The following is a 56,981-nucleotide window of genomic DNA, read 5'->3' as shown; positions in this document are numbered from 1 at the left end:
TGGGCGGATCGGTCTCGCTGACCGGCGGCAGCACCGTGCCGGTCTGGGTCCACACGGCCACGTCGCTGGCGCGCGGCAGGTGATAGCGGTTGAAATTCCACGTGCCGTTGCCGGGTCCGTCCTCGTAGAGCGGCAGGTATTCGTGCAGCGCGTGACCGATGCCCATGGCCAGCCCGCCCTGCAACTGGCCAGACACCAGGTCTGGCGAAATCTGCGTGCCGCACTCCATGATCGAGTGGTGCGTCAGGATGCCGACCTTGCCGCTGGCCTCGTGCACGGACAGTTCCACCAGCGTGCCGACCGCGCTGTAGTACGTCACCGCCGCGTTGTTGCGTTGCACCGGCGCGATGTAAACCTTGCGGCGATCCAGCACGTCGTAGCCGTTGGTCGTCCCTTTCCCTTCCGGCTTGCCACCACCCAGCCGCACCGACAGCCCGTCCACGGGCAGCCGCACGGCCTGGCCGTTGACAACGAAATCGGCCTCGGTCCACTGCCAGCGGTTGAACACGTGCACCGTGGCGCCCGTCACCAGGCCCAGTTCGTGGGCCTTCTTGACGATCTGCGCGAACGGCAGCGCCTGCAGGCCGCCGGCGCTGAGCTTGCCGTCCACCCAGCGCGCATCTTCCACGCGCACCACCAGCGACGTGGCCTGACCGCCGCCAATGCCCTGGCTCCAGATCGCCATCGCTGCCGGCCACAGGCCGTGCAGGAACACCACGCGCGCCGCTTCGCGCGTGCTGTGCGTGAAGTAGTACGCCGAATTCGTGGCGCTGGCCGGCGACGCATAGCCGGGCGACCAGCGCGGGTTCTGCGACAGCCTGTCCTGCTCGGCCTGGCTCATCAGGTACGGGTCGCCGCTGGTCACCACGGGCAGGTCAGGCCAGTCCGTGACCGACGTATTGACCTGCGTGGCGGCATGCCCCAGCCAGCGCGACACGGCCACGGCCTGCGACGTCGACATGCCCGTGCCGATTTCCGCCCCCGAGTGGTGAAGCGAAACCTTGCCGTCCGCATCGATTTCCACGCGGGCGAACGAGGTTTCGGCGCCCGTGCCGAAATCCTTCTGCACGCAGGCAAAGCCCACGCCATAGCGATGGCCCGGGTTGGCGGCCTCGTACGCGGCCTTCTTCGCGGCGCGGCCCGTCCACAGCGGATGCTTGCGCGCGGCTTCCAGCACCTCGTCCACGCGGATGGCACCGGCCGGGATTGCGCCCTGGGTGTTCTTCATGCCCGAGCGCAGCGCGTTCTTCAGGCGGAAGTCGATCGGGTCGAGCTTGAGCTGCTCGGCAAACTCGTCGACCATCATTTCGGTGGCGGCCATGCTCTGCAGCGTGCCGTAGCCGCGTGCCGAGCCGGCGTCGATGGCCCGCGAGGCAATGGCCACCGCCGTCAGGTCGTTCTTCGGGAAGTAGTAGATCGACTGCGCCGCCGTGGCACCCACCATCGCCACGGACGGCGAGAAATTCATGCGGCCGCCGCCATTGCATTCCAGGTCGCCCTGGAACGACTGAAACAGGCCCGTTTCGCGGTCCACGCCGACGCGATAACGCATCGTGAACGCATGGCGCTTGATCGAGGTCTGGAACTGCTCGTACCGGTCATTGGCCAGCCGCACCGGCTTGCCGCCTGCGTAGAGCGCCGTGACCAGGCCGTAGAACGGAAAGTTGTAATGGTCCTTTGACCCGTAGCCCACCGTGTAAGTGGGATGAAGGATCACTTTTGCGACCGGGAAGGCCGCCTTGCAGCGCGCCAGCAGCTCTGCCGCCGATTCGCCGACTTCGGACGGCGACTGGGTCGGCACGACCAGATGCAGCGTCTGGCTGTCGCGGTCGTACCAGCAGTTGGCGTTGTCGGCCTCCAGCGCGGCGGTGTCGATGGACTGGGTGTGGTACTCGCGGTCGAGCACCAGCCAGTTGGCCGGCGGCCTGGCCAGTTCGTCGCGGATCTTGCCGGCGTGGGCCATGCCCTGCTCGCCCAGCTGGCCGTGGTCGTTGCCATCGGGCCAGACCGGCAGGTGCTTGCGCATGCCGCTCGGAAAGACCGGCGCGTTCTTGAGGCTGGAAAACACATCGTCGTCGAACGGCGTGGCGCCGCCCATGCGCACGAAGCGGAACGTGCCCCACGGATCGCGTTCGAGCGCACCGGTCTGCGCGCCGTAGCGCACGATGCCGTCCTGGAACTTGAGCTTGTCCTTGGCAAAACGGAAGCGCGCGAAATCGTGATAGATCAGGATGGCCACCGCGTGACCCAGGTAGGCCGGGGTCTTGCCGACGGGCAGCAGCATGTCGTCGCCATAGAACTTCGGAAAGCTCACGCCGTCACGTTCCAGCTCGGCGGCGGTCACGACCACGTCGGGTTTCAGGTCGTCGCCAAGCCGGCTCAGGTCGATGCCGTCGAAGGCGCGGTCGGCCTGGGTGGCTCGCACGATGAACGCGTGCGATTGCTGGGCAGGCCAGTGCGGCATGTCCTTGGCGCGAATGTCGCGCGCAAAGACCTTCTGGCCGGTGACCTTGGCGATGCCGTCGATGCGGAATCGCGGCGCGCCGGTGGCGGGATCGGTTTGCACCGGCGTCAGGTGCGTGTCCTCGAACAACGCGGCCAGCGCCGCCTTGTCCGCAAGCGGCACGATGCAAACCGATACCCCGGCCACGACGCTCGTCTTCAGGAACGTACGGCGCGATGGGTTAAAGCTGGGCATGGGAATTTCTCAGGACGGACGAACGCTGCCAGCCGGCCAGTCTGGCCGGACCACGGCGTGGACCACACGGAAACTGCCCGCCCGCTGCGGCCGGGGGCGGATGAGGATGTGGGGCTGGGCAACGATGCCTTTTGTTTTTGCTGTACTGTCTGGGCGCGCGACCGCCACCACGTGACAACCGTGGAACGACAGCGCGCACCGCGTGCGATTGTCAGGCGACAGCGGCGGTGGCTTCAACAGGGTAACGGCAATAGTGGGTATCAGCGCCAGCGAATGGGCGCTGAAAGGTGGGTGAAAGATGCGACGGCTACAGGCCGGAGCTACACGGCAGTGGCCAGGGCCTTGCGCACAGCATCGGTCACCTGGGCAACCACGCCCTCGCGCCAGTCGTCGGTATCGCCATAGAACGCGTTCCATACCGTTTGCTTGATGAGGGCGCGCTGGTTTTCGTCGGCTTCCGGATGCACGTGCAGCCAGTGATCGCCGCGCAACGCGTCCAGCACTTCGGCCAGTGGCAGCGTGCCAAATTCGAGCGCGATGCCGGCGTAATTGATCGAAGGCAGGGTCTGGGGCACCGCCTGCCAGGCCAGGCCCGTCAGGTTGGCCGAGGTCGACGACCCGTCGTAGATCGATGTGACGCTTCGGCCCCAGATTGCGCGCGTCCTGGCCAGGGGTTCCGCCGCGTCGGGCCCCATGTAGATCGGTTCGCCATAGCCCCACGGCCCCAGGCCGGTGTGCACATCGATCCAGCGCAGCACCGTGCGGCCCGCCCCAAACCGGGCCAGGACGCGCCGCAACGTGTAGTTACTCCACGTGGACTTCTGACCACCAAAGAACATGCCGGCGGCGTCCTGGTACTGGCCTGCGCTGACCGCCGTCTGGTACCAGGCCATCCCCTTCTGGGCAACGGTCTTCATCAACGCCGTGTGCTCGTCGCAGGACGGCGGCCATTGCGCCGGCAGCAGCAGCGGCGCCACTTCGGCATAGGCCGGATTCAGCGGCAGCGGCCGGTCGAAATCCATGAAATTGCGATTCAGGTCGACGTTGTCCTCGTTGACGCGGCGCAGGTGCGAGAACCCGTAGGGATTCACCGCGTGCACCAGCATCAACGCCCAGCCAGCCTGGCGGCAATCGGCGTGCAGCCCGGTATCCCGCAGCATGGCCACCTGGGCCCCAGATCCGCAGAAGCCCTCGGCGCCATGCGTGCCAGACGTCACCATCAGCACGTGCGTGGCATCGGATGCCCCGAGCCATGCGACATCCATGGCCAGTGTCTCGCCGTCACGGCCGATTTGGGTTGGATGGGGGAATTCGGTCAGCGTGGCGCCACTACCGTGGGCGGCATCAAGAAACTTCTGGCGGGCTTCGGCGTAGCTGCGCGCAAAATGGCGCGCGACGGGCGACATCGGGGTGGCAGGCATGGGGGCAGATGGCCTGGGCCGGGTGAAGGTACGCCCAATGTAACGCCAATCGGCCGTCTGATACCAGCGTCCTGCGGGCGGAGCCAGAATGAGGCTCAGAACGGGGCTCAGACCCGGGCTCAGGACGAGGCTCGGTCCAGCCCCGGAACGAGGCTCAGATCGGCCTCAGAATGGCCTCAGAACAGTTCGCCCGGGCCGCCGGGTTCGCCTTCCTTCGGCCACGCCGAGCGGAACGCGTGCGGATGCATGACGATGCCGGCCGCCTCGATCTGCGCGGCGGACAGCACCAGATGTCTGGCCAGCCAGTCATGCAGGCTACGCAGAAAACGTATGCGATCCTGGCGATTGGCACTGGCGGTCAGCCATTCCAGCTTGGTGTGGGCGGTGTAGACATCCAGCAGGTTCAGCGCCTTGAGCTTTGGCGGCGTTGCGGCGCTACGCTCGATCGCCAGCACGCGCTGCACCTGGGCATGCGACAGCGGCCGCCCGGCAACGATCTGCTGGTACAGGTCTTCCAGCGCGGGAAATCGGACGGTAGGCTGCACGCGCGGCACGCCGGCCACCTTTTCCATGCGTAGCACCACATATCGCGTGGCGAAGTTGCGACGCTGCAGTTCCAGTTCGGCCGCCGTGGGCTTGCGGCGCGGCACGTCGGCAAACGCCGCATCCACGCGCTTGACGGCATCGCGCTCGGTGTAGTCGGGCACCTGATCGAGCATGCCGGGCACCGCCAGCGCGGCGCGCGCGCATTCCAGGCCAAACGGGTATTCATGGCCATCGGGACCACGCAGGATCCAGCCATGGCCCTCCGGAAAGCCATGGTGCCGGCCACCCAGGGCGCTACGCGCGTGGCAACGGGTGGCGGACGGATCGACAAAATCCTTGCGAACGGGAATCCAGCTCCCGGGCAGGGTTGGGGTCATGAGGCAGTGCAGGTGGGGAAATCGGCTGCCATTGTCCCACTTTCCTCATTACCTCCCTACTTCAACATAAACGCCATCGCCGAGCAGCAATTCAGCATCCGCACTGCTGCCTGCACCGTCGGTGCCGTGAACGACAGCGTCACGCCGTCCACACGCTCGAACGTGGGCCATTGGCAGAACAGGTCGGCGTGCGCGGTGGTTTGGGTCTGCAGGCGGCAGGTGACCGGGCCGGACAGTTCGAAGCAGCGGGCTTCGGGGTGGGCGATGGCCTGGCGGGTGACGGCCTCGGCGGCCTTGGCGATGGCTTCGCGGGCTGCGGCGGGTGACAGGGTCGTGCCGCTGCCCTGCCCGCCGGCGGTCTTGGTCTGTACGTAGCGTACCCAGGGCATCAGCGGTTGGGTTTCGGCGATGAAGACGTCGTCGCCGCTGGCCATCAGCACGGGCACATCGAATTCGCCGGCCAAAGCGGCGTAGATGCCCGCTTCGCCCAGCTCCAGTCCATTGAACCAGACGCGCGCGAACGCGCCGCTGTTGATCGTGTGGGCCAACACGCCGCGGCTCTGGGCGCGGCCGTGGTAGCCGATCATGAACACGCCGTCGCAGTCCTGTTCGACGCCGGCCACCATGCTCAGGTAGCGGGGCTTGCCCAGTACAAGTTGCGCACGGGGGTCGATCTGGTCGGGCAGCAGGTTCCGAAAGCCGCCGTGCGAATCGTTGACCAGGACTTCGGTGGCGCCGCCAGCGAACGCGCCCTGGACGGCGGCGTTGGCTTCGGCAGTCATCCAGGCGCGGGCGCGCTCGTATTCGCCATTGCCGGCACGTGTCTGTTCGGCGTGGAATACGCCGGCAACGCCTTCGATATCAGCGGAAATCAGGATCTTCATGGATTCAGGCTTTACAGCAGGTCTTGCAGCAGCTCACGCAGCGCGCCGCGGGTGTGGCCGTCGCGGCCTTGAACGGTTTCGGCGTGCCAGAGTGCATGGACGATGGCCTGCTCGACGCTATCGGCCGCCGCGCGGAACAGCGGGTCCAGTTTCGATTCATGTACCAGCGACACGGCCGGCATTGGCGCGTCAGCCAGATGCGGCACGGTATAGGCCGTGGAGAATGCGAGCGCGATGTCGCCCGAGCCATGGCCGTAGACCGATCCCGTACGCGCCAACCCCGTACCGGCGCGCATCGACAGGCGGCGCAACTGGCGTGCGTCCAGCGGGGCATCGGTGGCCACGATCATGATGATCGAGCCTTTCTCGGGTTCGGCCAGCGCCTTGAGCCGGGCGTCGAGCGCGGCGCCCAGCGGACGTCCGGCCAGGATCAGCGATTCCGGCGTGCCGAAATTCGACAGCACCAGCGCCCCGACCGTATAGCCGCCGGCCATGCGCGACGCCGTGCCGATGCCGCCCTTCGCACCGAACGACGACATGCCGCGTCCAGCACCCGTCGCCCCTTGGGCGACGTCCAGTCCCGCCGCGGCCAGCGCCGCGTCGTAGTGCTCGCCCTGCACGGCCATCGCCTGGATGTCGTTCAGATAGCCGTCATTGCACTCGAACACCAGTGGATTGACGGTGGGCCACTTGCGGCCGATCTCCGGATTCGACGCAATCGCGTGACGGATCTGCGCCTGCGCCAGCGCGCCGACCGAGAACGTATTGGTCAGCGCGATGGGCGCCTCCAGCACGCCAAGTTCATCCACCTGCACCAGCCCGATGCTCTTGCCGAAGCCATTGAAGACGGTGGCGGCGGCGGGCACCTTGTCGGTGTAGACATTCCCCGCGTGCGGGAGGATGACGGTCGCGCCGGTCTGGCAGGCGCCGTCGGCCAGCGTGCAGTGGCCGACCGTAACGCCGGCCACGTCGGTAATGGCGTTGCGCGGGCCGGCCGGCAGGTTGCCGACGATGGGTGCGTTGGCCATGGAATCAGCGACGATCGATCTTCGGATCCAGCGCGTCGCGCAGGCCGTCGCCAAGCAGGTTGAACGCCAGCACGGTCAGGAAGATCGCCAGGCTCGGGAAGATGGCCACGTGCGGCGCGGTCACCATGTCGGCGCGCGCCTGGCTCAGCATCGCGCCCCACTCGGGCGTGGGCGGCTGCGCGCCCAGGCCGATGAACGACAGGCCGGCGGCCGTGATGATCGACGTACCGATCCGCATCGAGAAATAGACCACGATCGACGACACGGTGCCCGGCAGGATATGGCGCATCAGGATGGTCCAGTCGGACGCCCCGATACTGCGGGCCGCTTCCACATAGGTCAGGCGCTTGAGCATCAGCGTGTTGCCGCGCACCAGGCGGGCAAACGCCGGCACGCTGAACACGGCCACGGCCATGATCACGTTGACCATGCCGTTGCCAAGGATGGCCACGATGGCGATGGCCAGCAGGATGCCGGGGAAGGCAAACAGCACGTCGCAGATGCGCGTGACGATGCGGTCCCACCAGCCTTCGTAATAGCCGGCCATCAGACCCAGCAGCGTGCCGATGATGGCGCCGATGACCACCGAGAACACGCCGGCGGCCAGCGAGATTCGCGTGCCGGCCAGGATGCGGCTGAAGATGTCGCGGCCCAGCGAGTCGACCCCCATCCAGTGGGCGGCCGACGGGCCGGCGTTCAGCGCGTCGTAGTCGAAGTAGTTCTCGGGGTCGTACGGCACGATGTGGGGCGCCAGGATGGCGATCACCACCAGCAGCAGCACGAAGACGCCGGCAACCAGCGCCAGATGCTGCTTGCGGAACTTGCGCCAGAACTCGGTCCAGGGCGTACGGACGGCTTCGGGGGCCGAAGCCGGCGCGGTGGTGGCGGACGTGGAAAGCTCGGTCATGTCAGCCTCCTTACTTGTAACGGATGGTGGGGTTGATCACGGTGTACAGCAGGTCCACCACCAGATTGATCAGGATGAATTCCAGCGAGAACAGCAGCACTTCGGCCTGGATCACGGGGTAATCGCGCATTTCCACGGCATCCACCAGCAGACGGCCCAGGCCCGGCCAGTTGAACACCATCTCCACCAGGATCGAGCCGCCCAGCAGGAAGCCGAACTGCAGGCCCATCATCGTCACCACCGGAATCATGGCGTTGCGCAGCGCGTGCTTGATCACCACCACGGTCTCGCGCACGCCCTTGGCGCGGGCGGTACGCACGAAATCTTCCTGCAGCACCTCGATGAACGATGCGCGCGTGAATCGGGCCATCACGGCGGCCACGGCGGCGCCCAGCGTCAGCGACGGCAGGATGTAGTGCTTCCAGCTGTCGGCGCCGATCGACGGCAGCCAGCCCAGCTGCACGGAGAAAATCTCCATCAGCAGCATGCCCAGCGCGAAGGCCGGGAACGAGATGCCCGACACGGCCAGCGTCATGCCCAGGCGGTCAGGCCACTTGTTGCGCCATACGGCCGAACTGATGCCGATGGTCATGCCGAAGATCACCGCCCAGACCATCGACGTGACGGTCAGGTACAGCGTTGGCAGGAAGCGCTCGCCGATTTCCTGCGAAACCGGGCGCTTGGAGCGCAGCGATGTACCGAACTCTCCCTGCAGGGCATTCGTAAAGAAGCGCACGAACTGCTCGTGCATCGGCTTGTCGAGCCCCAGGTCCTTGCGGACCAGTTCGACAGTGGCCTGATCGGCTTCCGGGCCAGCGGCCAGCCGCGCCGGATCGCCGGGCAGCAGGTGGACGAACAGAAATACCAACACTGCCACGAGCAGCATCGTCGGTATGACGCCCAGAAAACGTTTGAGGAAGTAATTCAGCATCCTGACACCAGAAAACCAGAAATTTGAGACCGGTGGCCGCCCGCCCTTTCACCCCGCATACACGGGCAGGCGGCCTCTCGGCTTACCGCATTTATAAACAGCTTGTTATGTACTGCTTACCGCGACTGCTACCACTTCATATCTACTACTGCTACTTCACTGCTCCCCCCTCCCACGTGTGGGAGAGGGGTTGGGGGAGACGGCATGGCGGTTCAAATTGCCACTTGCCGCATCTTGAGACGCCTGCCCTCTCTCCCCGCCCCTCTCCCGCCAGGCGAGAAAGGGGAAAAACCTCGCGGAAGACCGTCCAGGCTTACTGCTTGATGTCGATTTCGTCGAAGTTGAACGAGCCGTCGGGCATCACGTAGGCGCCGGTCAGGCGCTTGGCACGGGCGTACAGGATCTTCTCGGTCACCAGGAAGGCCCAGGGAGCGTCGTTCCAGATGCGTTGCTGGGCATCCTTGTACAGCTTGGCCTTCTCGGCGCGATCGGTCGTACGCAGCGCGCCGGCGATGTCGGCATCCACCTGGTCGTTCTTGTAGTACGCCGTGTTCAGCAGCTTCGGCGGCATCGATTCCGATGCCAGCAGCGGACGCAGCGCCCAGTCCGATTCACCGGTCGACGACGACCAGCCCACGTAGTACATGCGCACGCCGGCTTCTTCCGGCTTCTGCACCGATTCCACGCGCTCCACGCGCTGGCCAGCTTCCAGGGCCAACACCTGCGCCTTGATGCCCACCTGCTGCAGCTGCTGCTGCACGAACTGGATCACCTTCTGCGCGGTGGTGTGGTTATAGGCCGACCACAGCGTGGTCTCGAAGCCGTTCGGGTAGCCGGCTTCCTTCAGCAGCTCGCGCGCCTTCGCCGGGTTGTACGGCCACGGGCCCAGCTTCTCGGCGTAGTCCACGCCATGCGGCACCACGCCATCGGCCGGCACAGCGTGGCCGGCGAAGGCCACCTTGGCCAGCGCTTCCTTGTTGATGGCGTAGTTGATGGCCTGGCGCACCTTCGGATCGTTGAACGGCTTCACCGTCGTGTTCAGCGACAGGTAGCGCTGGATGATCGACGGCGAGTCGATCAGGTCCACCTTCGGGCTGGCCTTCAGCAGCGCAGCCTGCTCGAACGGAATACTGAACGCGAAGTCAGCCTCGCCCGTCTGCATCACGGCCGAGCGCGTGTTGTTGTCCACCACGGGCTTCCACGTGATCGTGTCGATCTTCGGGTAGCCGGTCTTCCAGTAGCCGGCAAACTTCTTGCCCTTCAGGAAGTCGGTCTGCTTCCATTCCACGAACTCGAACGGGCCGGTGCCCACCGGGTGGAAGGCAATTTCCTTGCCGTACTTCTTCAGCGCGGTCGGGCTGATCATCACAGCCGACGGGTGGGCCAGCACGTTGATGAACGGCGAGAACGGCTCCTTGAGCGTCACGCGGGCGGTGTACGGGTCGACCACCTCGGTCTTGGCCACGCGGTTGAACAGCGTGTAGCGCTTGAGCTTGTTGGCCGGATCGGTCACGCGGTCCAGGTTGGCCTTGACGGCCGTGGCGTCGAACGTGGTGCCGTCGTGGAACTTGATGTTCTTCTTGAGCTTGAACGTGTAGACCAGGCCGTCCTTGCTCACGTCATAGCTTTCGGCCAGCACGTTGACCAGCTTCAGGTCCTTGTCGAAGCCGAACAGGCCCTGGTAGAACGACTTGGTGGCGGCCTGCGACAGCGTGTCGTTGGCGTCGTACGGATCGAGCGTGGTGAACGTCGAATACACGGCCATCACCGCATCCTTGGCGGCAAAGGCCGGGGCGGCGGCCAGCATACCCATGGCGCCGACTGCGGCAGCACCGGCCATCAGCCGGAAAGAAACCTTGGACATCTCTTCTCCTCTATCGGGAAAGCAGGAATACAGGGGATACAGCGACTTCGGTACTACGGAATCAGTCAATAGGCGCCGCCAATGGCGTGCCGTGCCACAAAGTGGCCATGCGCACCGCTGCCGGCCACGGCCACCAGCGGCTGTACGACAGGCTCGTCGCCGACCATGCGGATCGGGCTCGGAATCTCGTCGTTCAACGGTTCGCGCTTCAGATGGCGGCGCGCGGGGTCTGCAACCGGCACCGCCGACATCAGCTTCTTCGTATAAGGGTGCTGCGGGTTCTCGAAGATGGCGCGGCGCGGGCCGATCTCGACGATCTGGCCCAGGTACATCACCGCCACGCGGTGGCTCACGCGCTCCACCACGGCCATGTCATGCGAAATGAACAGGAAGGCCACGCCCAGTTCGCGCTGCAGGTCCAGCATCAGGTTGACGATCTGCGCCTGGATCGACACGTCCAGCGCGGACACCGATTCGTCGGCCACCACCACCTTCGGGTTCAGCGCCAGCGCGCGGGCGATACAGATACGCTGCCGCTGGCCGCCCGAGAACTCGTGCGGATAGCGCGACGCATGCGCCGCCGTCAGGCCCACCTTTTCCAGCAGCCAGGCCACGCGGGCCTCGGCTTCCTTGCCGCTGGCCACCTTGTGCACCAGCAGCGGTTCCATGATCGAGTAGCCCACCGGCACGCGCGGATCGAGCGACGCAAATGGGTCCTGGAAGATGAACTGGATGTTGCGACGCAGTGCCTGCAGGGCCGGGCCCTGCATCTTGCTGATGTTCTGGCCCGCGAACTCGATCGTGCCGCTCTGGGCATCGACCAGGCGCAGCAGCGACCGGCCCGTGGTGGACTTGCCGCAGCCCGATTCGCCCACCAGCGCCAGCGTTTCGCCGGGATAGAGATCGAAGCTGACCTGTTCCACCGCATGCACGCGGCGGGTGATCTTGCCGAACAGGCCGCCCGGCACGTCGAAGCGCGTGACCAGGTCCCGCACGCGCAGGATCGGTGCGGCGTCGGCCGGCACGGTGTCCTGCGGCAGCTCCTTGACCGCGGCGTCCGCGTCGCTCATCTGCACCAGCGGGAAGCGGGCCGGCAGGTCCGTGCCCGCCATCGCGCCGAGCTTGGGCACGGCCGACAGCAGCGCACGCGTGTACGGATGCGCAGGCGCGTGGAACACGTCGTCGGACGTGCCCTCTTCCACCTTCTCGCCGCGATACATCACCAGCACGCGGTCGGCCACCTCGGCCACCACGCCCATGTCGTGCGTGATGAAGACAACGCCCATGTCCATCTCGGCCTGCAGGTTGCGGATCAGCTGCAGGATTTCGGCCTGGATCGTCACGTCCAGCGCCGTGGTCGGCTCGTCGGCAATCAGCAGCGCCGGCTTGCACGACAGCGCCATGGCGATCATCACGCGCTGGCGCATGCCGCCCGACAGCTGGTGCGGAAAGCGGTCCAGCACGCGGCGTGCCTCGGGAATGCGCACCAGTTCCAGCATGCGCAGCGCCTCGGCGCGCGCCGAGGCCTTGCCCTTGCCCTGGTGCAGGCGGATCGATTCGGCAATCTGCTCGCCCACCGGGAACACCGGGTTCAACGAGGTCATCGGCTCCTGGAAGATCATCGCCACATCGGCGCCGCGCACGCTGCGCAGCGTCGATTCCGTGGAATTGACCAGATCCAGCACCTCACCCGAGCGCCGGCGCAGCAGCATGCCGCCGTTGGCGATCTTGCCGCCGCCGTGCTCCACCAGACGCATCAGCGCCAGCGACGTCACCGATTTGCCCGAGCCCGATTCGCCCACCACGGCCAGCGTCTCGCCACGATCCACGTGGAAGGACAGGTTGCGCACCGCCTCGACGGTACGCTCGGACGTGGAAAAGCGCACGGTCAGGTCATTCACGGCCACCACGCGCTCGGGCGGCAGCACAATGCCCTGGGTGGACTTCGCTTGCTTGGAAACAGTATTCACCATATCAGCCGTAAATCCAGACGTTGACCGGTTCGCCGACGCGGGCCAGGCCGCGATACATGCCTTCGGTATTGAACGGCAACGTCACGTTGCCCGCGCGATCCACCGCGATCAGGCCGCCACGGCCGTGGATGGCGGTCAGCTTTTCCATGACCACGCGGCGCGCCGATTCTTCCAGCGACAAACCCGCGTAGCGCATCTGCGCCGACACATCGAACGCGGCCGCCGTGCGGATAAACATCTCGCCGGTGCCCGTGGCCGATACGGCCGCCACGTCATCGGCATAGCAGCCCGCGCCCAGCACCGGCGTATCGCCCACGCGGCCCACCTGCTTGTTGGTGACGCCTCCGGTAGAGGTCGCCGCGGCCAGGTTGCCGTTGGCATCGCAGGCCACGGCACCGACCGTGCCGAACTTCGTGTCCGCATCGAGCGGATCGGCCTTGTTTTCCTGCGCGGCCTTGGCGGCCAGCGCAGCGGCGTCGTGATCCAGCAGCGCCATACCCGTGGTGCCCTGGGCGCGCTGCCACTGGTCGTAGCGGGCCTGGGTGAAGTAGTAGTCCGGCGCCACCAGTTCCAGCCCTTGCGCTTCGGCAAATGCCTCGGCACCCTCGCCGGCAAACAGCACATGCTCGCTCTTTTCCAGCACGGCGCGGGCGGCCAGCACCGGATTGCGCAGGCGCTTGACGCAGGCCACGGCGCCAGCATTCAGCGTGGCGCCATCCATGACCGACGCATCCAGCTCGTAGGTGCCCGCGTGCGTCAGCACGGCGCCCTTGCCAGCATTGAACAGCGGGCATTCTTCGAGCAGGCGCACGGCTTCGGTCACGGCGTCTAGCGCGCTGCCGCCTTCGGCCAGCACGCGCTGGCCGGCCAGCAGCACCTGTTCCAGCGCGGTGGTGTATTCGCGTTCGCGGTTGGCGTCCATGGCCGCACGGGTGATCGTGCCGGCGCCGCCGTGGATGGCGATAACAGCTTGAGGCATAGGTCCTTCTACTTCCCTTCTTGACTTCAGTCTGAGGATTTCTGCGCGCCGCGGTCGTCGCGCGCACCGGGCGCGCCGTACAGCCACGGCAGCAGGAATTCGGTCATCTCGGCCGCCGCCTTTACCGCGCGCACCGAACGGTAGGACACCGCGCCGCACAGCGCCTCGATCAACGCCAGCACCGTGGCTTCGGAGTTGGCGGACAGGCGGTTGCCGGCATTCGCATACAGCGCAATGTCGGCCAGCGGCGCCAGCGGCGAGGTGGGGCCGTCGGTCAACGCCAGCAGCCGGCCGCCGTGCGCCTTCACGCGCTGGGCCAGCTTCATCGAGTCGGTCACATAGCGCGGAAACGCGATGCAGACCACCAGGTCCTTCGGCGTCAGCTTGAACAGCTGCCGCGCCGCGTGCGACGCGCCGCCCACGGTCGACACCGATGTCACCATCCGGCAGTGCATCTCCAGCCCATGCTGCATCAGGCCCGCCAGATAGCCGCTGGCGCCAAAGCCCATCACATAGACGCGCTCGGCTTCCAGAATGGCATCGACGGCCCGCTCGATCGATTCGGGATCGAGATTGCGGCGCGTGGATTCCAGATTGCGGGCGCCGTCCTCCAGCGAGGCGGCAAATACATCGGCCACCGTGCTGGGGCGGGCCAGTTCGTCACGCAGGCGCTCCACCGGCGCCAGCGTCGCCTCGAAGCCGCGCACCAGTTCGGCGCGAAACTGCGGATAGCCCTCGAAACCCAGTGCCTTGGCAAAGCGGTTGGCGGTGGCTACCGACACCTCCACCGCCGTGGCGAATTCGTCGATCCGCATCGTGGCCGCGCGAAACAGGTTGTCCAGCACGTAGTTCGCCATGCGCTGGTGCGCAGGCGTCAGTGTGGGCAAGGCGCGAGCGATGCGTTCGGAAATCGTCTGGCCGATGGGCATGTCAGGACGTCGGGTGTGGGGTTGGCACCGCCTTGAGGCATCGCCCACGACTTTGGCGATGATCCGGCAATGAAAAGGCACTTTCGCAGTGCAGCAATCAATGTAAATAAATTTACACGCAAATGGCGTGCCCGCAATGGCCTAAGTGACCGAATACGGGAAATCCCTCAATACATGGGAGCGGACATGCAAGGCGGCTGAAAGCCGCCAGGCACGCCGGCGCGGCGCATCCCGGGCCAACAGGCCCCGGCGCGCTACAATGCCGGCCTGCCTGATCCAGCTTTATCGCGCTTTATTCAGTCTTACCCAGCCTCGAAGCCCTCCACGTGATACGAATCGACCAGCTTGTCCTCCAGCGCGGCACCAAGGTGCTGTTCGACTACACCACCGTGACGCTCAACCCGGGCGAGCGCGTGGGCCTCGTTGGCGCCAACGGTAGCGGCAAGTCCACCCTGTTCGCGATGCTGCGGGGCGAACTGCATGCCGATGGCGGCGATGTGATCGTGCCCGCCCAGTGGCGCATCGCACATGTGGCTCAAGAGACACCTGCCGTCGATCGCACGGCTGTGGACTACGTGATCGACGGCGACACGCACCTGCGCGAGATCGAATCGCGCATTGCCACCGCGCAGGCCAGCGGCGACGGCTCGGCCGAAGCCGAGGCCCACGCCGCCTATGCCGATGCCGATGGCTACACCGCCGCGGCCCGCGCCGAGGCGCTGCTGCTTGGCCTGGGCTTCACGCTGCCCCAGGTGTCGCAGCCGGTGGCATCGTTTTCGGGCGGCTGGCGCATGCGCCTGAACCTGGCGCAGGCGCTGATGTGCCCGTCAGACCTGCTGCTGCTCGACGAACCGACCAACCACCTGGACCTGGACGCCATCGTCTGGCTCGAAGACTGGCTGGCCCGCTACCCGGGCACGCTGGTGATGATTTCGCACGACCGCGAATTCCTGGACGCGATCTGCAACGTCACGGTGCATATCGAGAACCAGCAGCTCAAGCGCTACGGCGGCAATTACACGCTGTTCGAGACGATGCGGCTGCAGCAGATGGCCCAGCAGCAGTCCGCCTACACGCGCCAGCAGAAGGAAATCGCCCACCTGGAATCGTTCATCACGCGCTTCAAGGCCAAGGCCACCAAGGCGCGCCAGGCCCAGAGCCGTGTCAAGGCGCTGGAAAAGATGGAGCGGCTGGCGCCCGTGCACGTGGCGGCCGGCTTCGCGTTCGAGTTCCGCGAGCCCGATTCGGCGCCCAACCCGATGATGGTGCTCGACAACGTCGACTGCGGCTACGCCGAAGCCGATCCGCCCGTCACCATCCTGCACCGGCTCATGCTGTCGATCCAGAACGGCCAGCGCATCGGCCTGCTCGGCGCCAACGGCCAGGGCAAGTCGACGCTGGTCAAGACGCTGGCGGGCACGCAGCCGGCGCTCAACGGCACGGTGCGACTGGGCAAGGGCCTGGTCATCGGCTACTTCGCCCAGCACCAGTTGGAGACGCTGCGCGACCACGATTCACCGCTGCAGCACCTGGCGCGGCTGGCCCCGGACGTACGCGAGCAGGAGCTGCGCGACTTCCTGGGCAGCTTCAATTTCCGCGGCGACATGGCCACGTCGCCAATCGAGCCGTTCTCGGGCGGCGAGAAGGCCCGGCTGGCCCTGTCGCTGATCGTCTGGCAGAAGCCGAACCTGCTGCTACTGGACGAACCGACCAACCACCTGGACCTGGACACGCGCGAGGCGCTGACCATGGCCCTGGCCCAGTTCGAGGGCACGCTGATCCTCGTCTCGCACGACCGGCACCTGCTGCGCGCCACGTCCGACCAGTTCATGCTGGTGGCCGACGGCACGATCCGCCCGTTCGACGGCGACCTTGACGACTACCGCGACTGGCTGCTGCAACAGGCCGCCGCCAAGCGCAATGCCGCCACGGCCGCCCACGCCGCCGAGGCCACGCCAGCGGTCAACCGCCGCGATCAACGCCGCGCCGAGGCCGACGAACGGCAGCGGCTGTCGGTGCTGCGCAAGCCGCTGACCAAGGAACTGGAAAAGGTGGAAAAACGGATGTCGGTGCTGCAGGCCGACAAGACCGTGATCGACGCCTTCATGGCCGAATCTTCAAGCTATGAGGAAGCCAGCAAGACGAAGCTGATGGAGATGCTCAAGCGCCAGGGCGAGGTCACGGGCGAGCTGGACCAGCTGGAGGAACGCTGGCTGGAACTGCAGGAGCAGATCGAGCAGATCGCCTGATCCCCATCCTGGCCAGAGCTGAAAGGTCAACGAAAAAAGGCCGACGCATGCGTCGGCCTTTCTCTTTGGCGGATACGGCTCAGCGATAGTTCTTCTCGCGGCGGATCAGCCCCACCGCCAGCGTCAGCGTCAGGATCACGAGCCAGATCAGCGACCAGGCCGGGATCGACAGGCCGAACAGCGGGGGCAGCGGCGCGGTGCACAGGCCGTCCGAATAGAACACCTGCGGCAGCAGCTTGGCCGTGGGCAGCGCGTTGACCCAGTTTTCCAGCGGATCAATGCCGCACGATGCCTTCGGGTTCAGCAGCAGCGACACGTGGTAGCCCGCCACCGCGATACCGGCCACGCCGGACAGCATGCCCAGCCCCTGCCACAGCGTGCGCGTGTTCTGCGCAATGGCCGCCAGCAGCGAAAACAGGCCGATGCCCAGGAACGCAAAGCGCTGCATGATGCAGAGCGGGCACGGCTGGTAGCCTTCCACGTACTGCATGTACAGCGCGGCACCGAGCAACGCAAACGAGACGACGACGATCAGCAGGAAATAGGCGCGAGAGTTGGCTTGCATGGGTGTCGAGGGCAAGAATGGCTTCGACGCGAATTATTACCCATTTTCAGGTCAGGCACCGGGGTGCCCGCGCAATCGGCCACAACCTGCACTGTGGCCGATTGACGCACCTGCCACCCCAACCCACTCCCGCCCCATTCCCAACCCATTCCCAACCCATACCCGACCCATTCCCGCCCCACTCCCGACACCTTCCCGATCGATCAGCCCGCCGCCGGCGCGCCCAGATACCGCTTGCGCCAGGGCTTCAGCACGGCAATGGCCAGCAGCGCCGTGACGATGTCCAGCGTGATGGCCACGCCGAAGACCGGCATCCAGCTACCCATCCGCTCGTGCATCAGCGCCGCCAGCGGGCCGCCAAAGATCGAGCCGATGCCCTGCGAGATATAGAGCCAGCCGTAATTGGTGGTGGCGAATTTGGTGCCGAAGGTATCGGTCAGCGTCGACGGGAACAGCGAGAAGATCTCGCCCCAGCCCAGGAACACCACGCCGGACAGCAGCACGAACAATACCGCGTTCTCGCGCGTGAGCAGCCACAGCGTCATCGCCACCGCTTCCAGCGCAAAGGCGAAGCACATCGTATTTTCACGACCCCAGCGGTCCGAGATCCAGCCGAACATCGGACGCGTCAGGCCGTTGGTCAGGCGGTCGATGGTCAGCGCCAGCGGCAGCGCGGCCATGCCGAACACCACGGCGTTCGACACCCCGAAATCCTTGGCAAAAGCGGCCATCTGCGACGTGACCATCAGGCCCGACGTCGACATCATCGTCATCATCGCGAACAGCAGCCAGAACAGCGGCGTCTTGAGCATCTTGCGCGTCGGCACGTCGGCCACGTTCGACGGCGTGTAGGCGGGCCGCACCGCCAACTGCTCGCCGGCGGCCGGCGCACGCAGCCCCTGCGAGGCCAGGAAGCCGATCACCGCGAAGATCAGGCCGAACTGCCAGAGCGTGGATTCCAGCCCCTTGCCCGCCAGCGCGGCGGCAATCGGGAATGTGGTCAGGATGGCGCCCATGCCGTAGCCGGCCGCCACCATGCCCACGGCAAAGCCGCGCCGATCCGGGAACCAGCGCACCATCTGCCCCACCACGCCCACGTAGACGATGCCCGTGCCGAGCCCGCCCACCACGCCGTAGGTCAGGTACAGCATGCTCACGCTCTGCGCCGACGCGGCCAGCACCCACGACAGACCCGCCAGCACCGTGCCCAGCGCTATCAGCCGGCGCGGGCCGAACCGTTCGATCATCGCGCCCTGGAACGGCGAGAAGAACGTCTGCAGCACGATCAGCAGCGAGAACGTGACCTGCAGTTCGGACAGCGGCACGCCCAGCTTGGCGGACAGCGGCTTGGTGAACAGCGTCCACACATACTGCGGACTGGAAATCGCCATCATGCACGCGAGACCCAGCAGCAACTGCAGCCAGCGCGTGCGCGCCAGCGGCACGGCTTGCGGCACACCCAGGGCCGCGTTATCAGCAACGGTACGCATCGAACCACTCCTTCAGACAGACTTCGAGAGAGACGCGTGGCCAAGCGGCGCCACGCCTTGTTGGAATCCAGTACGGGCCGGCGCCCGCCTCACCAGCCAGTCACCACGCGCTCACCAGGCGGCCACCGCGCCATCGCTGCGCGGGTCGCTGCCACCCTGGTACAGGCCATTCGGCTGCAGCACGATGGCGCCTGCGTGGCCCATCGCTTCGTCATAGGGGCGCAGTACCTCCACGTCGTGGCCCAGCGTGCGCAACGCGTGCTGCACCGTCGACGGAAAGCGCGCCTCGAGCTTCAGGGTGTCGCTGGTCTGGCCCCAGGTGCGCCCCAGAAGCCAGCGCGGCGCGTCGATGGCCGCCTGCGGGTTCATGCCGAAATGGACGATCCGCGAGAACACGGCTGCCTGCGACTGCGGCTGGCCGTCGCCGCCCATGTTTCCGTAGACCAGCGTGCGGCCATCGTCGAGGCGGGCCATCGCTGGATTCAGCGTGTGGAACGGCTTGCGGCCCGGCATCAGCGGGTTACGGGCGGCCGGGTCCAGCGCGAAGCTGCACCCGCGGTTCTGCCAGTTCACCCCCGACTGCGGCAGCACGATGCCGCTGCCAAACTCGTGATAGATGCTCTGGATAAAGCTGACGGCCACGCCGTTGGCATCCACCACGCCCATCCACACCGTGTCGGCCGGCCCCATGCCCTGCCCCCACGGCAGCACGCCGTCGGCACGGATGCGCGCCGCGGCGGCGTCCAGCCAGGGCGGCGCCAGCAGGTCGCGCGGATCGATCTCCATATAGGCCGGATCGGTGATGTGGTGGTCGCGCACGTGGAACGCCTGCTTGGTCGATTCCACGCAGGCGTGCACGAACGCCGCGCCAAGTGGGTCCATGTCGGGCGTGAGCAGCCGGTCGAGCTGCCCCAGGATCAGCAGCGACACCAGCCCCTGGGTGGGCGGCGGCATGTTGTAGACCGTGCCTTGCGAGTGCGCCAGCGCCAGCGGCGCCTTCCAGGTGGCGCGATGAGCGTGCAGGTCGGCGGCCGTCAGCGGGCTGCCAACCTGCTGCAGTTCGTGCGCCAGCATCCGGGCCAGGTCGCCGTGATAGAAATCCCCCAGCCCGGCGCGCGCGAGCTGCTCCAGCGTGGCGGCCAGGCGTGGATGGCGGAAACGGCTGCCGGGCGCGGGCGCCGCGCCATTCACCAGGAAGGTCTGCGCAAACCCCGGCACATCCTTCAGTTCATCGGCCTTGGCCGCGACGCAGGCCGACTGGCTGTCGGTGACCGGCACGCCGTCGCGCGCATGGTCGATGGCATCGGCCAGCAGCCGCGCCAGCGGCAGGCGTCCGCCCAGTGCGTCGCGCTGCCAGTCGAGCGCGGCCTGCCAGCCCGACACCGTGCCGGCCACCGTGTTTGCGGCCATACCGCCGCGCGTGGGAATCGAAGCAAAGCCCGCCTCGCGATAGAGCGCGATGGTCGCCGCCCCTGCTGCCGCGCCGCAGGCATCCAGGGCCAGCGGGGCCTCGCCCGGGCGGGCGATCAGCCAGAAACTGTCGCCACCCAGGCTATTCATATGCGGATAGACCACGGCGATGGTGGCCGCCGCCGCGATCATCGCCTCGACAGCGTTGCCGCCGTCGCGCAGCACGGCCAGCGCGCTCTGCGATGCCAGCGCGTGCGGCGCCACCGCCATGCCCCGGCTGCCCCGGATCGGATTCAAATGGAAGGTCACAACAGTTCCGTTATTTATGTATACATAAATTTCCTGCGTGGAACGGTCGCAATAGGCATGCCATGGCCACCCCTACTGGCGAGGGGGGCGCAGACATGGTCAGACACCATCAGGTGTGAAGCGGCCTATGCCGCGTGGCGTGGGGGAAAGCGGGGGATGGAACGCCGCGGCAGAACGCCGCAAGCGGAGAAACTGACGGAAGAACGAGAGGACTCAGCCGAACCGGCGGCGGCGCACCGGTGCACCGGATTCGGTCGACGGCACGAAGCTGGTGCGGGCTTCCTCAAGCCGCGCCATCGTCAGGCGGCTGACTTCGGCGCGGCCGTCCTCGATATGGGTCGACAGCAGCGCCACCGCGCGCCCCGCATCGGCATCGGCCAGCGCGGCCAGGATTGCGCCATGTTCGTCGTAAGTCAGCGAGATCCGCTCGCCGAACGCAAAGTCGAGCCGGCGGATGATGCGGATGCGGTCGGTCACCTGCTGATGCACGGCGGCCGCTTCCGGGTTGCCCGCTGCGTCGACGATGGCCAGGTGAAACGCCTCGTCGAGTTGCGCCACGGCGTTGCCATCGACCAGCCGCTGGACCTGCGGCACGCGCCAGGTAGCGTCGAGCATGGCGATCAGCGCGGTACGCCGCGCCGCGTGCGACGGCTGGCAAAGCCGCGTGGCGGCGTGGGTTTCCAGCAGCGTGCGCAGTTCATACAGGGCCTCGAAGCGGCCCAGGTCCAGCGGCACCACTTCCCAGCCGTTGCGGTAGTAGCCCCGCACCAGGCCATCGCCTTGCAGGCGCTGCAGCGCCTCGCGCACCGGCGTACGTGAGATGCCGAGCCGCTCGGCCACATCGTTTTCGGTGAACCGGTCGCCGGGCAGCAGCCGGAATGCAAAGATGTCGTCGCGCAGCGCCTGGTAGGCGGCCTGCGACCGCTTGCCACGCGCCACGGACCGCGACGCTGTGTCTTCCGCATCCACGGCAGCGTCGGTCATGGCGTCAGTCCAGGTGCCGCACGCGGTCGATCGCCTGCTCCAGGCGGTCCACCGCAATGACTTCCAGCCCGTCGATGGGCTGCTTCGGCGCGTTGGCCTTCGGGATCACGGCCACCGTGAAGCCCAGCTTGGCGGCCTCCTTGAGCCGTTCCTGCCCGCGTGGGCTAGGACGGATCTCGCCAGCCAGGCCCACTTCGCCAAACACCACCAGCCCGCGCGGCAGCGGCTTGTTGCGCATCGACGAGTGAATCGATAGCAGAACCGCCAAATCGGCGGCCGGCTCGGTGATCTTGACCCCGCCGACCGCATTCAGGAACACGTCCTGGTCGAAGCACGCGATGCCGGCGTGCCGGTGCAGCACCGCCAGCAGCATCGCCAGCCGGTTCTGCTCCAGGCCCACCGCCAGCCGACGCGGGTTAGGCACGTTGGCCGTGTCGACCAGCGCCTGCACCTCCACCAGCAGCGGGCGCGTGCCCTCCTGCGTCACCAGCACGCACGACCCTGCCACCTGCTCCTCGTGCTGCGACAGGAACAGCGCCGACGGATTGCTGATGCCGCGCAGGCCGCGCTCGGTCATCGCAAAAACGCCAAGTTCGTTGACCGCGCCGAAGCGGTTCTTGAACGCGCGGATCAACCGGTGCGACGAATGGGTGTCGCCCTCGAAATACAGCACCGTGTCGACAATGTGCTCCAGCACGCGCGGCCCGGCCAGGCTGCCTTCCTTGGTCACATGGCCCACCAGGATGATGGTGATGTCGCTGCTCTTGGCGATGCGCGTCAGCTGCGCCGCGCACTCGCGCACCTGGGCCACCGACCCCGGCGCCGAGGTCAGCGCCTCTGAATACACCGTCTGGATCGAGTCGATCACGGCCACTTCGGGCTTGTCGGCTTCCAGCGCGGCCTGGATTTTCTCGAGCTGGATCTCGGGCAGCAGGCCCAGCGTGGCGGCCTCCACCCCCAGCCGCTGCGCGCGCAGCGCGATCTGGGCGCCCGATTCCTCGCCACTGATATAGAGCACGCGCCGGTTGGCCGACAGGTTGGCCAGCGTCTGCAGCAGCAGCGTCGACTTGCCGATGCCGGGGTCGCCGCCGATCAGCACCACCCCGCCCGACACCAGCCCGCCACCGAGCACCCGGTCGAATTCATCGATGCCCGTGGTGAAGCGCGGCACATCGGCGGCTTCGATGTCGCTCAGCTTGCGGACCACGGCCGACGCCGCCAGCGGCTGGAAGCGGCGCGCGGCCGACGATCCTGATTCCGCCACGGTCTCGACGAGCGTGTTCCAGGCGTTGCATTGCGGGCATTGGCCCGCCCAACGCGGCGAGGTCCCGCCGCATTCGGTACAGGTATAGACAGTCTTGGTTTTGGCCATCGAAGAATTCTGACTGGGCGGACTAGGGCTGGGTGGGCTCGGGCGGTCTTCAGGCGACCGAATCGGCCGTGGTCAGCATGGCCACCGTCGTCGGCACGCGCGGCGCCAGGGCGCACATCAGTTCATAGCCGACCGTGCCGCTGGCGGCGGCCACATCGTCGATCGGCAGCCCGTGGCCCCAGAGCGTGACCGGCGAACCGGCCTTGGCCTTGGGGCACGGGGTCAGGTCCACACAGATCATGTCCATCGACACGCGGCCCACCAGCTCGGTGCGCACGCCATCGACCAGCACCGGGGCGCGCTTGTCGCCCCAGCCGGACGCGTGGCGCGGGTAGCCATCCGCGTAGCCGCAGGCCACCACGCCGATACGCATCGCCCGGTCGGCCGTAAACATCGAGCCATAGCCAACGGTATCGCCCGGTTGCAGGTCCTGGATGCCGATCAGTTCGCTGTGCAGCGACATCGCCGGCTGCAGGCCGGTATCCGCGATGTCGGCCCACAGGCCCGTGGGCGAGCCGCCGTAGAGGATCACGCCCGGCCGCACCCAGTTGCGATGGGCCGACGGATGCCAGAGCACCGCAGCCGAATTCGACAGGCTGACCTCGCCGGGCAGGTTGGCCGTGGCGGACTCGAACGCCTCGATCTGGTGCGCGATGCCGCGCGCGCTGTCGGCATCGGAGAAATGGGTCATATGGACGATACTGCCCACGCAGGGCATGGTGCGGGCGCGCTCCCAGGCCGTCCGGTACTGCGCCGGGCGGAATCCCAGCCGGTTCATGCCGGTGTTGAGCTTGAGCTGGATGGCCAGCGGGCCCTTGGGCCGGGCCTGCTCCAGCATGCGCAGCTGCTCTTCGCAGTGGATGGCAGTGGTCAGGCGATATTGCTCGATCACGGGAACATCCTGGGGCTGGAAGAATCCCTCCAGCAGCAGGATCGGACCCTGCCAGCCCAGTTCGCGCAGCAGCACGGCTTCGTTGAGGTCCAGCAGGCCGAAGCCGTCGGCGGCCTTCAGGCCGGCAAAGGCGCGGCGGATGCCGTGGCCGTAGGCGTTGGCCTTGACCACCGCCCAGACGCGGGAATCGGGCGCATGGCGGCGCACCACTTCAAGGTTGTTGGCCAGCGCAGGCTGGTGGATGACAGCGTGAATGGGTCTTGGCATGGGTATGACTGCTTGCGTGGGCTGCCGAACGATGTTCTGCACCAGATGCGGGAAGACCCGGTCGGCAGGCCACTGGATTCGGGCGTTGAGGTGGCACACACTGTGCGGTAACAGGCTCCGGGACGAACCGGCCTGGGCGGACATGCCGGCACCACCTTGCGCAGGCGATATTTGACCACATCCGCACGTCGATTCCGGGAATCCATCCGGGCATGTACTGTCCAATGCGCGTCCGCCGGTGTGCTGAAATGTCGCGGATTCGTGATATAAAGCCGGACGCTCCGGCCATGTTTTGAAAGAGAAGCAATATGTCAATGACGGTCAGGCAAGCCGCAAGGCGCGCGAAAGTAGCGTCGCCGCCCCACTTTGACAAGACAGGTGCAACAGGTTCCCTGCAAGCGACGGCACTGCCGGCCAGTGCGTTTTTGCCCGTCCACATGGACGCCCGCGATGGAGACAAAGTCCAAGGTATGAAGAAGGGTTTCTACACGATCATGGCCGCGCAGTTCTTTTCGTCGCTGGCCGACAATGCCCTGCTCATCGCAGCCATTGCCCTTCTTACCGAATTGCATTCCCCGCAGTGGATGACGCCGCTGCTCAAGCTGTTCTTCGTGCTGTCCTATGTGGTGCTGGCGGCATTCGTGGGCGCCTTTGCCGACTCCATGCCCAAGGGCAAGGTGATGCTGATCACCAATGCCATCAAGATCGTGGGCTGCGCCATCATGATGTTCGGGCTGCACCCGCTGCTGGCCTATGGCGTGGTCGGGTTCGGCGCGGCGGCCTATTCGCCGGCCAAGTACGGCATCCTGACCGAGCTGCTGCCCCCCGAGAAGCTGGTGATGGCCAATGGCTGGATCGAAGGCCTGACGGTCGGTTCGATCATCCTGGGCACGGTCGTGGGCGGCGCCCTGATCTCGGTTCACCTGTCGACCATCCTGCTGCGCTTCGACCTGCCCTACGTGGACACCGGCATCAACACCCCCGCGGAAGCGGCGATGGTGGTGATCATGCTGTTCTACTTCATCGCCGGGGTCTTCAACCTGTTCATCCCCGACACCGGCGCGCGCTATCCCCAGCAGGAAAAGAACCCCATCAAGCTGATTGCCGAATTCGGCGACTGCTTCATTGCGCTGTGGCGCGACAAGCTGGGCCAGATCTCGCTGGCCGTGACCACGCTGTTCTGGGGCGTGGGCGCCACACTGCAGTTCATCGTGCTCAAGTGGGCCGAGAAGTCGCTGGGGCTGAACCTGTCGCAAGGCGCGCTGCTGCAGGCCGTGGTGGCCGTGGGCGTGGCCGTGGGCGCTATCGCCGCCGCCGCGCGCATTCCGCTGCGCAAGTCGCTGTCGGTGCTGCCGTTCGGCGTGGCCATGGGTGCCACCGTGATCCTGATGGCGTTCTACACCAAGGACACCATGCCGGCCGTGACGCTCGACGTGCTGGGCATGGCGATGCCGCTCCACATGGCCATCGCCTACGTGTTCCTGATGATCGTGGGGGCCATGTCGGGCTACTTCGTGGTGCCGATGAACGCCCTGCTCCAGCACCGCGGCCATGTGCTGCTTTCGGCTGGCCATTCCATCGCGGTGCAGAACTTCAACGAGAACGTTTCGGTGCTGCTGATGCTGTGCCTGTACGCGCTGCTGATCAAGCTGAACGTGCCGATCGGCTTTGTCATCGTCGCGCTGGGCCTGTTCATCGTGGCGACCATGGCGCTGGTGATGCGCCTGCACAAGCACAACGTCAAGGTGTACAACTCGCTGGCGATGATCGGCGAGGACAAGCACCACTGATCACACGCGGGGTATCTCCGAGGACGCCCCCGAGGGCGTCACTCGCCCCCCCCTCACGGCGCCCCGGCCCGCAGCGCGGCCCGCGCCTCCCAGTCGTCCGGCACCACGAATCCGCGCGAGCGTTCGCGCCAGATGCCGGGCGCATCCTGATCCTGCACCAGTTCACAGACCATGACCGGTGACTCGCGGCGCCACGCGTGCAGCGGGTCGGCAAAGCGTTCGGCCAGCGCGTCGTGCATGACCGCCGCGGCCTCGGTCGCGCCGTCGGCCACACGGGCGCCCGACAGCCAGTCGGACCTGGATAGCCGGCACCAGCGCACGTGGCCTCTGGCGGGGTCCGTCGCCCGGGCATGCCAGGCGTCGAGCGGCATCCACCACCCGTTCAGGTGATCCGGCGCAATGCCCAGGGTTTCCAGACCGGCCGGCACGATGCCGTCGCGGTAGAACAGCCAGCCCAGCAAATAGACTTCGCTGCGATCCACGGGATGCCCGATCAGCGCCTGGGCCTCGGCCGTCAGGCCTAGCGGCAACTGACGCCGCACGATGTGATCGAGCTTGTCACCCAGGCGGTCGACCAGGTTCGGCCCGACAAAGGCCCGATGCCCGGCAACGCCCTCCACCATCAGGTAGAACTTGGCGGCCATCTCCCAGTGGACGACGGCCGCGTCGGCGGGGTCGCGCCAGATCACGTCGAGTTCGCCCAGCGTTTGCACGCCATGCCCGTTGGCGCGGCGGATCGGGACATTGGCGGCCAGCAGATCCACCCCTTGCGTATGCCGCAGCGCGAAATGCAGCAGCCGCTCGGCATGACGCCCCAGGCGCAGGCTGCGGCTGCCGGTCGGGTCCGGATGCTGGCTCAGTTCGGCGATGGTTTCGGGCAAGGTGGCCGGGTCGGCCTGCGACAGCCAGGCCTGCCATCCCGCCCGCGCGCCGGGCGGCCATTGGGCCAGCCGCGCAGGCCCGTCCTGGTAGCCATCGGGCAGATGCGACAGCAGCGCCGGAGACAGCGAGCACCACGCCAGGTCGCGCGCGCGCTGCGAGGCCGCGCGGCACCAGAGCGGCAAAGGCGCGTCCGCCCCGGTCGGCGCGCAGCCGCCCGTCGGCGTCACCAGCGCGAGATCAGGCTTGAGCTCCCGCACGATCGTGGACCTCGCGTGCCAGACACAGGTCTTCCCAGGCACGCGCCTTGTCGGTCAGCGTGCGCAGCAGGTAGGCGGGGTGATAGGTCACCACCACGGGAATGCCCTCGTAGGTATGCACCGTGCCGCGCAGCTTGCCGATCGGCGTGGTCGACCGCAGCAGCGACTGCGCCGCAAAGCGGCCCAGCACCACGATGACCTTCGGCTTGATCAGCGCAATCTGGCGCTTCAGGTAGGGCTCGCACTGGGCCACTTCGTCGGGCTCCGGATTCCGGTTGCCCGGCGGACGGCACTTGAGCACGTTGGCGATATAGACGTTGCGTCCGCGCGCCAGGCCCAGCGCCCCCAGCATGTTGTCCAGCAGCTTGCCGGCCTGGCCGACGAACGGCTCGCCCTGCAAGTCCTCGTTCTCGCCCGGCGCCTCACCCACCAGCATCCATTCGGCCTGGGTGTCACCCACGCCGAACACGGTTTGGGTGCGGGTGTCGCACAGGCCGCATGCGGTACAGCCGGCCACGCTGTCCGCCAGCGCGGGCCAGGGCATGTCGGCAATGGCGGCCTCGCGGTCCGCCTGCCCGGGCAGGCGGACCAGCGGCTGCGCTACGGCCGGCGCAACCGGCCGGTCGGGGTTCGGTGCGTCGAAGGCCTCGACGGTCGCTGCCAGTTCGACGGCGTTGTCGACGGCGTGGTCGATCTCGGCTGAAGCGTCGGCCTGAATGTCGGCCGGAATGTCGGCCGGAAAATCGGCGGCAGGCACGCTGGCCGGCTCGGACGGCCGGAGGGACCGGGATTCCCGGACGTCCTGCTGCCGTGCCGCTACGGGTGCCACGGCCGCTTCGGTCACCGTTTGCGCGACCGTTTGCGCGACCATTTGCGCCACCGTTTGCGCGACCGGTTCCACGGCCGTCTCGATGACGGCAGCTTCCGCCGCTACCGCTTCGTCATCGGCCATCTCGACGGCCGGCGCCCGGCGCGGCACCCACTCGGCGGGGATACCCAAAGCCTCCAGGAACATCGCGCGGCGGTTCATGCCGGTTCTCCGTCAACACTGGCGGGCCAGACGCGGCGCAGCACCAGGGCGTCCTCGCGCCCCAGCGCCGTGGCCGGGTAGTAGCCCTTGCGGCGGCCGATCTCGACAAACCCCGCTTCCAGGTACAGCGCCAGCGCGCCGATATTCGACGGACGCACCTCCAGCAGCATCGTGTGCAGCCGGTGCCCATGCGACGTGGCCAGCGCGATGGCCAGCAGCAGGCGCCCGTAGCCCTGCCGCTGGTGAATCGGATCGATCGTGATATTGAGCAGGTGCATCTCGTCGACCACCGGCATCAGCATCGCGTAGCCAATCAGCGCTGTCGACGGATCGCGCAGCGTCAGCCCGAAATGCCCCGCCTTGAGCGAATTCTCGAAGTTGCCGCGCGTCCACGGATGGCTGTAGGCGCGCTGTTCGATCTCGGCCACTTCCGGCAGGTCGCGGGCGCTCATATGATCCAGCGCCCAGCCCGGCGCCAGCGCCGGCATGGCCGGTACGGTCGGCCACTCGGGACGTTCCGGGCGCTCGGGTGGCAGCAGCGCGGCGCTCATCGGGCCGCTCCCTGCCCGGCCAGCGCGGCGGCCTTGGCGGCGGCCACGGCCTCGCGCTCCACAATGGTCTGGGCGACCTTGTCGCGCACATAGATCGGCATGGCGTCCGCCGCGGCAATCGTCTCGCCGCGTGCCAGCGCTCGCTGGGCAATCGACACCATGGCGCGGGCGTCGGGCATGGCCTCCGGCACCGTGCGCGCGGCACGGGTCGCCGCCGTCAGGCGATCGCCAAAGACGGTCAGCGCGTTGCCGGCCAGCCAGAAATCCCCTTCGGGCGCTGCGATCGATTCCGGCGCGCCCGCCTGCATGGCACCTTCCATCGCCCACTCGTTCCCGGCATCGTCCCAGCGGAACGTGGCGGCATAGGCTTCGTCCATGCGCGCGTCGATGGCGACCAGCACCGCCGCACCCGCAGGCAGCGCCGATGTAGCCAGCACACCTGGCGCGTTCGGCGTGGCGTTGCGTACGCTTTCCGCGCACGCCATCAGCACGTTGACGGGAATGACTGGGAGGTCGGCGCCAAACGCCAGGCCTTGCACCACGCCACAGGCGGTGCGCAGGCCGGTGAAGGAGCCGGGGCCCGCGCCAAAGGCGATGGCGGCGCAGTCGGCCAGGCGGATGCCGGCCTCGGCCAATACCTCGCCGACGGCAGGCAGCACCCGCGACGACGAACGCACGCCGGTGTGCTCATGACGGGAGAAACACTCGGCGGCGCCATCCGCGGCGGCGCGCCCGAGTGCGACGGAACACCACTCTGTGGAGGTCTCGACAGCAAGAATCCAGGACATGGCTGCGATTGTATCCGCTGGCGGGGCAAAGCAGTATTGGCAACGGCACGCCCCGCGCCGCCCGCCAGCCGGGCAATCTGAAAGCTTCCTCGACTTTTTTGCACCGAAACGGACGCCGGCGGCGCTTATCATCGCCCCTGTTCAACGCATTGCCACACGGAGACCCCATGAGCGACCTGCAAGCCCAATTCGACCAGGCCCAAATCGACGTCAAGACGCTGTCGGAGCGCCCCAACAACATGACGCTGCTGCGCCTGTACGCGCTGTACAAGCAAGGTGCGGAAGGCAACGCCCATGGCGACAAGCCCGGCATGACCGATTTCGTCGGCCGCTACAAGTTCGAGGCCTGGGAAGCCCTGAAGGGCACCGCCCAGGACGAAGCCAAACAGAAGTACATCGAACTGGTGGGCGACCTGCTGGCCGGCCGCGCCAGCTGACCCCCGCTGCGGGCGGCCTGGCGCCGTCCGCACGCCCTCCCCCCGCATATTCAGCCCCTTGTCTTTCCTGCCGATAACCAGACTATCCGCAATGTATCTGGCAACAGTGTCGTGATTCTGGAAGACATGAAGACCTACCGAGTGCTGTTCAGCGTCTGTGCGCTGATGCTGTCGACGGCGCTGATGGCCGCGCCGCGTGCTGCGTCCAGGCCCGCCGAGCCCGCGGCCCCGGCCTACGATCCCGTCCGCTACAAGTCCTGCACCGTCTATGCCGCGACGGCGATGTCCGCCGCGGTGGACATGCGCACCCATGGCTACAGCGCCAAGCGCGCGCTCTTCGAGGGCGGCAACCCGCCCTCGGCTCCCATGGTGGCGCTGACCGAATTCGCCGTGTCGGCCATCCAGGCCCGCCCGGCTGGCGGCCGCGAAGCCGCGTCGGTGCTGAGCGGCTTCCTGGCCGGCGTTTGCTACCAGCGCAACGAACTGCCCACGCTGCAATAGGAAACCGGAAGCAGGAAACAGAAACGCCCGCAGGCGCGGGCGTCTCTTCCGTCATCGGGACATCGGGCCGCGCCTAGCGCCCCGTTTCCTTCAGGTACTGCGCCCGCGCCGCCACGGCCGTATTGGCAAAGTCCGAGAACACGCCGTCCACACCCGCCCGGAACGCGTCCAGATACTCGCCCACCGGGTCGCCCTTGTACTTGCCCGGCAGGTAGCGCGCCTCGTTGCGGAACGTGTACGGATGCACGAACAGGCCGGCCTTGTGCGCATCGGCGATCAGGCTGGTGGGCTCCACCGAATTCACGTCGGCGAGCGTTCCCGTGTAGGGCGTGCCGTCGGCGTTGGTGGCCTTCCACGGCGTGACCTTCCAGGCAAAGACCTGCGGCTTCCACGGGCCGATGCCGTCGGCATACGTCTTGATCTCGGCCAGTCCGGCAGGCGTCAGCATTTCGCCAAACCAGCGCGGGTCGCCGGCAATCGTCCAGCTGTACGGCCGGCCGTCGACAAACGCGTAGTCGTCGTTGGTCTGGTAGATCATCTCGCCCGTCTGGTAGTTGACCGCGTTGCCGTCCACCAGCTGCACCATGCGCGCCTGCACGCCCTTGGACCGCATGTACTTGAGGCTGGCCGGATCAAAGCTCTGCAGGAAGATCGGCGCGGTCTTGCTGTTCAGGTTGTTGGCGCTCAGGAACTGGATCAGGGCGTCTTCCAGCGGACGCGAACCCGCCGCGCCGCAGCCGTTGGCAATCGCCTGCGCGTTGTTCCAGTACGGGTTCTTGGCTTCCGGATAGATCGTGAAGGCCTTGCCCGTCACCGCGGACTTGGCGCGCGCGATGTCGTACACCTCCTGCAGCGTCAGGATCGGGAACTGGCCGTTCAGTGCCGTGGGGCGCACATCCCTGGCGTCGTAGGTCGTGCCTCGCACCCACTGCTTCAGTTCAGCCACCGTGAAATCGGTGATCGACCAGTCGTTGGTGTGGTCTTCGCCATCGACGACCAGCGACCGCAGCACCGACGTGGGGTCGGCCGGATTGGTCAGGTCGGACAGGTAGCTCGACGGGCCGCTGGTGGCCGTGGTCGGCCACGACACCGGCACGCGCACGCCGGGCACGGTGCGCTTGCGTGCGGCCACGGTGGCGTTGGTCTTGGCCACGTCGGCAATGTTGGTGTTGTCGCTGAGCCAGGGGTTGTGGCGCACCACGAGTACACAGTCCTTGCTCAGGTGCACGTCTTCCTCGAGCGAATCGGCGCCCGCGTCGGCGGCGCCTTCGTACGACACCTGCGTCTCCTCGGGATACAGGCCCGGCAGCCCGCGATGGCCGATCACCAGCGGCGGATTGCCGTCGAGTGTCTTGAGCGCGGTGGGGGTGGCAGGCGTGGCCGGCGTCTGGGCGGGCGGGTTGCTGGCGTTATTGTCGTCGCCGCCGCAGGCAGCCAGTGCCAGGCTGCCGACCAGCGCCGCCAGCAGGTGCGCTACGCGGGCCGGGGAGCCTTTCATCATCTGTTTCATTTTTCGTCGCTCGCTAAGTGGGATGGACGAAGCGCGAGCGACGAAGCAGGTGTGCCAATGCGATGCCCTTCACCGCATTACCGGAGTCGTTGCAGCACGCCTCGACGCGTAGCCTGTGGCGTGCATGTGTCACGCGCGTGAAGCACCTGTATCCGCTGTGTGACAGTCGCGCTACCATGCGCACCATGACATCTGCCTTCCTTGCTTCCCGCTAGGGATCCCAAGCCATTCCGCCCGGTACGCCTGCCCTGTCACGCGTGCCGGATACGCGTGCCAGTGACCGGCCGGGCCGGATCATTGGCGCCGCGCCATGTCGCAAGGAAATGTCATGCAGACGCAGAAACTTCTGGTGACCGGGGTATCCGGGCACTACGGCCGCCTCGCGGCCACCCATCTGATGGAATCCCACCCAGCCGGACGGATTGGCACCACCCGCACGCCATCGCTGGCGCAGGATCTGGCCGACCAGGGGGTCGATGTCCGCCAGGCCGATTTCGACCAGCCCGCAGGCCTGACGCAGGCATTTGCCGGGGCGCACCGCATGCTGCTGACCAGCACGGCGGCGGAATGCGCCGGGGCTCGGCGCGTGCGGCAGCATCGGCACGCGATTGCCGCCGCGCAGGAAGCCGGTGTCGGGCATATCGTCTATGCCTCGTTCATGGCCGGCGCCGATTCGCCGCTGGCCGCGCTGGCCGCTGACCACCTGGCGACCGAACAGGCCTTGCGTGCCGCCGGCATCGGCCATACGGTGTTGCGCCACGCGTTCTACATGGAGATGGTGCTCGCCACGGCTCGCCAGGCCATGGCGTCGGGCGTGCTGCGGACGCTGAACGCCAGCGCCGGCGTGGCCTATGTCGCCCGTGCCGATTGCGCGCTGGCCGGTGCCTGCGCGTTGCGCGCCGACCCTGCTGCATCGGGTGCGACCTACGACATCACCGGCCCGCAGGCGGTCACACCGACGGCCCTCGCGCAGGCCATCGGCGCCTGCCTGGGTGTCGAGGTCAAGGTGGAAGAGGTGTCGGAAGACGTGTTGCGCGCCGGACTGGTTGCCGGCGGCCTGCCCGACCCGGTCGCCGGCATGCTCGTCTATCTGGAGCGCGGCATGGCGCAGGGTGCGATGCAGGCGGTCAGCCCCGACTTTCGGCGGCTGACCGGACGCGAGCCGTGCGGTGTCGAATCATTCCTGATCCAACACCGCGACGCCCTGGGCGCGATCCGCTAAGGGCGGTCAGCCTGCAGGCACCGGCCGCGGGCGGATACGCCACGCGGCCAGCATGGCCGTGGCGATCACGACCCCCACGGCCAGGAACGTCTCGTCGAAGGCCTGGATGCGCGCGGCCTGCGCCGCCGCATCGCCGCCCGCGCCCAGCACCGCGCCATGCTCGGCCAGGCGCCATTGCAGGCCCACCCCAGCCAGGCTCACGCCAATCGCCCCGCCCAGCTGCCGCAGGAAATTGATGCAGCTGGAACCCTGCGGAATCATCGAGAAATCAACGCCCCGCATCGACCCAAGCGTCAGCGAGGGCAGGATGCATCCCAGGCCAATGCGGCCGATCACCGCGTACAACACCAGCAGCACGTACGGCGTGGCCATCGACCCGGTAGCCATCAGCAGGAACGATCCCGCCAGCAGCGCCAGCCCGAACGACACCTGGCGGTGCGGCAGGATGCGGTTGGTCAGGCGCCCGGCCACGGCGATGGTCACCGCCAGCGCGATGCCGGCCGGCATCAGCACCAGGCCCGCCGCCGACGGCGTATAGGCCAGCGCCATCTGCATGTAGACCGGCAACAGGTAGGTGGAACCGAACAGCCCCGCGCCATAGATGAAGGCCACCACGGCGCCCGCCGCGAACTGGCGATAGCTGTAGAGCCGCATGTTCATCAGCGGATCGGGCGCGCGCAACTGCCAGGCGACGAAGCCCGCCAGCATCAGCACGCCGAACACCGCCAGCCCGACGCCTTCGCCGGCGTTGGTGCGCATTTCCACCAGGCCGTTGAGCAGGCTCACCGTGGCCACGCCCACCAGGGCCAGGCCGCGCCAGTCCAGCGGCTTGCGCTCGCCCATCATGGCCGAATCCACGGCCATGTAGCGCCGCGCCATCCACAAGCCGGCCAGCGTCAGCGGCACCACCACGAAGAAGATGGATCGCCAGCCGAACAGCTCGACCAGGAAACCGCCCACGCTGGGCCCCATGGCCGGCGCCAGCACCACGCCAAACCCGAACAGCGACAGCGCCTTGCCCTGCTCGCGCTCATCGAACACGCGCAGGATGAAGATATTGGGTAGCGGCTGCATGATGCCGGCGGCAATGCCTTCGGCCACGCGCATGGCCAGCATCACGCCAAACGTGGGCGAGAATCCGCCGATCAGCCCGCCCACGCCCAGCAGCATCAGCGAGCCGATGAACGTGCGGCGCAGGCCGTAGCGGTTGAGCAGCCACGGGGTCAGCAGCATCGACAGCGTCATGGCGATCATGAAGCTGGCGGCTACCCACTGGGCGCGCTCCTGGCCCAGCAAGAAATGCCGGCTCAGATCGGGAATGGCGACATTGACGATGGTCGACGACACGATCGACGACATCGTGCCGAGCATCAGCGTGACCAGGATCAGCCAGCGCAGGCGGTCGCCGTAGCGGGCGCGCAGGTCGGCACGCGTCGGGCCGCCCCGGCTGTACGATGGGCCCGACGGTGGGTCCGGCTGGTCCGGCTCCCCCGGCTCCCCCGGCTCGCCCGGCCCATGCGGCCCGCCTGTTCCTCCTCCGTGGGCATCCCCGCTGCCGGTACGTGCCGGCGCAGTGGATGGGCGGCTCACCCGAGCCGTCCCGTGGCGGCGATTTCGCGAATCTTGCGGACGGTATCGAGGTCGGCCTCGTGATAGGCCGACTTGACGATCTCCGCGTAGCGGTTGTCGCCGCTCGCGTCCACGTTGGGCATGGTGGTCTGGTAGATGAAGCGGACCAGCAGCGCGCCAGGCGCCGGGGTCTCGATGATCATTTCCAGCGTGCCACCCGCGTGTTCGGCCGTGGGGGCCGACTCGTACCGCACCGCGCGGCGCGGTTCGTAGGCCACGCGGTCGCTCACGCTGGCCTTGCCGAAGTGCAGCACGCGCTCGATCCAGCCATCGCCCCGGCCGACAATCTCGGCGCTATCCAGCCCAAGCATGAACAGTTCCGGCGATTCCGCACGCAGCACAAGGCCTTGCCAGAGCTGGTCCGGCGTCAGCGGCTCCAGCGTGGGGTTGCCTGCGTCATTGATTTCCACCAGGTGTTCAAAGCGCAACTTGAATCTCCAGATCGTAGATTTCCGTATTATGGGGCCTCCCGCGCGCCGTTGCCCGCCCCCCGTGCTACCGGTTGGGGCGGCGGACTGCGCATCACTCCTGACAACTGGTGTCAGGAGCCCGGGCGCACAATGCTCGCCCGGTGTCAGATAGCGTCAGGAGCCGTCAGGAGCGGCCGCCCGGCGCCGCGTATCGGGAGAACGCTCAGGAGGCAGGCATGGAGTTGTTGATCAACATCGACGTCGATGACCTCGAACGCGGCATCGGCTTTTATGAGGCTGGGCTGGGATTGCGGCTCAAGCGCAAGCTGTTCGACGGCACGGTGGCCGAACTGCACGGCGCCTGCGCGCCGGTGTATCTGCTGGCCAAGGCGCCTGGCACGGTCGCCACCACACGGGCCGACACCCGGCGCGACTATGTGCGGCACTGGACCCCGGTGCATCTGGACTTTGTGGTCGAATCGCTGGAACCGGCCATCGAGCGTGCGCTCGACGCGGGCGCCGAAATCGAGGACTGGCCGAGGGAATTCGACTGGGGCCGCCAGGCGATGCTGTCCGACCCATTCGGGCACGGACTGTGTTTTATCGAGTGGAAGGGCCAGGGGTACGGAGCGGAGGGTACCCAATAAAAATCGCCCCGTGCGAAAAGAGCGCCCCGCAACGCCGGGCGCCCTCACCCGCCCAACAAAAAACCCCACGGCTCGCACCGTGGGGTTTTGACTTGGCGTTTTGGCGAAACTGCCATCGCCAGGGCTGACTTCAGACTTCCTCGTACAGCGGCAGCGTCAGGAATTCGGCAAAGTCTTCCGACGTCGACATCTGCTCGAAGATCTTGGCGGCGCGGTCGTAGGTCGGGCCCGTGCCCGCCACTTCCTTGACCTTGGCCAGTTCTTCCGGAATCAGCGCGCGCACCAGCTCGGCGGTGACCTTGCGGCCGTCCTCGAGCTTGCCCTTCGGCGAGCGGATCCACTGCCAGACCTGCGAACGCGAGATCTCGGCCGTGGCGGCGTCTTCCATCAGGTTGTGGATCGGTACGCAGCCGTTGCCAGCCAGCCAGGCGCCCAGGTAGTGGATGCCGACGTTGATGTTCATGCGCAGGCCGTGTTCCGTGATCGGCGTTTCCGGCTGGAAGTCCAGCAGGTCGGCGCCCTTCACTTCCACGTCCATGCGCTGCTTCTCGAACTGGTTGGGCTTGTCGCCCAGCACGGCCACGAATTCCTTCATCGCCGGCTCGACCAGGCCCGGGTGGGCCACCCAGCCGCCGTCGTAGCCGTCGGTGGCGTCACGACGCTTGTCGCTGATGATGCCTTCCATGGCGATGGCGTTCTTTTCCGGATCGTTCTTGATCGGGATCAGTGCGCTCATGCCGCCGATGGCGGGCGCACCGCGCTTGTGGCAGGTCTTCAGCAGCAGCAGCGCGTACGAGCGCATGAACGGCGCGGTCATCGTCACCTTGGCGCGGTCGGCCAGGCAGAAGTTCTTGTCCACCTTGAACTTCTTGATGCACGAGAAGATGTAGTCCCAGCGGCCGGCGTTCAGGCCAGCGCTGTGGTCACGCAGTTCGTACAGGATTTCTTCCATCTCGAACGCAGCCAGGATGGTCTCGATCAGCACCGTGGCCTTGACCGTGCCTTGCGGCAGGCCAACTTCCTTCTGTGCCATCACGAAGACGTCGTTCCACAGGCGCGCTTCGAGATGGCTTTCCATCTTCGGCAGGTAGAAGAACGGGCCGTCGCCGCGGGCGATCTGTTCCTTGGCGTTGTGGAACAGGAACAGCGCGAAGTCGAAAATGCCGCCCGAGACGCGCTTGCCGTCGATCGTGACGTGCTTTTCGTCCAGGTGCCAGCCGCGCGGACGCACCTGCAGCGTGGCGATCTTGTCGTTGAGCTTGTAGTGCTTGCCGTTGCTGTCCAGCGTCAGCGTGCGGCGCACGGCGGCCTTCAGGTTCACCTGACCCTGCATCTGGTTGTGCCAGTTCGGGGTGTTGGAGTCCTCGAAGTCGGTCATGTAGCTGTCAGCGCCCGAATTGAAGGCGTTGATGACCATCTTGGCTTCGACCGGACCGGTGATTTCCACGCGGCGGCATTCCAGTGCCTTCGGCACCGGGGCTACCTTCCAGTCGCCTTCGCGGATGTTCTTCGTTTCCGGCAGGAAATCGGGGATTTCGCCGGCGTCCAGGCGCTTTGCGCGTTCCACGCGCGCGGCCAGCAGTTCCTGGCGGCGCGGCTCGAAGGCGCGGTGCAGCTTGTCGACCAGGGCCAGGGCTTCCGGCGTGAGGATGTCTTCGTAAGCCGGCAGGATCTCGCCGGTAATCTTCATGCCCGCGGGCAGCGTGATAGCCATCAGTCTTCTCCTGTAGGTGCGATGGTGTGTTAAGGGGGGCCTGGCCTGTCAGAGCGCTGCGCCCGAGGCGGCAACGAAGGCAAGCAGGTCGTTCATGTCGTGCCCGGTGCCGGTGGGCGCCACGTCCAGGCGCTCCGCCGGATGGCCGGCACGGTTGATCCAGTAGGTGGTGTAGCCAAACCACGTGGCGCCGCAGGCGTCCCAGCAGTTCGACGAGACAAACAGGATCTCGCCGGCCGGCAGGTCGAAGGCCTTCGGGCCCAGCGCGTAGGCGGCCGGCGCGGTCTTGTACTGCTTCACGGTGTCGACCGACAGCACGTGGTCGAACAGCCCATGCATGCCGGCGCTCTTGACCGCGATGTCGAGCATCTCCGGGTTGCCGTTGGACAGGATGCCCAGCGGCAGGTTGGCGCGGCGCAGCCGCTTGAGTGCCGCCAGGTTCTCCGGGAACGCCGACAGGCACGCATATTCCTTGAGCAGCTGCGCCTGCCCGGCGTCATCGAGCTTCAGTTCCAGCCGTTCGGCGGCATAGCGCAACGCATCGATCGTGATGTCCCAGAACGGCTTGTAGCGCGCCCCGTCCGGCGCGGCCAGCGAGCGCAGCCGGGTGTAGTCGATCTGCCGCTCGCGCCACAGCAGCGCCAGCGCCTCGCCCTTGCCCGGAAACAGTTGCTCGGCGCGCGCCGTGGCCGAATACACGTCGAACAGCGTGCCGTAAGCATCGAAGACTACCGCGCGAATTTTGTTCATCTGTCAAAACGCCAAGGACTGAATGGACCTGTACACGATTGAATGCATGGAATTCTAGTGTTGCGCTGCAGTGCGGCAAATAGGCTCGCTGTCACTTGATCTTTTACTTTTGCACTACTAATCTTGGCCATCCCCATCAAGACTCGTGTACAACCGAGCTAACTTCCGTGGACCACTTCAAGCAACTGGAGACTTTTGTGTCGGTCGCATCACGTGGCAGCCTGTCGGCCGCCGCCGCAGCCGAAGGCGTGGCGCCGGCCATCATCGGCCGCCGCATCGATGCCCTGGAAGAGCGGCTCGGCGTCAAATTGCTGGTACGCACCACCCGCAAGATCACGCTGACGTTCGAAGGCTCCGCGTTCCTGGAAGACTGCCAGCGCATCCTCAACGACCTCCACAATGCCGAAGCCAGCGTCTCCGCCGGCGGGGTCAAGGCCAGCGGCCACCTGCGGGTCACCGCGCCGGCAGGCTTCGGCCGCAAGCACGTGGCACCCCTGGTGCCGCTGTTCATCGAATCCCACCCCGACGTCACGCTTACGCTCGACCTGTCCGACCGCGTGGTCGACCTGGTCAACGAAGGCTTCGACTGCGCGATCCGGCTGGGCGACCTGCCCGACTCCAGCCTGGTATCGATCCGCCTGGCCGAAAACCGCCGCGTGGTCGTGGCGTCGCCCGAATACCTGGCGCGCGCCGGCACCCCCGCCCTGCCCGAAGACCTTGCCCGCCACAACTGCCTGCACTTCGGCGCCAGCGCCAACGTGCAGCGCGGCTGGGTGTTCCAGCAGGACGGCCGCGCCGTCACCGTCAAGGTGGGCGGCAACATGGAATGCACCGACGGTGCCGTACTCCACGCCTGGTGCCTGCAGGGCCACGGCCTGGCCTGGCGCTCCTGGTGGGAAGTCGGCCAGGAAATCGTCAGCGGCCGCCTCGTGACCGTGCTCGACGAATTCCAGGCGCCGCCCATCGGCATCCACGCCGTCTTTCCGCAACGCAAGCACCTGCCCCTGCGCGTGCGACTGTTTATCGACCATCTCAAGAACACCTATGGCAACCCGGCCTACTGGCGCCGCGCCGAACAGGCGCCCAGCAGTGCGGCCGCCGAAGTCCATGCTGTCGTTGCGTAGCACCGTCCGTACGCTGTCAATCGCAGATTCTTGATATTTCACAATGACGGACACTGCACACTGACTACAATCGATGCAGACAGGCGCTCCGCTGGCCTGCCCCCGTTCCCACTCGTGAAAGGAGGTCCCGGTATGTTCAAGCACATCCTGCTGCCCACCGACGGTTCGGAGCTGTCCAAGAAGGCCATAGACGGCGGCCTGGAACTGGCCAAGGTCATCAATGCCCGCGTCACCGCCTACGTCTGTCTTGAGGAATATCCGTATACGCCCTTCAGCGAGATCGTGGTCGAGGCCCCGCAGGCGTTCAAGGAACGCATCGAGAACCAGGCCCGGCTGTACCTGAAGGAAATCGAGTCCGCCGCCGTGGCCGGCGGCCTGCCTTTCGACGCCGACATGACCACCTTCGCCGTGCCCTATCTGGGCATCATCGACGCGGCGGAACGCCATGGCTGCGACGTGATCTTCATGGCCTCGCACGGCCGGCGCGGCCTGTCAGGGCTGCTGCTCGGCAGCGAAACGCAAAAGGTGCTCACGCATACGGATATTCCGGTGATCGTTTATCGGTAAACCAGTAGTCCGACTAAGTCCCACACCGAGAAAAAAGCCGCGCCGTGGGTCTCACGGCGCGGAGCCAAACTGACGGCGCGATGGTCGCACGCCGTCCCCGAATCCCCTTTCCGGTCAGGTGGCTCAGGCCACCTTCTTGTCGAAGAACTGTTCGTCTTCGGTCGATCCCTTGAGCGCGGTCGTCGACGACTGGCCGCCCTCGATGGTCTGCGTCACGGCGTCGAAGTACCCGGTGCCCACTTCGCGCTGGTGCTTGACGGCGGTGAAGCCCTTCTCGGCAGCGGCGAACTCGGCTTCCTGCAACTCCACGAAGGCCGACATCTGGTTGCGGGCGTAGCCGTGGGCCAGGTTGAACATCGAGTAGTTCAGCGAGTGGAAGCCGGCCAGCGTGATGAACTGGAACTTGTAGCCCATGGCGCCCAGCTCGCGCTGGAACTTGGCGATGGTGGCGTCGTCCAGGTTCTTCTTCCAGTTGAACGACGGCGAGCAGTTGTAGGCCAGCATCTTGCCCGGGAACCTGGCATGCACCGCCTCGGCAAACTTCTTCGCGAACTCCAGGTCGGGCTTGCCGGTCTCGCACCACACCAGGTCGGCCACCTCGGCGTAGGCCAGGGCACGCGCGATCGACTGGTCGATGCCTGCCTTGGATCGGAAAAAGCCTTCCACGGTGCGTTCGCCGGTCAGGAACGGCTGGTCGCGCTCGTCCACGTCCGACGTCACCAGGTCGGCGGCCTCGGCATCGGTACGGGCGATCACCAGGGTCGGCACGCCCGACACGTCGGCGGCCAGGCGCGCGGCAGTCAGCTTGGCCACGGCCTCGCGGGTCGGCACCAGCACCTTGCCACCCATGTGGCCGCATTTCTTCACCGAAGCGAGCTGGTCTTCAAAGTGAACGCCGGCCGCGCCCGCGTCGATCATCGACTTCATCAGTTCAAACGCGTTCAGCACGCCGCCAAAGCCGGCCTCGGCATCGGCGACGATCGGCGCGAAGAAATCGGTATCGCCCTTGCCTTCGCTCCACTGGATCTGGTCGGCGCGCTGGAACGTGTTGTTGATGCGCTTGACGACCATCGGCACCGAGTTGGCCGGGTACAGCGACTGATCCGGATACATTTCACCGGCCAGGTTGGCGTCGCCGGCCACTTGCCAGCCCGACAGGTAGATGGCCTTCAGCCCGGCCTTGACCTGCTGCATGGCCTGATTGCCGGTCAGCGCGCCCAGCGTGTTGACGAACGGCTCCGTGTTCAGCAGGTGCCAGAGCTTCTCGGCGCCGCGGCGGGCCAGCGTGTGCTCGATCTGGACCGAACCACGCAGCTTGACCACGTCTTCGGCCGTGTAATGACGTTGCACGCCCTTCCAGCGCGGGTTGGTATCCCAGTCCTTCTGAAGGGCGTCGATCTGTTGTTGGCGGGTCGTCATGTTCACTCTCCTGGTAACGATTTCGAGATGGCATGGAAATCGGTGACCGCTCCCCGTCTGCTGCCAGGCGGGGCTCTGGGACGCTGTGCGTTGCACGTCTCAGATCATGTGTCTTATATAAGAGTGTAGGGAAGCATCCCGCGTTGCAACAAGCGCTGATCGTAAGCCGGCCACAGTTTTTTAATTGATATAAATCAATATGTTACACGCGACATTTCACGATACGGCACGACATTTTTCAGGATGAGAAATGCCAAGGCCCATGTGCGGGCCTGCATTTTTGCGGACCAAAACATTATTCCGCATCATGAAATTTTGGCAGCCTCCGGGTCGACACGGGCCGCCTCCAGCGCGGGTGACGCGGCCGTGCCATCGAGATGGTCGACAAACTCGCCCACCATGGCGGCCATGCGCTGCGGATGCGACAACGGCAGCCAGTGGTGCGCGTCGATCTGGCGGCGCCATAGCCGGGCCACCCAGCGGCCGAGATCCTCGGTCACGGCCGGCCGCACATAGCGGTCGCGCGTGGGCACGATGACCTGCACCGGCGCATGGGCCCGGCGCTCGCGCGGCGCACGCAGCCGTGCGCGGATGTTGGCGCGATACAGCCGCAACCCGTGGATGCCGTCGGCCGTCTGCGTGGGATTGGCCGGCACGTGCAGCCCTTCGGTGCGACGCAGCCAGAATGGCCAGCCACGCCCGAGCCAGAGCTTCCAGTTCCATTCGGGCAGCAACGGGATATGAAAGAACACGATGTACCACGACGCCAGGGCCTGGCGCAGCGTGGCGCCCCATTGCTTCAGGCTGCGGCGTCCACCGGCGCGCAGCGCGCTGGCCGCGTGGTCCAGGCACGGCCCGGAACACGACGTGAACGACGCGATACGCCCATAGAGGCGCGGATCGGTCACGAATTCCCAGCCCTGGATCGACCCCCAGTCATGGCCCACCAGATGCACCGGCCGATCCGCCGATACGGCGTCGACAATGGCGATGAAATCGTCGGCCAGCCGTTCCAGGCGATAGTCCGCTACATCGGGCGGTGCATCGGACTGCCCTGCCCCGCGCACGTCGTAGGCGATCACATGGAACCGCACTGCCAGCGCCTGCGCCACGCCGTGCCACACCTCGCTGTTGTCCGGGTAGCCATGCACCAGCACCACCACGGGATGCGCAGGATCGCCCCAGGCCGAGGCGGTCAGGCGGACGCGGCCGGACTGGACGTGAAATCGAAGCGGCGCCCTTGCGGAAGGCGCGAGCGGAGGCGGCAGGGTCATGGCAGGCGTTGTGCGCCGACTGGGTCGGATGTCATCGCAGCCATGCTAACGCCGTCACGGGCCGCGTGACGGCGTTTGAAATGTTTCGTCTTCAGGCAGCCACGGCGGTGTCGCGTGCCTGGCGATAGGCCACCCAGTCGCCGCCGTCGATGCGGGCCAGGCCAGCCACCGCGGCGTCGGCCACCGGATACAGCAGGCAATCGGTCGGCGCGCCGTCCAGCATCACGGGCTGGGTTTCGCGGACAAACAGCGTGGCCTGCCCCGGGTAGACCTCCTCGATTTCGTCCAGCACCGGCAGCAACGCTTCGGGGATGTCGTACACGTCGCCAAGCACCGGGCCGGCCGATGCGTCGAGCACCAGGCCCGGATAGGTGCCGAAGTCATAGAGGCGCCCGGCAATGCTGGCCGTGCCGACCAGAGTCGCCGCTCCGATACCATGCCGCACGGCTGCCTGGTTCAGATCGTTGACCTCGCCGGCACGAAGGGTGCCGTAGACAAACACACGCTGCATGGCGCAATCCTTTGCTGACGGAAACGGGAAATGCCCATGGTAGAGGAAGCCGCGCGGCGACGAAACCTTCGTGCCGGGTTTCCCCACCGTGGTGCAGTCCGCCCCAGCGTCCCCCCGTATCAGCCGGGATCCGGCCCTACATCTGCTTGAACAGGTGCGCGTACTGCCTGGCAACCGGCAGCGATTCCGGCCGATCGCGCAGCTTCAGCGACAGGCGCCCCAGCGACTGGTTCACGGCACTGGCCACGCAATCGATATTGACCACCGTACCCCGATGGATCTGCCAGAAGCGGTCGGGGTCCAGCTGCTGCGTCAGCTCGCGCAGGCTGGTGCGGATCAGCGCCTCGCCGCTGGTAGACACCACGTTCACGTACTTGTCGGTGGCTTCGAGGTACACCACTTCATCCACGGGGATAATCCGCACCTCCTGCCCCACCAGCGCCTTGATAAAGCGCAGGTAGTGGCCGCGCGGGGCTGCGGCGGGCTGCTCCAGGGATTCGAGCCGCTGCAGCAGTTGCGCCAGCCGGTCCGTGTCGACCATCGTGCCGATGTCGGTGGCGGCCCCGCCATCATCCGCATCGCCCCCATCGTCGGCGTCGCCGGCATCGGCGTCGTCATATTCCGCCGCTTCGGCCGCCTTGGCGCTCAGGCGCGCCTTCAGGCGCCCCACCGTGGCCTCCAGCCGTTCGTGCTGCACGGGCTTCAGCACGTAGTCCACCGCTGCGCGTTCAAAGGCTTCCAGCGCAAACTGGTCATAGGCCGTGACAAACACTACCAGCGGCGGGCGATCGAACTCGATCAGATCGCGCGCCACGTCCATGCCGCTCATGCCCGGCATGCGGATATCCAGGAACGCCACATCGGGCTGGTGGGTGCGCGCGGCCTCGAGCGCGGCCATGCCGTCATGCACCACGGACACGATCGTGGCTTCCGGCCACAGGGCTTTCAGTTCGGCTTCGAGAACGCGGGCGAGCAGCAGCTCGTCGTCGGCGATCAGCAGGGTCGGAGACATGTGGGACGAATGTCAGGGACGGAACGGTTGAGGGGGGGCGTGGTTCGGGTGCGCTCAGGGACGAGAGATGGCCGGCGTGACCGTGGCGGGCGCAGCGGGGCGCGCGTCCGGCGCGGCGCGCATCGGTACGAACGTGGGCTCGTTGCTGCGCGTGAGCGGCAGCGTCAGCCGCACCACCACGCCGCGCGGCGTGTTCTCTTCCATCTGCATCGTGGCCGCCGCGCCAAAAATGCGCGCCAGCCGCTCGCGTACGTGGGTCAGCCCGAGACCGGAACCACCCTTGCTGCTCTGGGAGAAGCCCACGCCGCTATCGGCGATCAGCACCTGCAGGCTACCGTCTTCGGCCTGGCGGGCGGACAGCATGATCCTGCCGCCGCGCATACAGGGTTCGATGCCGTGCGTGACGGCGTTTTCCACCAGCGGCTGGATCAGCATCGGCGGAATCTCGGCATCGGCCAGCGCCGGCGGCAGGTCCACCTCGTAGTCGAGCCGGGCGCCGAAGCGCATGCCCTGGATGTCGAGGTAGCTGCGCAGCAGCTCGAATTCCTGGGCCAGCGTGCAATGCTCGGCGCGCGTGTGCGACAGCGACATGCGCAGGAAGCCGATCAGCCGCTGCAGCAACTGGCGCGCCGCACGCGGATCGGTGGCGATCAGGCCGTCCAGGTTGGCCAGCGAATTGAACAGGAAGTGCGGCTCGATCTGGGCCTGCAGGGCCATCAGCTGGGCGCGGACCAACTGCTTTTCGGCCTCTTCGCGCTGCAGGGCGTCCAGCGCCGCCTGACGTTCCAGATAGGCCAGCTTTTCGCGCGACCAGTAGAAATAGATCATGCTGGCCGACGCCAGCATGCCGACGATCAAACACATGCGCAGCATGTCGCCGGTGGCCGCCGCCGATTTTTCGGGCAGGTTCAGCAATTCGCGCGTGCACCAGCTGCCCAGCACCACGCCCATCGGCACGGCCACCACGGCCAGGCACATGAACGGCCAGCGGCGCGGCCGGTCGTTCCACCAGATCAGCACGCGCGGCACGTCGATCAGCACCCAGATCGACAGGCCGATCAGCTGGCTGTAGACAAAGTTCTGCACCAGCGTGCCGCCGGTCTGGAAGCCGTAGTTGAGGCTGACCGCGATGACGGTGTTCATGCAGAGCACGAACAGCAGGTCTCGCGCAAGAATATTGAGCCGCGACGGCACCGCGCATGACATGCGCATATCTCTCTCCCTCCTTCTGCTCCACAAACCGCGTGCAAATCTGTGATGCACTGCAGCATAGGCAGTGACCCGGGCATTCGGCGCATACCGGGCACCACGATGAAGGGCACTTTACGCTGGAGCGCGACGGGAGAAAAGCACCGTGCGACGAACCGGCGGCAGACGGCGCGAGAGGTTCAGGAATTCGACCGGCGGGTCGTACGCGCGTTTGAAGTCACGCGGGGGGATCAGGCGGGCGCGGGACGGCCTGCCTGGCGGTGTTTCCGGGGCAGATCGGGGCGCAGATCGGGGCGCGGATCGGCGGGAAGGTCGCCGGGAAGGTCGGCGGCTGCCCGAGATGCCCGGGCAGCCCTCCTGGCAGCAACCAGGCCGACGACAGACGGCCTCAGGCCGCCACCGCCAGCCGGCTCGTCGCCTCGGCCATCGCGGTCGACACGGTGTCGCGCGACAGGTGCGGCGCGAACATGTTGATGAACGCATGGGCGTAGCCGCGCAGATAGGCACCGCGCCGCACGGCCACGCTGGTGGTGTTGGGCTCGAACAGGTGGTCGGCCGAAATCTGCGTCAGCCCGGCGTCCTTGCGCGAGTCGTACGCCATCGACGCGATGATGCCCACGCCCAGTTCCAGTTCGGCATAGGTCTTGATCACGTCGGCGTCCATGGCGGTCAGCACGATCTCGGGCTGCAACCCGGCGGCGGCAAACGCGCCATCGATCTTGCGGCGTCCGGTAAAGCCGGCGTCGTACGTGATGATCGGGAAATTGCACAGGTCTTCGAGCGTGGGCTCGGGCAGGCGCGTCAGCGGATGCTCCGGCGACACCACTATCACGTGCTGCCAGCTGTAGGCCTCGAACGACGTCAGCCCCGCCTCGCTGGCCACTGCCTCGGTGGCGATGCCGATGTCGGCCTGGCCCGTCAGCAGCAGCTCCACGATATGCGACGGCGACGCTTCCTGCAGCGCCAGCGTGACGTGCGGATATTCGCGCCGGAAGCTCTGCACCACCCTGGGCAGCGCGTAGCGGGCCTGGGTGTGGGTGGTGGCCACGGTCAGGCGGCCGGTATGGCGGCCCGCGAACTCGTCGCCAGCCTGGCGCAGGTTCTCGGCTTCCTGCAGCAGTCGTTCGACGATCCGCACGATCTCCCGGCCCGGCTCGGTCAGCCCGGTCAGGCGCTTGCCGTAGCGCTCGAAAATCTCCACGCCCAGTTCTTCCTCCAGCTCGCGGATCTGGCGCGACACGCCCGGCTGCGACGTGTACAGCGCGTTGGCGACTTCGGTCAGGTTGAACTGGCGGCGCACCGCCTCGCGAATCGATCGCAGTTGCTGGAAGTTCATCGTGCCGCCCCTTGTTCCTGTGTTGTTGTCTGGTTGCGGTTGAAGACGCGCAGCTGGCGCGGTCGCACCGCCAGCAGTTCGCCCTCGCGGAAGCCCTGGTGGCGGAAGCGCTCCAGCGGCAGCGCTACTTCAATCACGTCCTGGTTGTCCTCGCGTTCCAGTTCCAGCTGGGCCACCGGGCCCAGCGTCAGCGCGCGGCGCAGCGTCACGGCGATGCCGTCGCTGCCCGGCGCGTAGCGCTCCAGTTCCAGGTCGTGCGGGCGGACGTACGCCACCGCGTCGCCGGCCGTCTCGTGGCCGCTGCCCACCACGGGCAGCACCGCCTCGCCGGTATGCAGCAGACCGCCGCTGTCGCCCACTTCCAGGCGACCGTGGAACAGGTTCACGTTGCCCAGGAAGCCGAACACGAACGGCGTGGCCGGATGGTTGTAGACCGCCTCGGGCGTGCCGAACTGCTCCACGCTGCCACGGTTCATCAGCACCACCTGGTCGGCCACTTCGAGCGCCTCTTCCTGGTCGTGGGTCACGAACACGCTGGTCACGTGCAGTTCGTCATGCAGCCGGCGCAGCCAGCGGCGCAGTTCCTTGCGCACCTTGGCATCGAGCGCGCCGAACGGCTCGTCGAGCAGCAGCACGCGCGGCTCCACGGCCAGCGCGCGGGCCAGCGCGATACGCTGGCGCTGGCCGCCCGACAGTTGCGCCGGGTAGCGGTCGCCCAGCCAGTCGAGCTGCACCAGTTCCAGCAGCGACTTCACCTTTTCGCGGATCTTCGCCTCGGACGGCCGCTCGGCGCGCGGCTTCACGCGCAGGCCGAAGGCCACGTTCTCGAACACGGTCATGTGCTTGAACAGCGCGTAGTGCTGGAACACGAAGCCCACGTTGCGCTGGCGCACGTGCGTGGACGAGGCGTCCTGCCCGGCCAGCACCACCTGGCCCGCATCGGCGCGTTCCAGCCCGGCGATGATGCGCAGCAGCGTGGTCTTGCCGCAGCCGGACGGCCCCAGCAGCGCCGTCAGTTCCCCTTCGGCAAAGTCCAGCGAGACGTCGTTGAGCGCCACGAAGTCGCCAAAGCGCTTCTGCACGTTCCTGACCTGAATGCTCATGATGGCTGTCCTTGCGATGCGTGTTCACGGCTGGCGCGTACTTCCACCAGCGTCTTGATTCCGAGTGTGACCAGCGCCAGCAGCGTCAGCAGGGACGCCACCGCGAACGCGGCCGCGAAGTTGTATTCGTTGTAGAGAATTTCCACGTGCAGCGGCATGGTGTTGGTCAGGCCGCGGATATGGCCCGATACCACCGACACGGCACCGAACTCGCCCATCGCCCGCGCGTTACACAGGATCACGCCGTACAGCAGGCCCCAGCGGATGTTTGGCAGCGTCACGTGCCAGAACGTCTGCCAGCCCGAGGCACCCAGCACGATGGCCGCCTCTTCCTCCTCGCTGCCCTGCGACTGCATCAGCGGAATCAGCTCGCGCGCCACGAACGGGAAGGTCACGAAGATGGTGGCCAGCACGATGCCCGGCACCGCGAACATGATCTTGATGTCGTGCGCTTCCAGCCACGGGCCGAACCAGCCCTGCGCGCCGAACATCAGCACGTAGATCAGGCCGGAGATCACGGGCGACACCGAGAACGGCAGGTCGATCAGCGTGATCAGCAGGTTCTTGCCCCGGAAGTCGAACTTGGCGATGGCCCAGGCCGCCGCCACGCCGAACACCACGTTCAGCGGCACCGCGATGGCCGCCACGGTCAGCGTCAGCTTGATGGCGTCGACCGCATCGGGCTCGATCAGCGCCGCCAGGTAGGTGTCCAGGCCCTTGCGCAGCGCCTCGTAGAACACCGAAGCCAGCGGCACGAACAGGAACAGCGCCAGGAACAGCACCGCGACCGTGATCAGCGTGTAGCGCACCCACGGCGATTCGCCCGTGGCCGCTTGCGGATGGGGGGTGGCCGCCGGGCCGCCCAGTCGGGAAACAGCGCCGGCCATGTCAGTTTGCCTCCGGGTTGCCGTCAGGCAGCGCGGCAGCGCGGGCACCGGTCTGGTGGCGGCGCGTCCAGGCCTGCAGCAGGTTGATCAACAGCAGCAGCACGAACGAGATCACCAGCATCACCACGGCCACCGCCGTGGCGCCGGCATAGTCGTACTGCTCCAGCTTTGAATAGATCATCAGCGGCGCGATCTCGGACACCATCGGCATGTTGCCGGAGATGAACACCACCGATCCGTACTCGCCGGTGGCACGCGCGAACGACAGCGCAAAGCCGGTCAGCAGCGCCGGCAGGATGGCCGGCAGGATCACGCGCCCGAACGTCTGCAGGCGCGACGCGCCCAGGCTGGCCGCCGCTTCCTCCAGTTCGCGCTCCACGTCTTCCAGCACCGGCTGCACCGTGCGCACCACGAACGGCAGGCCGATGAACGTCAGCGCCACCACCACGCCCAGCGGCGTGAACGCCACCTTGATGCCGTGCGGCTCCAGCCAGCGGCCGATCCAGCCATTGCCGGCAAACAGCGCGGTCAGCGCAATACCGGCCACGGCGGTGGGCAGCGCGAACGGCAGGTCCACCAGCGCATCGATAAAGCGCTTGCCGAAGAAGCGGTAGCGCACCAGCACCCAGGCCACGATCAGTCCGAACGCCGTGTTGATGATGGCCGCGATCAGCGACGCGCCAAAGCTCAGTTCCAGCGACGCCACCACGCGCGGATTGCTTACCGTCGTCCAGAAGCCATCCCAGCTCAGCGTGAAAGTCTTCAGGAACACCGCCGACAGCGGGATCAGGACAATCAGGGTCAGGTAGAAGATGGTGAAGCCAAGCGACAGCCCGAAGCCCGGCAACACGGTAAAGCGCTGGGCCGGCGCCACGCGCAGGGGCGCGGCACTGGCCGTCGGCGGGGGCGCGTCCGCCAGGGAAATCGAGGAAGGCATGCGTGTCTCGTCTTATGAAACCGGCGCATAAGGCGCCGGTGTACGAGACAAATTTTGCAGATGCGCCCTTATAAACAGAACGAATCTTTCCGAATTTTCTTAGACGTTTTAGATATAAGGCGATGTCTGGGCGACCTCCGCGGACGCCTCCCAGGTGTCCGAACCGTCTCCAAGGTGCAGAATACGTCCCTTCGAGTCGATCCGTTGCAGCAAAGTGGCGAGCAAGGCCTGGCCGGCCGGCCATTCGTCGAGGCGGGAATCGGCATTGATATGGCCGAGCGCCCCCGCATCCACCAGTTCGCTGCCCCACAGGGTGCCCCAGCTGAACGCGGTGCGCTGCGACATCCATGGGTCATTGGTGCTGGCCACCAGCACGGTCGGGAATGGCAGCCGCCAGGTGGGCAGCAAGGCGCCCACGCCGAACTTGTCCGGATCGGCCGGGGCCACCAGCAGCGCGCCGGCAATGCCGACCGGGTCCAGCGACGCCTGGCGCAGCGTGGCCAGGCAGCCGAAGCTGTGCGCCACCAGCACCGCGCCGCGCGATGCCACGCGCAGCGCGCGCGACACGCCTTCCGAGACACGTTCGGCCCACAGCGGCAGGCTGGGGCGTCCCCAGTCGTGCTGCTCGATGCGCTGCCAGTCCGGGTACAGCCCTTCCCAACGGCTTTGCCAATGCGCGGGCCCGCTGCCATGCAGGCCCGGTACGGTCAGAATCTGCAGGCCGCGCGGCACTTCCAGCCGCGCGACACCGCCCGATAGAGTCGATGCCGCCATACGCTCTCCTTCTCAGCTGCGATTGTTCAAGTCTTATGGGTATTGCGCGTTGCGCTTCTTGTTGCCGGCCAGTTGCCGGCTCGTTGCACCTGGGTACTGCGAGGGCGATGCCGCCTATGACGCACTGCCGCTCTGGATCGGTTCCCGCAAATGCCGTGCCGGCACCGGGCCGCCGGCTACGGCCTCGCCCTGCCCCAGCGCGATGCCCGCGTTCTGCAGCCGCTCCACGGCTTCGTCGTTCTGCAGCCGCCGGCCGATCAGCGTGACACCGGTGCCGTCGGCGCTGGCACGCAGGCCGGCAAGCTGGCGGTCGGTCCAGATACGACGCATGTCGAGCTTGAGCCAGTCGGGCAACGCATGCGCCATCAGCGCGCCGGCCTCGGCCGGGTCGGACGCCTGCAGGCTCACGGCAAACCCGTTGCGGCGATAGTTGCCCACCACGTGCAGCAGCAGTGGCAAGTCGTCATTGGCACTGGCAGGCACCTGGATCACGAAGCGGTCCACGGGCAGGCCCAGAGACTCCAGTGCGCGCCGGAATGCCGCGCCGTGGTCGTCGGCCACGGCCGCCAGCAGGCGGTTGTGCACGTTGAGCACGAGCTTGTGCGCGCCATGCGCCGCGAAGTAGTTCATCGCATGCACCAGCCGCGACAGGCGGTCCAGCGACACCAGCGACGCATCGTCGGCCGCCATCGCGAACAGCTTCCAGGCGGCCAGCCCCACGCCATCGTCGGCATAGGTGCGGATGGAGCCCTCGTGGGCCACCACCTCGCGGTCGGCCAGGGTCACCAGGGGCTCGAACGCGCTGGTCAGCGAGCAGTTGAAGTACTGGCCCTGCACCTGCCCGCGCGCGTCGCGCCACAGCTCGCGGCCGGGCACGGGCTCGCGCGGGAGCGTTTCAAGGTAGTGTTCGAGTGCGGAAGCGTGGGTCATGGTGAGGTCCATGTCGGTACGCGCGGTTCGCCTGATTGCTCATGATAGAAGCTCCTCGGCGGGCCGGGCGTGAAGATTCGTTGATGATGCAGACACTGTCGATGACTGCCGCATCACGCGGCGCAGGACGGTGTCTTCGAGTTGCGCAAACGCCGCCGTTCCGCGCTGGCGCGGACGGTCAAGCGCCACGCGCTGGTCCAGTGCGATGTGGCCATCCTCGATCAGCACCACGCGATCGGCCAGCGCAATGGCCTCCGATACATCGTGTGTGACGAGTAGCGCCGTGAAACCGAGTCGGCGCCACAGCGATTCGATCAGCGCCTGCATGTCGATGCGGGTCAGCGCATCGAGCGCGCCCAGCGGCTCGTCCAGCAGCAGCAGGCGCGGATGGTGGACCAGCGCACGCGCCAGGGCCACGCGCTGGCGCTGCCCACCCGACAGGCGCGCAGGCCATTCGTCGGCACGCTCGGCCAGCCCCACCTGCGCCAGCACGGCGGCGGCATCGGCGCGGCGGTCGCGCGGCAGGCCCAGCGCAACGTTGTCGAGTACACGCTTCCAAGGCAACAGCCGTGCATCCTGGAACATCACGCGGATACTGTCCTGCAAGGTTCGGCTTTGCTGGCGATCGAGCTGGCGCCCTTGCTGATGATCGAGCAGCACGGCGCCGTCGTCGGCCGGCTCCAGCCCGGCCACCAGCCGCAGCAGCGTGCTCTTGCCGCAACCGCTGCGTCCGACGATGGCGACGAACTCGCCCGGCGTCACGTCCAGGTCGATGCCATGCAGCACCTCCCGTCCGTTGTAACGCTTGACCACCTGCTGCACGCGCAGCGCAATGCCACCGGCTGCCGGCGCCTGGCGCTGTTCGGCCGCCGCCTCGCGTCGCGCAAGGTCGCGCCGGGCCAGATCGCGCTCGGCCCACGCCAGCGCGGCCAGTTCCACGGGAAATAGCGTTTGCATGGGGATCTCTCCTTGTCAGTTGGTCTGGTAGCCCGGATGCCAGCGCAGCCAGAAGCGCTCCAGCGCGCGCGACAGCACATCGGCCAGCTTGCCCAGCAGCGCGTAGAGCAGGATGCCGACCAGCACCACGTCGGTCTGCAGGAATTCGCGCGCATTCATCGTCATATAGCCAATGCCCGACTGCGCCGAAATGGTCTCGGCCACGATCAGGATCACCCACATCAGGCCCAGCGAAAACCGCACGCCCACCAGGATGTTCGGCAGCGCGCCGGGCAGGATCACCTCGCGATACAGGCGCCAGCCCGACAGGCCATAGCTGCGCGCCATCTCCACCAGGCCCGGGTCCACCGCGCGGATGCCGTGGTACGTGTTCAGGTACACCGGAAAGAACACGCCCAGCGCCACCAGGAACAGCTTGGCCGTTTCGTCGATGCCGAACCACAGGATCACCAGCGGAATCAGCGCCAGCGTGGGGATGTTGCGCACCATCTGCAGCGTGCTGTCTAGCAGCGTGGCCGCCGTGCGGAATGTGCCGGTCAGCAGGCCCAGCGCCAGGCCAAGCCCGCCGCCCACGGCCAGGCCGATCAGCGCCCGCCAGGTGCTGACCCAGACGTGGCGCCACAGCTCGCCGGATACGGCCAGCGACCACGCCGCCTCCACCACGGCCAGCGGTGCCGGCAACACCCGGTTCGAGAGCCAGCCCAGTTGCGACGCGGCCTGCCAGACCACGATCAGCAGCACCGGCACGATCCACGGCGCCACCGCCTGCGCCACGGTTTTCTTCGTGGCGGTGTTGGCGGCCTTGTTCGCGGCGGTGTTAGCGGCCTTGCTCGCGGCCGTCTTCGCGGTCCTGTTCGCGGCGTTGTCGGCCGCGTTGTCGGCCGCGTTGTTCGATGAAAGAGTCGTCATGGTTGCCCTCTCCTCAGCTCTGCGACGCCCGCGGCACGATGCCGGTGGCCATCACTTCGCCAAACGGGCCCGACAGCACCTGACCGGGCAGCTTGTCGCGCACCGAGCGCGACAGCAGCGGGAAAACCAGCTCGGCAAACCGGTACGCCTCTTCCAGGTGCGGATAGCCCGAGAAAATGAACGTGTCGATGCCCAGCGCCGCGTATTCCTCCATGCGTGCCGCTACGGTCTGCGGATCGCCCACCAGGGCCGTGCCTGCGCCACCGCGCACCAGACCCACGCCGGCCCACAGGTTCGGACTGATTTCCAGCGCCTCGCGCGTCCGCCTGGCACCGCCCGCATGCAGCGCGGCCATGCGGCGCTGGCCTTCGGAATCCATCTTCGCGAAGACGGCCTGGGCGCGCGCCACGGTGTCGTCGTCGAGCCGGCTGATCAGTTCGTCGGCGGCGGCCCACGCCGCCGCTTCGGTTTCGCGCACGATCACGTGCAGGCGGATGCCGAAGCGCACCGTGCGGCCATGCTTCGCGGCACGGGCGCGCACGTCGGCGATCTTCTTCGCCACCTCGGCCGGCGGCTCGCCCCAGGTCAGGTAGGCCTCCACCTGCTCGGCGGCCAGGTCGTGCGCGGCCGCCGACGATCCGCCGAAATAGACCGGCGGATGCGGGCGCTGCACCGGCGGGTACAGCACGCGGGCACCCTTCACCGTGATGTGCTTGCCTTCAAAGCTGATGTCGCCGTTGTCGTGGCTGGCCGCCAGCACGTCGCGCCAGACCCGGATGAACTCGGACGATGCCTCGTAGCGCGCCGCGTGGTCGAGGAACAGCCCGTCGCCTTCCAGTTCGGCCACATCGCCGCCGGTCACCAGGTTCACGAGCAGGCGGCCGCCCGACACGCGGTCGAAGGTGGCGGCCATGCGCGCGGCCAGCGTCGGCGTCATCAAGCCCGGCCGCACGGCCACCAGGAACTTGAGCTGGCGCGTCACGGCTGCCAGCGCCGATGCAGCCACCCACGGGTCTTCGCACGAGCGGCCCGTGGGAATCAGCACGCCTTCGTAGCCCAGCGTGTCGGCGGCCACGGCGATCTGCTTCAGGTAGTCGAAATTGACTTCGCGTGCCCCTTCGGACGTGCCCAGGTAGCGGCTGTCGCCGTGGGTGGGGATGAACCAGAAAACTTGCATGTCGAGCCTCTCTTTTATCGGTTGCGATGCGCCGCCTTGGCGATTCGGCTATTCAGCGATTCACCGATTCAGCGTTGCGCCGTGGCGGCCGGCGGTTGCCAGGCAGCATCGGCCACCTTGATCGGTTTCGGAATCAGCTTCAGCGTCACAAAGGCGTCGGCAATGCGCTGCTGTTCGGCCAGCACACTGGCCGTGACCGGCTTCGCGCCATAGGAAAATCTTGAAACAGCAAGGTCGAGCACGCTCGGGTCAAGCCCGGTTTCCTTCGCCAGAAACTGCGTGGCGTCCTTGGGATTTTTCTCGGCCCACTGGCCCAGCTGCGCCAGTTCGTCGAGGATCACGTTCACGACGTCGGGGCGGGCATTCGCATAGGGACGCGACGCCAGGTAGAACTGATGGTTGCTGACCAGGTTCTTGCCGTCGGCGGTGCGGCCATCGGCCAGCACGCGGGCATCGAGCTGTTTTTCGGCGGCGGCCAGGAACGGGTCCCAGATCACCCAGGCGTCCACGGCGCCGCGCTCGAAGGCCGCGCGGGCGTCGGCGGGCGGCAGGTAGACGGGCTGGATCTCGCTCCAGGGGATGCCGGCCTTTTCCAGCTGGCGCACCAGCAGGTAGTGGACGTTCGAGCCCTTGTTCAGCGCCACGCGCTTGCCGCGCAGGTCGGCCACGGACTTCAGCGTCGAGGTCTTCGGTACGACGATGGCTTCGGACGTAGGGGCCGGCGGCTCATTGCCGATGTAGGCCAGTTGCGCCCCGGCGGCCTGCGCGAAGATCGGCGGCGCCTCGCCCACGGTGCCAAAATCGATGGCGCCCACGTTCAGGCCTTCCAGCAACTGCGGGCCGGCCGGGAATTCGGTCCACTTCACGGTGATGCCCTGCTGCGCCAGGCGCTTTTCCAGCGTGCCGCGCGCCTTGAGCAGCGTCAGCGTGCCGTACTTCTGATAGCCGATGCGCAACTGCTTCGGATTCACGGTCTGCGACTGCGCCTGGGCCGGCTTGGCCAGCAGGCCGTAAGACAGGCCGGTGGCCACCACGAGCGCGCCCAGCAGCAGGCGCCGGCGCAGGGAAAGCGGTTGGAACGATGTCATATCGGGTTCCTGAAGGGAGAATTTCGGATTCGATGGCGGCACGACGCCCTGCCGGCGCATCGCGCGGCATGCAAGAACGTCATGCGTTGGAGAAACTTCAGGTCAGGCGGGACATCGCCCCATGGCGACGCGGGATGGCAGGACAGCGAGAACAGCGGACATCTCGGGCTCCTTCGTCAGGCGCACCGGGGCGGCGGACACGATCGCTGGCGCAATCGGCCGGTGCCGCCCCGGCACTGTGATTACCGCTTGCCGGGCTGGTACACCTGGTCAAACGAACCGCCATCGGCAAAGTGCGCCTTCTGGGCCTTGGCCCAGCCGCCGAACACTTCGTCGATCGTGAACAGCTTCACCTTCGGGAAGTTGGCGGCGTACTTGGCAGCCACCTTTTCCGAGATCGGGCGGTAGTAGTTCTTCGCCGCGATCTCCTGGCCTTCGTCGGTGTACAGGAACTGCAGGTAGGCCTCGGCGGCCTTGCGCGTGCCCTTCTTGTCCACCACCTTGTCCACCACGGCCACCGGCGGCTCCGCCAGGATCGAGACCGACGGCGCCACGATGTCGAACTTGTCCGGACCCAGTTCCTTGATGGCCAGGATGGCTTCGTTTTCCCACGCGATCAGCACATCGCCCAGGCCGCGCTCCACAAACGTGGTGGTGGCGCCGCGTGCGCCCGAATCCAGCACCGGCACGTTCTTGAGCAGCTGGCCGACGAATTCCTTCGCCTTGGCCTCATTGCCGCCCGGCTGACGCAGCGCATAGCCCCACGCGGCCAGGTAGTTCCAGCGGGCGCCGCCCGACGTCTTCGGATTCGGCGTGATGACCTGCACGCCCGGCTTCACCAGGTCGTTCCAGTCCTTGATATGTTTCGGGTTGCCCTTGCGCACCAGGAAGACGATCGTCGACGTGTACGGCGATGCGTTGTGCGGCAGGCGCTTCTGCCAGTCGGGCTTCAGCAGGCCCTTCTCGGCGATGGCGTCGATGTCGTAGCCCAGCGCCAGCGTGACCACGTCGGCGTCCAGGCCGTCGATCACCGAGCGGGCCTGCTTGCCCGAACCGCCGTGCGACTGGCGAATCTGCACCGTATCGCCGCCCTGCGCCTTGTAGGCCTTGGCAAACGCGGCGTTCACGTCCACGTACAACTCGCGCGTGGGGTCATAGGAAACGTTCAGCAGGTTGGTATTGGCCAGGGCGGCCGGTGCGGCGCCGATTGCGGACAGTACTGCGAGGCCCAGGGCCAGCTTGCGAATCATGTTCAATTGCTCCCGTCAGAGTTGTCGTGAATGCCCCCGCCTGAATCGGACGGGGTTTCTGTCAGGGAGAAAGGCTACCGGCCGGGCCTTCTGAACGGAACGAATGGTTTCATCGATCCAAGCACGTTTTCTGCATAAGATCGGACGGGAATATGGGAATGCCGGAAACGCAACCTGGCGACCACGTGGCCGGCGGCCGCCCAAAAGAAAAAACCCGCAGCACCGGAGTTGCGCTGCGGGTCAAGTTTCCATTCCGGAAACGGGTAGACAAGTCATGAAGAGCGCCCCCGCATCTCCATGACGGTTCAGATATTAGCCACCCGT

General features: G+C 66.8%; 50 protein-coding genes (1 of these 50 running past the window's edge). 8 read left to right on the top strand and 42 right to left on the bottom strand.

Translation table 11 applies throughout. The features are described from left to right. From CYJ10_RS25105 to CYJ10_RS25055, 11 genes are all read right to left on the bottom strand, one after another. Positions 1-2,698, bottom strand: partial view of a xanthine dehydrogenase family protein molybdopterin-binding subunit gene (locus CYJ10_RS25105; RefSeq protein ID WP_101684162.1) — the 5' portion only. Its footprint begins 128 nt before the window's first position; the window shows 2,698 of its 2,826 coding nt (coding positions 1-2,698); its start codon is at positions 2,696-2,698; its stop codon lies off the left edge, out of view. Positions 2,699-3,018: 320 nt separating this feature from the next. Beyond that, the gene (locus tag CYJ10_RS25100; RefSeq protein ID WP_257993521.1) at positions 3,019-4,119 is read right to left on the bottom strand and encodes a M14 family metallopeptidase; all 1,101 of its coding nucleotides are present in this window, start codon (positions 4,117-4,119) and stop codon (positions 3,019-3,021) included. 176 nt (positions 4,120-4,295) lie between these two features. Further along, positions 4,296-5,042, bottom strand: coding sequence for a hypothetical protein (locus tag CYJ10_RS25095; protein WP_101684160.1), 747 nt, complete (start codon positions 5,040-5,042; stop codon positions 4,296-4,298). Positions 5,043-5,098: 56 nt separating this feature from the next. Further along, positions 5,099-5,926 carry a M55 family metallopeptidase gene (locus CYJ10_RS25090; protein ID WP_101684159.1) on the bottom strand — a complete coding sequence of 276 codons (828 nt, stop codon included), beginning with the start codon at positions 5,924-5,926 and terminating at the stop codon, positions 5,099-5,101. 11 nt (positions 5,927-5,937) lie between these two features. Continuing rightward, positions 5,938-6,954 carry a DmpA family aminopeptidase gene (locus CYJ10_RS25085; RefSeq protein ID WP_101684158.1) on the bottom strand — a complete coding sequence of 339 codons (1,017 nt, stop codon included), beginning with the start codon at positions 6,952-6,954 and terminating at the stop codon, positions 5,938-5,940. A 4-nt stretch (positions 6,955-6,958) separates the two neighbouring features. Beyond that, the gene (gene gsiD / locus CYJ10_RS25080) at positions 6,959-7,861 is read right to left on the bottom strand and encodes a glutathione ABC transporter permease GsiD (RefSeq protein WP_101684157.1); all 903 of its coding nucleotides are present in this window, start codon (positions 7,859-7,861) and stop codon (positions 6,959-6,961) included. 10 nt (positions 7,862-7,871) lie between these two features. After that, on the bottom strand, positions 7,872-8,792 hold the full coding sequence (gene gsiC / locus CYJ10_RS25075) for a glutathione ABC transporter permease GsiC (RefSeq protein ID WP_101684156.1): 921 nt from the start codon (positions 8,790-8,792) through the stop codon (positions 7,872-7,874). Positions 8,793-9,105: 313 nt separating this feature from the next. After that, entirely contained in the window at positions 9,106-10,656 is a 1,551-nt protein-coding gene (gsiB, locus tag CYJ10_RS25070; RefSeq protein WP_101684155.1) for a glutathione ABC transporter substrate-binding protein GsiB, read from the bottom strand. 65 nt (positions 10,657-10,721) lie between these two features. After that, positions 10,722-12,629, bottom strand: a complete 1,908-nt coding sequence (locus CYJ10_RS25065) for a dipeptide ABC transporter ATP-binding protein (protein WP_101684154.1) — start codon at positions 12,627-12,629, stop codon at positions 10,722-10,724. Between the two features lies 1 nt (position 12,630). After that, positions 12,631-13,608 carry an isoaspartyl peptidase/L-asparaginase family protein gene (locus CYJ10_RS25060; RefSeq protein WP_101684153.1) on the bottom strand — a complete coding sequence of 326 codons (978 nt, stop codon included), beginning with the start codon at positions 13,606-13,608 and terminating at the stop codon, positions 12,631-12,633. Positions 13,609-13,634: 26 nt separating this feature from the next. After that, entirely contained in the window at positions 13,635-14,537 is a 903-nt protein-coding gene (locus CYJ10_RS25055) for a MurR/RpiR family transcriptional regulator (protein WP_101684152.1), read from the bottom strand. Positions 14,538-14,863: 326 nt separating this feature from the next. Between CYJ10_RS25055 and CYJ10_RS25050 the strand changes: the two genes are divergently transcribed. Beyond that, positions 14,864-16,786: an ATP-binding cassette domain-containing protein gene (locus CYJ10_RS25050; protein ID WP_101684151.1), complete on the top strand. Its 1,923-nt coding sequence runs from the start codon at positions 14,864-14,866 to the stop codon at positions 16,784-16,786. Between the two features lie 79 nt (positions 16,787-16,865). On the opposite strand, the gene CYJ10_RS25045 is transcribed toward CYJ10_RS25050, so the two are convergent. The 6 genes from CYJ10_RS25045 to alr all read right to left on the bottom strand — a co-directional run bounded on the left by CYJ10_RS25045 (position 16,866) and on the right by alr (position 24,075). Then, a complete protein-coding gene (locus CYJ10_RS25045; RefSeq protein ID WP_101684150.1) occupies positions 16,866-17,351 on the bottom strand; it encodes a disulfide bond formation protein B in 486 nt (161 codons plus the stop codon). Positions 17,352-17,554: 203 nt separating this feature from the next. Continuing rightward, a complete protein-coding gene (gene oxlT / locus CYJ10_RS25040) occupies positions 17,555-18,841 on the bottom strand; it encodes an oxalate/formate MFS antiporter (protein WP_101684149.1) in 1,287 nt (428 codons plus the stop codon). A 111-nt stretch (positions 18,842-18,952) separates the two neighbouring features. Then, the gene (locus CYJ10_RS25035; protein ID WP_101684267.1) at positions 18,953-20,521 is read right to left on the bottom strand and encodes a gamma-glutamyltransferase family protein; all 1,569 of its coding nucleotides are present in this window, start codon (positions 20,519-20,521) and stop codon (positions 18,953-18,955) included. A gap of 252 nt (positions 20,522-20,773) precedes the next feature. Beyond that, positions 20,774-21,544: a GntR family transcriptional regulator gene (locus CYJ10_RS25030; RefSeq protein WP_101684148.1), complete on the bottom strand. Its 771-nt coding sequence runs from the start codon at positions 21,542-21,544 to the stop codon at positions 20,774-20,776. Between the two features lie 4 nt (positions 21,545-21,548). Continuing rightward, complete coding sequence (gene radA, locus CYJ10_RS25025; RefSeq protein ID WP_101684147.1) at positions 21,549-22,916, bottom strand: DNA repair protein RadA; 1,368 nt, start codon at positions 22,914-22,916, stop codon at positions 21,549-21,551. A 49-nt stretch (positions 22,917-22,965) separates the two neighbouring features. Continuing rightward, a complete protein-coding gene (alr, locus tag CYJ10_RS25020) occupies positions 22,966-24,075 on the bottom strand; it encodes an alanine racemase (protein ID WP_101684146.1) in 1,110 nt (369 codons plus the stop codon). Positions 24,076-24,545: 470 nt separating this feature from the next. Between alr and lplT the strand changes: the two genes are divergently transcribed. After that, positions 24,546-25,865 carry a lysophospholipid transporter LplT gene (gene lplT, locus CYJ10_RS25015; protein WP_101684145.1) on the top strand — a complete coding sequence of 440 codons (1,320 nt, stop codon included), beginning with the start codon at positions 24,546-24,548 and terminating at the stop codon, positions 25,863-25,865. 53 nt (positions 25,866-25,918) lie between these two features. Here lplT and CYJ10_RS25010 read toward each other — a convergent pair whose 3' ends face one another. From CYJ10_RS25010 to tsaB, 4 genes are read right to left on the bottom strand one after another with little or no spacing between them, the layout of a single operon-like run. Beyond that, positions 25,919-27,004 carry a DUF1853 family protein gene (locus CYJ10_RS25010; RefSeq protein WP_101684144.1) on the bottom strand — a complete coding sequence of 362 codons (1,086 nt, stop codon included), beginning with the start codon at positions 27,002-27,004 and terminating at the stop codon, positions 25,919-25,921. Next, positions 26,985-28,034, bottom strand: coding sequence for a uracil-DNA glycosylase (locus CYJ10_RS25005; RefSeq protein WP_101684143.1), 1,050 nt, complete (start codon positions 28,032-28,034; stop codon positions 26,985-26,987). Before CYJ10_RS25005 ends, CYJ10_RS25010 begins: the two co-directional genes overlap by 20 nt. Next, complete coding sequence (gene rimI / locus CYJ10_RS25000; protein WP_101684142.1) at positions 28,031-28,585, bottom strand: ribosomal protein S18-alanine N-acetyltransferase; 555 nt, start codon at positions 28,583-28,585, stop codon at positions 28,031-28,033. Before rimI ends, CYJ10_RS25005 begins: the two co-directional genes overlap by 4 nt. Then, positions 28,582-29,373, bottom strand: a complete 792-nt coding sequence (gene tsaB, locus CYJ10_RS24995; protein WP_101684141.1) for a tRNA (adenosine(37)-N6)-threonylcarbamoyltransferase complex dimerization subunit type 1 TsaB — start codon at positions 29,371-29,373, stop codon at positions 28,582-28,584. The genes rimI and tsaB overlap by 4 nt, the downstream gene beginning before the upstream one ends. A gap of 167 nt (positions 29,374-29,540) precedes the next feature. On the opposite strand from tsaB, the gene CYJ10_RS24990 reads away from it, so the two are divergent. Together CYJ10_RS24990 and CYJ10_RS24985 are read left to right on the top strand one after the other, a co-directional pair. Beyond that, positions 29,541-29,810, top strand: a complete 270-nt coding sequence (locus tag CYJ10_RS24990) for an acyl-CoA-binding protein (protein WP_101684140.1) — start codon at positions 29,541-29,543, stop codon at positions 29,808-29,810. 126 nt (positions 29,811-29,936) lie between these two features. Next, positions 29,937-30,311 (top strand): hypothetical protein, encoded by a 375-nt coding sequence (locus CYJ10_RS24985; RefSeq protein WP_146002119.1) that lies wholly within the window; start codon positions 29,937-29,939, stop codon positions 30,309-30,311. Positions 30,312-30,384: 73 nt separating this feature from the next. Here CYJ10_RS24985 and CYJ10_RS24980 read toward each other — a convergent pair whose 3' ends face one another. Next, entirely contained in the window at positions 30,385-31,812 is a 1,428-nt protein-coding gene (locus CYJ10_RS24980) for a glycerophosphodiester phosphodiesterase family protein (protein WP_257993520.1), read from the bottom strand. Between the two features lie 337 nt (positions 31,813-32,149). Between CYJ10_RS24980 and CYJ10_RS24975 the strand changes: the two genes are divergently transcribed. Continuing rightward, on the top strand, positions 32,150-33,043 hold the full coding sequence (locus tag CYJ10_RS24975; RefSeq protein ID WP_180863054.1) for an NmrA family NAD(P)-binding protein: 894 nt from the start codon (positions 32,150-32,152) through the stop codon (positions 33,041-33,043). Between the two features lie 6 nt (positions 33,044-33,049). Here CYJ10_RS24975 and CYJ10_RS24970 read toward each other — a convergent pair whose 3' ends face one another. Further along, a complete protein-coding gene (locus CYJ10_RS24970; protein WP_257993531.1) occupies positions 33,050-34,465 on the bottom strand; it encodes a DHA2 family efflux MFS transporter permease subunit in 1,416 nt (471 codons plus the stop codon). Between the two features lie 164 nt (positions 34,466-34,629). Then, positions 34,630-35,100, bottom strand: a complete 471-nt coding sequence (locus CYJ10_RS24965; protein WP_101684135.1) for an SRPBCC family protein — start codon at positions 35,098-35,100, stop codon at positions 34,630-34,632. A 218-nt stretch (positions 35,101-35,318) separates the two neighbouring features. Between CYJ10_RS24965 and CYJ10_RS24960 the strand changes: the two genes are divergently transcribed. Then, positions 35,319-35,729: a VOC family protein gene (locus tag CYJ10_RS24960; RefSeq protein WP_101684134.1), complete on the top strand. Its 411-nt coding sequence runs from the start codon at positions 35,319-35,321 to the stop codon at positions 35,727-35,729. A 130-nt stretch (positions 35,730-35,859) separates the two neighbouring features. Here CYJ10_RS24960 and aceB read toward each other — a convergent pair whose 3' ends face one another. Then, on the bottom strand, positions 35,860-37,443 hold the full coding sequence (gene aceB / locus CYJ10_RS24955; RefSeq protein ID WP_101684133.1) for a malate synthase A: 1,584 nt from the start codon (positions 37,441-37,443) through the stop codon (positions 35,860-35,862). A 48-nt stretch (positions 37,444-37,491) separates the two neighbouring features. After that, positions 37,492-38,193 (bottom strand): haloacid dehalogenase type II, encoded by a 702-nt coding sequence (locus CYJ10_RS24950; RefSeq protein WP_101684132.1) that lies wholly within the window; start codon positions 38,191-38,193, stop codon positions 37,492-37,494. A gap of 95 nt (positions 38,194-38,288) precedes the next feature. Here CYJ10_RS24950 and CYJ10_RS24945 point away from each other — a divergent pair, with 95 nt between their 5' ends. Together CYJ10_RS24945 and CYJ10_RS24940 are read left to right on the top strand one after the other, a co-directional pair. Then, positions 38,289-39,317, top strand: coding sequence for a LysR family transcriptional regulator (locus CYJ10_RS24945; protein WP_374703306.1), 1,029 nt, complete (start codon positions 38,289-38,291; stop codon positions 39,315-39,317). A gap of 132 nt (positions 39,318-39,449) precedes the next feature. Further along, positions 39,450-39,884: a universal stress protein gene (locus tag CYJ10_RS24940; protein ID WP_101684130.1), complete on the top strand. Its 435-nt coding sequence runs from the start codon at positions 39,450-39,452 to the stop codon at positions 39,882-39,884. 123 nt (positions 39,885-40,007) lie between these two features. Here CYJ10_RS24940 and aceA read toward each other — a convergent pair whose 3' ends face one another. From aceA to CYJ10_RS24860, 16 genes are all read right to left on the bottom strand, one after another. Then, positions 40,008-41,303 carry an isocitrate lyase gene (gene aceA, locus CYJ10_RS24935; protein ID WP_101684129.1) on the bottom strand — a complete coding sequence of 432 codons (1,296 nt, stop codon included), beginning with the start codon at positions 41,301-41,303 and terminating at the stop codon, positions 40,008-40,010. Positions 41,304-41,608: 305 nt separating this feature from the next. Continuing rightward, positions 41,609-42,577: an alpha/beta fold hydrolase gene (locus tag CYJ10_RS24930; RefSeq protein WP_101684128.1), complete on the bottom strand. Its 969-nt coding sequence runs from the start codon at positions 42,575-42,577 to the stop codon at positions 41,609-41,611. 91 nt (positions 42,578-42,668) lie between these two features. Then, entirely contained in the window at positions 42,669-43,088 is a 420-nt protein-coding gene (locus CYJ10_RS24925; RefSeq protein WP_101684127.1) for a gamma-glutamylcyclotransferase family protein, read from the bottom strand. Positions 43,089-43,224: 136 nt separating this feature from the next. Then, positions 43,225-44,100: a LytR/AlgR family response regulator transcription factor gene (locus CYJ10_RS24920; RefSeq protein WP_101684126.1), complete on the bottom strand. Its 876-nt coding sequence runs from the start codon at positions 44,098-44,100 to the stop codon at positions 43,225-43,227. A gap of 54 nt (positions 44,101-44,154) precedes the next feature. After that, positions 44,155-45,312, bottom strand: a complete 1,158-nt coding sequence (locus CYJ10_RS24915) for a sensor histidine kinase (protein ID WP_101684125.1) — start codon at positions 45,310-45,312, stop codon at positions 44,155-44,157. 385 nt (positions 45,313-45,697) lie between these two features. Further along, positions 45,698-46,645, bottom strand: coding sequence for a CysB family HTH-type transcriptional regulator (locus tag CYJ10_RS24910; RefSeq protein WP_101684124.1), 948 nt, complete (start codon positions 46,643-46,645; stop codon positions 45,698-45,700). Continuing rightward, a complete protein-coding gene (locus tag CYJ10_RS24905; RefSeq protein WP_101684123.1) occupies positions 46,642-47,748 on the bottom strand; it encodes a sulfate/molybdate ABC transporter ATP-binding protein in 1,107 nt (368 codons plus the stop codon). The genes CYJ10_RS24910 and CYJ10_RS24905 overlap by 4 nt, the downstream gene beginning before the upstream one ends. Next, entirely contained in the window at positions 47,745-48,635 is an 891-nt protein-coding gene (gene cysW / locus CYJ10_RS24900) for a sulfate ABC transporter permease subunit CysW (protein WP_101684122.1), read from the bottom strand. The genes CYJ10_RS24905 and cysW overlap by 4 nt, the downstream gene beginning before the upstream one ends. Position 48,636: 1 nt before the next feature. Further along, the gene (gene cysT, locus CYJ10_RS24895; protein WP_101684121.1) at positions 48,637-49,572 is read right to left on the bottom strand and encodes a sulfate ABC transporter permease subunit CysT; all 936 of its coding nucleotides are present in this window, start codon (positions 49,570-49,572) and stop codon (positions 48,637-48,639) included. Positions 49,573-49,680: 108 nt separating this feature from the next. After that, positions 49,681-50,346: an RBBP9/YdeN family alpha/beta hydrolase gene (locus CYJ10_RS24890; RefSeq protein ID WP_101684120.1), complete on the bottom strand. Its 666-nt coding sequence runs from the start codon at positions 50,344-50,346 to the stop codon at positions 49,681-49,683. 114 nt (positions 50,347-50,460) lie between these two features. Next, a complete protein-coding gene (locus tag CYJ10_RS24885) occupies positions 50,461-51,276 on the bottom strand; it encodes an EAL domain-containing protein (RefSeq protein WP_101684266.1) in 816 nt (271 codons plus the stop codon). A 39-nt stretch (positions 51,277-51,315) separates the two neighbouring features. Next, positions 51,316-52,233 carry an ATP-binding cassette domain-containing protein gene (locus CYJ10_RS24880; protein ID WP_101684119.1) on the bottom strand — a complete coding sequence of 306 codons (918 nt, stop codon included), beginning with the start codon at positions 52,231-52,233 and terminating at the stop codon, positions 51,316-51,318. Between the two features lie 15 nt (positions 52,234-52,248). Next, entirely contained in the window at positions 52,249-53,142 is an 894-nt protein-coding gene (gene ssuC / locus CYJ10_RS24875) for an aliphatic sulfonate ABC transporter permease SsuC (protein WP_257993519.1), read from the bottom strand. A 13-nt stretch (positions 53,143-53,155) separates the two neighbouring features. Next, entirely contained in the window at positions 53,156-54,319 is a 1,164-nt protein-coding gene (gene ssuD / locus CYJ10_RS24870) for an FMNH2-dependent alkanesulfonate monooxygenase (RefSeq protein ID WP_101684118.1), read from the bottom strand. Between the two features lie 68 nt (positions 54,320-54,387). Further along, on the bottom strand, positions 54,388-55,407 hold the full coding sequence (locus CYJ10_RS24865; protein ID WP_101684117.1) for a sulfonate ABC transporter substrate-binding protein: 1,020 nt from the start codon (positions 55,405-55,407) through the stop codon (positions 54,388-54,390). 242 nt (positions 55,408-55,649) lie between these two features. After that, positions 55,650-56,657, bottom strand: coding sequence for a sulfate ABC transporter substrate-binding protein (locus tag CYJ10_RS24860; RefSeq protein WP_066733457.1), 1,008 nt, complete (start codon positions 56,655-56,657; stop codon positions 55,650-55,652). Positions 56,658-56,981: the final 324 nt, after the last annotated feature.

Source organism: Cupriavidus pauculus, assembly GCF_002858765.1.
In the GTDB taxonomy this organism is placed as follows: domain Bacteria; phylum Pseudomonadota; class Gammaproteobacteria; order Burkholderiales; family Burkholderiaceae; genus Cupriavidus; species Cupriavidus pauculus_B.
The sequence above is the reverse complement of the archived record's forward strand: the minus strand, read 5'-3'. Positions and strand labels throughout refer to the sequence as shown.

Excerpts from the sequence above, each read along its gene's own strand:
- CYJ10_RS25100 (WP_257993521.1), bottom strand. The coding sequence starts at position 4,119 with ATGCCTGCCACCCCGATGTCGCCCGTCGCGCGCCATTTTGCGCGCAGC.
- CYJ10_RS25095 (WP_101684160.1), bottom strand. The coding sequence starts at position 5,042 with ATGACCCCAACCCTGCCCGGGAGCTGGATTCCCGTTCGCAAGGATTTT.
- CYJ10_RS25090 (WP_101684159.1), bottom strand. The coding sequence starts at position 5,926 with ATGAAGATCCTGATTTCCGCTGATATCGAAGGCGTTGCCGGCGTATTC.
- CYJ10_RS25085 (WP_101684158.1), bottom strand. The coding sequence starts at position 6,954 with ATGGCCAACGCACCCATCGTCGGCAACCTGCCGGCCGGCCCGCGCAAC.
- gsiD (WP_101684157.1), bottom strand. The coding sequence starts at position 7,861 with ATGACCGAGCTTTCCACGTCCGCCACCACCGCGCCGGCTTCGGCCCCC.
- gsiC (WP_101684156.1), bottom strand. The coding sequence starts at position 8,792 with ATGCTGAATTACTTCCTCAAACGTTTTCTGGGCGTCATACCGACGATG.
- gsiB (WP_101684155.1), bottom strand. The coding sequence starts at position 10,656 with ATGTCCAAGGTTTCTTTCCGGCTGATGGCCGGTGCTGCCGCAGTCGGC.
- CYJ10_RS25065 (WP_101684154.1), bottom strand. The coding sequence starts at position 12,629 with ATGGTGAATACTGTTTCCAAGCAAGCGAAGTCCACCCAGGGCATTGTG.
- CYJ10_RS25060 (WP_101684153.1), bottom strand. The coding sequence starts at position 13,608 with ATGCCTCAAGCTGTTATCGCCATCCACGGCGGCGCCGGCACGATCACC.
- CYJ10_RS25055 (WP_101684152.1), bottom strand. The coding sequence starts at position 14,537 with ATGCCCATCGGCCAGACGATTTCCGAACGCATCGCTCGCGCCTTGCCC.
- CYJ10_RS25045 (WP_101684150.1), bottom strand. The coding sequence starts at position 17,351 with ATGCAAGCCAACTCTCGCGCCTATTTCCTGCTGATCGTCGTCGTCTCG.
- oxlT (WP_101684149.1), bottom strand. The coding sequence starts at position 18,841 with ATGCGTACCGTTGCTGATAACGCGGCCCTGGGTGTGCCGCAAGCCGTG.
- CYJ10_RS25035 (WP_101684267.1), bottom strand. The coding sequence starts at position 20,521 with ATGGCGGTGGCGCCGCACGCGCTGGCATCGCAGAGCGCGCTGGCCGTG.
- CYJ10_RS25030 (WP_101684148.1), bottom strand. The coding sequence starts at position 21,544 with ATGACCGACGCTGCCGTGGATGCGGAAGACACAGCGTCGCGGTCCGTG.
- radA (WP_101684147.1), bottom strand. The coding sequence starts at position 22,916 with ATGGCCAAAACCAAGACTGTCTATACCTGTACCGAATGCGGCGGGACC.
- alr (WP_101684146.1), bottom strand. The coding sequence starts at position 24,075 with ATGCCAAGACCCATTCACGCTGTCATCCACCAGCCTGCGCTGGCCAAC.
- lplT (WP_101684145.1), top strand. The coding sequence starts at position 24,546 with ATGAAGAAGGGTTTCTACACGATCATGGCCGCGCAGTTCTTTTCGTCG.
- CYJ10_RS25005 (WP_101684143.1), bottom strand. The coding sequence starts at position 28,034 with ATGAACCGCCGCGCGATGTTCCTGGAGGCTTTGGGTATCCCCGCCGAG.
- rimI (WP_101684142.1), bottom strand. The coding sequence starts at position 28,585 with ATGAGCGCCGCGCTGCTGCCACCCGAGCGCCCGGAACGTCCCGAGTGG.
- tsaB (WP_101684141.1), bottom strand. The coding sequence starts at position 29,373 with ATGTCCTGGATTCTTGCTGTCGAGACCTCCACAGAGTGGTGTTCCGTC.
- CYJ10_RS24990 (WP_101684140.1), top strand. The coding sequence starts at position 29,541 with ATGAGCGACCTGCAAGCCCAATTCGACCAGGCCCAAATCGACGTCAAG.
- CYJ10_RS24985 (WP_146002119.1), top strand. The coding sequence starts at position 29,937 with ATGAAGACCTACCGAGTGCTGTTCAGCGTCTGTGCGCTGATGCTGTCG.
- CYJ10_RS24980 (WP_257993520.1), bottom strand. The coding sequence starts at position 31,812 with ATGATGAAAGGCTCCCCGGCCCGCGTAGCGCACCTGCTGGCGGCGCTG.
- CYJ10_RS24975 (WP_180863054.1), top strand. The coding sequence starts at position 32,150 with ATGCAGACGCAGAAACTTCTGGTGACCGGGGTATCCGGGCACTACGGC.
- CYJ10_RS24960 (WP_101684134.1), top strand. The coding sequence starts at position 35,319 with ATGGAGTTGTTGATCAACATCGACGTCGATGACCTCGAACGCGGCATC.
- aceB (WP_101684133.1), bottom strand. The coding sequence starts at position 37,443 with ATGGCTATCACGCTGCCCGCGGGCATGAAGATTACCGGCGAGATCCTG.
- CYJ10_RS24950 (WP_101684132.1), bottom strand. The coding sequence starts at position 38,193 with ATGAACAAAATTCGCGCGGTAGTCTTCGATGCTTACGGCACGCTGTTC.
- CYJ10_RS24940 (WP_101684130.1), top strand. The coding sequence starts at position 39,450 with ATGTTCAAGCACATCCTGCTGCCCACCGACGGTTCGGAGCTGTCCAAG.
- aceA (WP_101684129.1), bottom strand. The coding sequence starts at position 41,303 with ATGACGACCCGCCAACAACAGATCGACGCCCTTCAGAAGGACTGGGAT.
- CYJ10_RS24930 (WP_101684128.1), bottom strand. The coding sequence starts at position 42,577 with ATGACCCTGCCGCCTCCGCTCGCGCCTTCCGCAAGGGCGCCGCTTCGA.
- CYJ10_RS24925 (WP_101684127.1), bottom strand. The coding sequence starts at position 43,088 with ATGCAGCGTGTGTTTGTCTACGGCACCCTTCGTGCCGGCGAGGTCAAC.
- CYJ10_RS24920 (WP_101684126.1), bottom strand. The coding sequence starts at position 44,100 with ATGTCTCCGACCCTGCTGATCGCCGACGACGAGCTGCTGCTCGCCCGC.
- CYJ10_RS24915 (WP_101684125.1), bottom strand. The coding sequence starts at position 45,312 with ATGCGCATGTCATGCGCGGTGCCGTCGCGGCTCAATATTCTTGCGCGA.
- CYJ10_RS24910 (WP_101684124.1), bottom strand. The coding sequence starts at position 46,645 with ATGAACTTCCAGCAACTGCGATCGATTCGCGAGGCGGTGCGCCGCCAG.
- CYJ10_RS24905 (WP_101684123.1), bottom strand. The coding sequence starts at position 47,748 with ATGAGCATTCAGGTCAGGAACGTGCAGAAGCGCTTTGGCGACTTCGTG.
- cysW (WP_101684122.1), bottom strand. The coding sequence starts at position 48,635 with ATGGCCGGCGCTGTTTCCCGACTGGGCGGCCCGGCGGCCACCCCCCAT.
- cysT (WP_101684121.1), bottom strand. The coding sequence starts at position 49,572 with ATGCCTTCCTCGATTTCCCTGGCGGACGCGCCCCCGCCGACGGCCAGT.
- CYJ10_RS24890 (WP_101684120.1), bottom strand. The coding sequence starts at position 50,346 with ATGGCGGCATCGACTCTATCGGGCGGTGTCGCGCGGCTGGAAGTGCCG.
- CYJ10_RS24885 (WP_101684266.1), bottom strand. The coding sequence starts at position 51,276 with ATGACCCACGCTTCCGCACTCGAACACTACCTTGAAACGCTCCCGCGC.
- CYJ10_RS24880 (WP_101684119.1), bottom strand. The coding sequence starts at position 52,233 with ATGCAAACGCTATTTCCCGTGGAACTGGCCGCGCTGGCGTGGGCCGAG.
- ssuC (WP_257993519.1), bottom strand. The coding sequence starts at position 53,142 with ATGACGACTCTTTCATCGAACAACGCGGCCGACAACGCGGCCGACAAC.
- ssuD (WP_101684118.1), bottom strand. The coding sequence starts at position 54,319 with ATGCAAGTTTTCTGGTTCATCCCCACCCACGGCGACAGCCGCTACCTG.
- CYJ10_RS24865 (WP_101684117.1), bottom strand. The coding sequence starts at position 55,407 with ATGACATCGTTCCAACCGCTTTCCCTGCGCCGGCGCCTGCTGCTGGGC.
- CYJ10_RS24860 (WP_066733457.1), bottom strand. The coding sequence starts at position 56,657 with ATGATTCGCAAGCTGGCCCTGGGCCTCGCAGTACTGTCCGCAATCGGC.